Source organism: Spirosoma harenae, from assembly GCF_054776975.1.
Map to the genome: position 1 here is coordinate 57,672 of NZ_BAAHBD010000009.1, position 56,752 is coordinate 114,423.

Genomic DNA, 56,752 nt, shown 5'->3' on the forward strand with positions numbered 1-56,752 from the left:
AACGTTCAGCTAGCAGGTAAAATAAGCGAAACGCTCGTTCCCTGACCCACTTCGGATTCAATGTGGATCTGGCCAAAATGATTCCGGATTACTTTCCGGCTATAGGTTAAGCCAAAGCCTACCCCTTCCTGAGACTGGCCAGGCACCAGTTGAGAAAACAGGTCAAATATCTTTTCGAGTTGAGATTGTTCAATACCAATACCATTGTCCCTCACCCGAATTTCTACGTATTCAACTTCGTTGGAGAGTTGATCTGAGAAAGCCAGTTTTTTGCTGGATATCGTTAGAGCAAGAGGCACGTCTTTTTTAGCAAACTTAAGGGCGTTATGAATTAGATGATAAAAGAGCTGTTCCAACTGGAGGGCATGGCTGGAATGGTAGGTAATTGGGTCACATCAAGGATCGTATTTCTAGCCTTCAACTGCGGACTTAGCCTAGCCAGAACCACCGCCAGAAGGTCATTCATATCGGTTGGTTGAACCCGATCATCCTCATCATCGAGAACCGAAAAGTCCGATAGATCTTTAATCATCCGAGAAAACTTCTCCGCGCCTGAATTGATTTTTAAGGCTAGTTTTTCTGCCTTATCCCGGTCAATTTGTTCCTTTCGGATCACCTCTATGAGTATCGTACTAAATAATCTGAGCTTTCGAAGAGGCTCCTGCAAGCTATGATTGGAAATGTGTCGATACTGCCGATTCTCGTCAACGGATTGGTTAAGTTGTCGGCTTAAATGTTGGACGGCCTGATCACTCTGCTCCAGCAAGTCGATCTGCTGCAAATGAAAGGCGATTAACTGGGCGAAGGCGGTAAACATGCCTTTAATCTTGGCATTATCCAGTTGGGCTGGTCTAGGATCAATCGCACAAAGCGTCCCAAAAAATTCGCCTGTTTTGAGAATAATGGGGAATGAGATGTAGCTCTGAAATCCATACATAGCCGGTGTATGATGGGTACAGAAAAGTTTATCTTGCGCAACATGATCAATGACGACGGGTTGAATGCTATCCCGGATTTCATTGCAAATCGTCGTTTCAATTTGAAGTTCTGAACCAGGAACCAGGCCAAACTGGATATCGTCTCGGACACTACAAGTAATCCATCGATCCTGGGTGACTCTGGCCACAGCGGCAAAGCCCATTCCTGTTGTTTGACAGATGACATCCAACAGGGTGGGAATAATGGCTATTTGTTGAACTCGTTGGATGTCCCACTCAAATTCACCGCCTATCTGCTTTTTCATTCTTGATCATTTACTAATCAAAGATAATCAGAAAAAAAGACACCATTTTGCTTGTTCGTCTTTCATACCTGAGATGGAGGATGGTTAGGCAAGCTGGGTTACTTCATGAAGCTACTTAACGGAAAGGTTGAAAAATGACCATCAATCGTCTTACAAACTTGACACCTATGTAAGCGGACACAGCCCGTACGCAACCTTGAGAACAGGTATCCAAGTGATTTTAACGCTTCGACAATGTTGCCAAAGCGTTACTGATTGCAATTTTCACTGTCATTTGCCAACAAAAAACCGGACTAGATAAATTGCCTAGCCCGGTCTTCTACACTGCTATACACTCTTAATTCAACCTGCGCACATGGTTGTGATGCTCGGCGGAGAAAGCAATCTCGTACTGATATTTGTGAGATTTCTTTCTATTCTAGAACCAACCACAAATTACTTCATCACAGGGCGTAGTTCCTTCCTACCCGGTTGAGGCTTTGTGTTAGCCAACATCGGCCCTCCTCAAGAGAAACATTATGTCAGAAAAATTACCTCCTTTTTTTATAGTGTCAGATGTGTCAGGTTCTAAGCCTATATCAGCAGCCTCCTCTTTTTTTTATAGTGTCGGATTTGTCGGATTTCACAGGTCTGTTCAACCCTTCGAGCGGTACGAATTCTCTTTTTTTATAGGTGTTGGATTTGTTGGATTCTAGTGTTGCCAGGTTAGATTTATTCTAGCTGTTATTCATAGAGTTTTTTGCCAATTAAACGTTGAAATAAAGAACGTAAGCCCGGATTAATGCTGACTTCACAGGAATTTCCATGCCGATAAGTAAAGTCAGTAGTAGAGTTTAGGTAAGCAAATTGTGGTGCTTTTCTTTGAGACTTTAAACCAAAATTGCACCATGAAACACCTTCTACTTTGTTTGATTGCCCTTTCTCTTACTAGTTGTGCCAGTTATATACCTGTTGAAATCGAAAACGGTAAAGCATTAGGTATAATGCCCATGCAGTACGGGCATATCAGTTATCAGGGTACCCACCAGATCAAAGCTCCTAGAGAAGATATCTTCCGGCAAATTCGGCGCTGGACCGCTTTTCACAGCACACGAGTCCTGTATACCCAATATCAGAAACTAAAGATCCCTACCCCCTCAACAGCACTACTGGTCAGTGACAATATGCTGGGTGATGTGATTACCAGTGGTAGTCTGGATGAGATACGGATTCAGCCCAGAAGTACATTGACCTATCCAGCCGTTTATTATTCCGTTAGCGCAGAGGCTTATGATGGCTACTATCGAATCACGCTAACTAATTTTTACATTCTTGGTTTTCCTACACCCCACTATTTAGATGTTCGTGATAAAAGCACGTCGTTGAAGCGAACCAGAGAGTTATACGGTAAAGTTGATGCGGAAATTATGGCACTAATTGCAGATTTAGAAAAGTTTGTGGTTGCCGAAATTGTGAGCAGTAAGCGCTGATCGATTTCCTTTTCTTGCCGAATATCATTACGCTCGACTGATCTATTCTAGCGTCAAATAAGTAGTTAAAGCTGGCGATTTTTGAGATAAAAACAGGTTGTTTTTTGTTCTATTACTAGAACGTAAACAACTAATTTTAAGCTAAATGGAATCGGTAAACACCTCCTTTGTTCCTTCTGTTTCCCCCATTACAAAGCCTGCCAGAGTTCCCCGGCGTAAAGTGAACGGTGAAGCCACGGCCGCTATACTGATTCAAATGGCGAGTGAGATTTTGATCTCGTCGCCGACGCTTCGCAAACGGATAAACGTTAGCCTGAGCGATCTGGTAGCAGCCGATAAAGTGCGAAAAGAATTGAACCGTAAATCGGTTAGTCATCATTAATCCGAAGCCGCCCAGCTTATAAAAAAGGGGCGGCTTCGTTGCAGAGAGTCCGGGAGTCGAACCCAGTAGGCTATTACACCTTACACATTAGCAGTGTGCCGCATTACCGTCCTGCCCACTCTCTGTCTGTTGTCCCGTCAGGGTTCGAACCTGAGACCTCCTGAGCCAAATTCAGGCGCTCTGCCAACTGAGCTACAGGACAATTTGCACACCGGGAAGGGATCGAACCCTCAACCTGTGGTTTTGGAGACCACCGCTCTACCAATTGAGCTACCGATGTGTATAGAGCCTAGTTTGTGATTCGAACACAATCCGACTGTTTTGCAGACAGTTCCCACGCCACATGGGTTACCAGGCATTGTTGAAGGAGAGGGACCGCTCCGGCGGCCCGGTCGAACCCCCAGAGCCAAAGCACCTGATCTACAGTCAGGTCCGCTACCAATTACGGTTTATCCTTCAATGTTGTAGGGGTAGCCGGTGTCGAACCGACCGCTTCTTGCTCCCAAAGCAAGTGTCTCACCCCGAGACTATACCCCTGAAATGAAAAAGCCCCTACCGGTTTGCATCGATAGGGGCTTTCTATAGAAAAAGTCGTTGAACTTTAGTCAATAGTCATACCCCTAGCGTGCCAATACTGACAGCTACTTGGTTGGGGTTGATATTGAATCATCGTGTTCATGGTGCAAAGGTAAAGCAAAAGAATCCAGACTTGCAAATATGAATTCTTTTGTGGCTTCTCTTAATTCGGGTGAATAGGCAGTATAAACGTGGAACCACTGGAACCTTCATACTCGTCATCATCGTCGTCATCCTCCTCTTCTTTTTTTACCGACCAATCCGGATCAAGCTCGTGTCCAGAGGTTCCATCAACGCTTGGCCATTCAGCATCAAAGTCCGGAATGAGCATCCAGGCCGAAACGCCACGGGCCACCTCGTACACCCAATCCAGATTTGCATTTACCTGCTGATCGAACGTCCAACCCGGTATCTCTTCAAAATCAAAGGAGTCAAACCGTTCACAATGCCAGTAGTATTTCCCTTCGTCATGTACGTAAAATCCATGCCGAATACCAATACTTTTAATGCCAAGCAGTAGACTATACTCGTTATACAGCTCCTCAGGGAGTTTGGGTGGTGGCAGGTCTGCAGGATACCATTTTCCAGTCAGGATATCGGTTCCAGGTATAGTCGTTATCATCGAAGTATAGAATGGAGGCTAAAGGTCTTCAAATTACGCACTTTAATAATATCAACGACTTGCCTGATCATCTAGCCTTCCGGGCTCAGCGACGTCCAGCTCACTTCCTACGAATTTCATGACCAGTCTACCACTTGCCTATTCGTCTTCCGTGACCGAAACGCATTTGGATTCCGTCCGATCGGTGATTAACGAGCAGAAACCGACCAGTATACCGAACGCAGGCCTGGCCATCGACATCGATGCTATGCGTACACCAACCAATAAAGAACTGCATCAGTGCATCCGGAAGAACCTGAAGTTAGACCACGTCATCACGGAGTTTCCCGATAAGGCTGGTAATCCGGAATGGGTGCACGTCGCGCACCGGGCTACTGGTTCCGACCGACAACAGGGAATGAGGGCTGAAAAGAGGGGTGAAGATGTAATTTATATGTACGAGTAATTGATTGTATAATGGTTAATGGGTTTACAAATGAAAATCCCGGCTTTGTTGAGGCCGGGATTTTTTCTTTAGCTGTGCTCAAGTTGCGACGTGCAGGCAGTACGAGGGATATATACGAAGAGAGGGGCCGTATGGATTTACCGTATAATCAATTTTTGGCGGGATCGCCCGACCTGTGGCGTTGTTCTTGCAGACAAGTAGGTATAGAAGTTCAAGTTACGATGTACAGGCCCGGCCCTTTGGCTGGGTTTTGTATTTTATGATAGCGATACTGTCAACGTCGATTGATCAATCTGCACTTCCCGATCAAAATTGGCCATCGCTTCGTCCGCATCGATAAATTCTGAATTCGCTTTCCGGTTGTTGTAATCGTCAGGCGTTGGGTATTTGGTGTATTTACGCATGCCTGGTATTTCCTGACCTTCGTTGCGGATGATGTAAAACGCTCCGGATGCGCCAATAAATGCTTAAGGGTATGTTTTTGCCATTTCCTACAAAAGCTTTTGGATTATTATAGGAACTTGCTAGCGTAGAGTATTCATAATTAATTGATAATCTTACAACTAGAAGGCTCCTCTAATAGAGAAAAAGAACTATATTCTAATAATGTAAATAATTTAGGCTTGTATATGTGGACTGAAACCTTATTTTTGTTCATGCCTCCAACGAAAAAGAAGGCGCCACCTGTCGTTAGCAAGTGGCGCCGGATTGCTGAAGTAGCGGGAGTGCTAACCAGCGTTTTAGGAGCTGCCAAACTTTTCGTCGAGCTAATGCAGCTTCTAGTTTCTAACGAAGGCCCGGTACTATATGGTACTGGGCATTTTCGTTTTTAATGGGGTTCTACTTGATCGCTATCGTTCGTAAGTGCTCGTTAACGCTTGACAATGATAGACAACGTTCGACAATGATAGACAAATATAGACTTTGTGAATTTGAAATATCAAAGGTTTTCAAATGTATTTTAAACTTTTTATCTCTTTTCTGTACCTTTTTTAGCTCTTTTTGGTAGCATTTCTAGCTCTTCTCACTCTAAATCCTATTTACTACTTGATCTTGTTTATGGAACTGGTGGATTGTTTATCGGAGTTAAAACGGCAACTCATCACTTCCATCCACTTTGTGTCTCCAGAAAAAATGGCGAACAATCAGGAAGATATCAGCTCAGATTGTTCACAAATTGCCTGTCTCATCCGTTCATTTAATCGCTCGTACGCCTACTCAACGTCTACTTTGCTATACGAATAAGCAGACGCCACTTCCGCTGGTACCAATAGCGATGCCACACCCCTTTTTCGTTGACTTTATAAAAACCGGAATCTTTCTCTTTGGGGCCTGGCTCAATGATCGTCCAACAGTCGCCCGCTAGTAAGCCTACCAATCGGTGAATAGTACCGGCCTTAACGCTATGGGCTGTACCAGGCAGCCGGTCCACTATGGTTACGGCCATCGTCCCGTTGGCCTGGACTACCCCGATTTCTTCCCTGTAACCACCGGCTAGAATGGTGCTTTTAAAACCAAAGGGATGATCGTGGTAATGTAAGTCATGGGCAGCCGTAAACTGATGTAAGACGCGATGATCGTCCAAATGGTATTTGATAAACGTCCTATTCATCCGCTCGACGCTAACAACTGTTCCGGGAGTTAGTTTTGCGGGAAAGACAGTGACTAGTTCGCTAATTTGTTGTCGCTGTTTTTGGGTCATGATTCGTTGTTCGGCAAGCTTTTAAAAATTATTCTTTCGTTATTGGAAATTTTCGGAGCAATCGACCAATTACATTCACCACCCGGCCATCGTCGAAGATAACCAACATCGACCCATTGCTACCCCTAATACATTTTTGATCTTCTCGAAGTACAGCTGTGCAGGGCTGACCTTTCAAATCAGGATCCGTCATCCTATCACCTTTGTAGATGTAGCGTTTCATAATTACCGATCCCTATGTCATTTTGACTTCTTTATTTGATTTGAGCTGTTTGACTAATTCTTGTCATTCTAAAAGTTGAGGTTCGAGTAGAACCTGACCGGATATCTGTAAGCGATCTGCCGGTGTCAAAACTAGTAGACGTATCAGAATCGCTCCATCTGTGGTATTCTAAGCGATATCTTGCCCATTGAACACATATTACGGCTAAGAGAAACCATGCAAGTGAAGCTAAAAAAGGACGGAGTGATTGACGGTTCATAGTGTACTGTTCTTCAGAGTAAGAGAGTTCCGTACAATACTTACCACCAATAAACTAGGTTCATTGGTGGTAATATTAATAAGCTCAGCCATTGCCAATAGCCTCCAATTCTCCGGCTAACTGAATGCTCTGGTATTCAGACTTGTAATCGGTAAATGAATTAAAACAGGTAAAATATTCGCGTAAATTTTCTAGCCGAGCCAGAAGCCGAAATAGAAGACTTATTTCCTGACGCTTGGCATTGAAGTCATTGGTTGGATTATTGGCCCAAATGGTGAATAATTCACTGATAAAGCCAACTGATGGAATAGACTCACGAATTTCAGCTACTTCGTGAAGTAGATTAAATAACTCCTCTAAGGATTCGTGATCATCAATGACATTATTTAGAAAGGTAATCCGCCAGTCATCTGAAGTGAAAGGAATTTGAGGGGCGTTATGGGCCGTTTGCGGAATAGGGTTTTTAGAAGTTTCCCCACCCACTTTATTTTGTATAGTACACATTTTTACTAACTGTTTTAAACGTTTACGATGCCCCGTTTTGTGTGAAAGCACTTGGCGGGGTTTTGATTGTGTTTGAGTTTCAGCCCCTATTTCTGTTGGAAGCAGGTAGGGAATCTTTTATTTGGGAGATTGTTTTGAGTGAAGACCCCTTCGAATACTGTTGGAAGCAGGTAGGAGGGGCTTTTGCTGATACCTTATTCATCACCTCGGCCCTCCGCACCTGCTAATTCGCTAAGATTAACATGTATCCGTTTCATGGCCCGGTCAATGGAAGTACCCTTCACCTTGACATAATGCCGCTCAGTAGTAATAATAGTCGAATGACCCATCATTAAGCTTACATCGCTTATCAAGTGACCAGCTTCCTTCATTAAAAAGCCAAAGGTTTTTCGGGCCGTTTTGGCTGTTATTCGCCAATTTATTCCCAACTCATCTTCGATTTGATCGGTGTACCGATTGATTACTCCATCACATAATATCTTGGCACCCTTCGGAAAGCGGTTGAACAGCAATTCGACTTCAGGTAATAATGGCAAATGGTATTCGCTATGGGGAGGCTTTTTACGTCGGCCCACAATCTTCTTCCCTCCACTACCCATCACCTCGAATGCTTGTCTATTTTGAGCGTAGGCCACCGCATCGGGATAATCCATGCCTGTGCAACACATTAGCATGAACCACCACAGAGATATACCTTTGGTACCTTTCCAGTCCAATTGTAATAGATGGTAAACCTGTTCTGGCTCTAAGGACTCAACTGGTTTGTCGTCATACCGAGGCCAGCTGACTTTTTTGATAGGGTTTTCCTGGATCCAGTCCTCTTCGATCATCCACTGCAATACATGTGATAGTTGATGAATGTATCGGCTGGCTTGCGGAGCGCTTGTAGGTTTACGCTGGAAGGCAGTTAATGGCATATTCTGTAGCCAGGTGTGATGACGCTTGGCCCAGCCGAGCGTTATCTTATCGGCTCTGGGAATTGATTGCTCAGTCTGTTTGGCGAATTCACGAATCAGTAATAAACCTCTTTCCCATCGGCCTCTAGCAACCCGTGATAAAGATTTGCCTCTTCCCTGTTTTTCTTCGAGATGAAGAATGTAAGCTGCGTACACTTCATCAATTGGAGTTTGGCCGCAAATACAATGCCCATACTGGCCTAGCAGCGCCCGTTTCCGTTTATCCGAAGGAAATACCCAGCCAATCTCCCCGTACCATTCAGGGGCTTCACCTGTCGTAAGCTGTTGATGAATAGACTTGACGGTCGGCTTACCGCCTGTGTCAAGCTGATCCTGAAAAACACTCTCCACATAAGCCTTAACGGCCGTAATCTGTCGATTAACAGGGTCAGCCTTGTGAAGGGTTGTTTGATTTCTTACATCCCAATCAGCCGGATCGACATCCAGCCTACTCTCTTTCCAGAAAGCGGTAAAGTGCACACGGTATCCGTTAACCGTTATCCACACCTCCAAAGGATGAGGATTGGAATAGGGTTGTCCTTTTTTGGGTGCACGAAGCGTAAACCGAACGCTGATTGGGAGTCGACGTTTGGCTACCATTAGTTTAGGCGCTGTTGAGTCTGGAGCTAACCGACCTAATACCGATCGACTGGTTAGTTGTGGATTACTCATGGCTTTGGCCCTCCTTCACCATTCGATCGATGCCGGCGTCAATAACAAAGCCTAAAAAGTTGTCAAGCGCATTGAAGTTTTGAGCTGACTCTTCACACGTATTGGGGTTAGTCGTACTCTGCTCCCAGCTGGGCAGGTAGGCCGTAAACCAGGCGCGGATGTCCTGACGAATGCGATTGATCGCTTTGGGATCTTGCATCAAATCGCCGAACTCGCAGCGAAAGCTGATGATGCTTGGATCCTGCTCGTTAAAGCATATGGGGGCATACCGGTTATCAGCTGGTGAGAATGATTTGGCCGTGGTTTTGGCCGTTCGCGGATTAGGGTTTGCATTATTTCCCCTACCCGCGTAGCTTTGCTCCGTTGTCATTTAGATGAAAGTTTAAATGGTACACACAAGGCCCCTCCGCGATTGTTTCCTAGGCACTCGGCGAAGGGGTTTACTGTTTACTAATGATTCAATTTAAGTCACACTAACCGACGTAAAATCTTATGTATGGCTTTTCGTGATTTTCATTAGCAAACCAAACTACGTTATATTTAACGAATAATACAATATTTATTATTACTAATTTTGTTAAACAACCAATAATTAAGTTAAACAAATAGTAATTACTTATATTAGTGTCGTTAAAAAAGCAGCATTGACAATGGGAGCTACCATTAGCGAACGACTACAAGAATACTTTGCAAGTAAACGGCTTTCGAATGCGCAGGTATCTCGTGATGCGGGCATCCAATATGATACTCTTCAGCAAATACTTTCAGGAAAAGTAAAGGCAATGGGAGTAGACAAGTTTGCTGCAATCTGGAAGGTTTATCCAGATATTGACGCTTGGCATATTCTTACTGGGGAGCAAAAATCAAGCGCTCCATTATCATCAAATCTTACGACAGTGGAGCAACTATTGGCTTTTAAAGCGGAAATGAATGAGTCGTTAGATAGACGGATCCAGGAGCTCGAAGGAGAGTAGATTACCTCTTTCTATATAAGTTGTAGTACTAACTCAACTAGGTATAAAGCGAAAAAAGCTCGGCGAACACCGAGCTTTTTTCTTTTCAGAGTTTCTTAACGTTGAGTATGTAATCTATAAAGATGCTACCTTTCTGCTGGCAGCTAGCGAATTCATAGCGTTACTCATTCATTAGCTTAAACTGTGCCAAATCATTATATACCAGCCCAAGTATCACGCTTACAGCCACTTACCGAAATACAACCTCTTTGTTCATTAAATTCCTTCTGTGGAAAATGGGCACATATTCCACAAAAGTGTAGTTGTTTACGCAACACTAACTCAATTCACCACATAATGCAAGAGTAGGGTTGCAGGCCCACAGTACAATTCAGTCTTTTATCCAAAGCCAGCCAACAAAGACTCTAATTCTGCCTATTATTTAAATTCCTCCCCTTATTCAGCATATCGGTAAGCTGACAAATTAGCTTTTGTAGTTGGATTTTATCCAGCAGAAGATGGCAGCTATCAAGCCCTTCATCCATATTCTCCAGCAGCAGCTTCGTGTGCTTATGCATGTAAAAAAAGTACTGAGCGTAGTAGTAACCTAGCGTATGTTGGGCATCATAGGCTAAGGCCTGCTCAACCAGTCTGGGTAGTTCATGATCATCCCTTTCAACATGATCATGAATGGTATCCGAAATATACGTGTTGAGCAGTTGCTGGAACGGCTTTGTGGCTAAATCGGGGCGTTCTTTGCTAATCATTGCTTGCAAATACCGGCGCTGGATCCCTTTTCTAATTTGACTGAATAGTTTCATTTTTTTGACTATTTGATTTTGTTAACTATCACCGCTGACCTCAGCATATTTTACCTCCCCCTGCTTTCGGGTAATCGCATCAACACCTACCCGGATATCTACACCGTACATTCCCTGACGTATCGCATTGGCAATGACTGACGCATCAAAAGCGGCCTGAACCCCGCCGTACGAATAGTGGGGAGTCAAATGTTGTTTATCGTAAAGTTGTGAGCCGAATCCGGGAAACGCCCGACCACCACCAGCGACATTTATAGCCGATAGGACCGGATAGAACATGGCTGTTGACTTTGCATTAATAACCGATTCACCATTACTGATCTTCGAGTTGATACTATCGGATTTTCCGGTTCCCGGTCCTTGGATGTAGGCTCCTTGCCCATCAGATCGATATACGCCACCATAAGCAAATTTCTGGGCGGCATTATCAATAGCAACCTGCTGCGCTATTACTTGAGCAGCAATAAAAGCAGTGGCTATTCCACCCCCGATGGGCCCTAACTCAGCGAAGGCTTTAGTAACCGCTAACGCGCCATTGATTAGGTTCTGGGCCAAAGCAATCTTTGTTCGCTTTTCATTAGCCTCCTTCTCAATGTTATCTTTCTTGTCTTGAAACTCTTTTTCCAGTTTGGCCCGGGCCTCATTGGACAGGGCCGCACTTGACAGTAAAGCGCCATACTGATCATCCACCGATTTTGTTTGCTGAGCAACGGAGGCATCGACGATACTGGTAAGGGTAGAAAGCGCCTGGGTGGAAATATCAACAATTTGATCTTTGAGGGCTTTGTAGCGCTTTTTGACGGCTTCTGCCTCCTGGGCATCGAAGCTTTTATTAATGGCGTCGATTGCCGCCTTTTCACCCTTGGCACTGGCAATGGCAGCTTCGCGTTTCTCCTTGAGTTTTTTAAGCTCAATATCGAGTTGCTTCTTCGACCCCTCCCGAACCCCGATCAGCTCGGCATCCAGCATGGCCTCCCGGTTAGCTCGGTCCTGATCAGCAATCTGTTTGTTGAGGTCCTTGCGGGCAGCTAAGGCTTTACCTTTGATGGCTTCCTGACGAACATCGTATTCTTTATCGCTGATCTGGGCGTATTTCTTTTCAACTTCCAGGAGTTCAAGCTGGGTCTTTTCTTCCAGGTCGATGCGTTTTTTGGCTACATCTCGTTCATTCTCCAGACTTTGATCACCAAAATCAAGCTGAATCTGCAAACGCTGATTTGCCAGGTCAGACTCCTGGCTTACCTGCTGCTTGTCAAACTCAGCCCTGACGTCATTGATCGCCCGATCGGCCGTAGTGATTAAGCGTATGTTTTCTTTCAGCAGCGCATCCTGGTCTTTTATCGTGGCCTGGGCAATTTGCTGGCGTCGATTGCGCTCGGCCTCAATCCCCTCGATGCGAAGCTGCAACTCCTGCTCACTACCCCGTCTGACCATGGCCAGATCCGTTTCGATCTGCGTTAATCGGGCATTGTAGGTGATCTCCGCAATCTTCTGAACGCTCTGTTTCGTCGCTTCCAGAATTTCCTCATTGGCTTTGAGCTGAATAAGCTTCTTGGCCGTAGCGGCTCCTTTGCCTTTTTCGACGGCAACCTTTTCGGCGTCGGCCCGCTTCTGGATCAGATCGATCTGCCTTTGTAATATCTCCTGCTCAATCTCGATCGTTTCCTGACCATTTTTCTTGGCAACTAGCAACGCAATCTCGGCATCATTAACGCGTTCCTGTGCCAGCTTTTTGGCATTCTCTAGAGCTTTGGCCTGACCCTCGGCTTCAATCGTGTTAAGTTGGTTTTGGAGCTCGGTTCGTTCCCCTATACGCGCTTTAGATAGTTCATCCAGTTTCTTCTGCTCTTCGGCTACTTTTTCTCGGCTATCCCGATTTTTCTGGTTGACGTTCGACTCGGCCTGGGCTAACTGGACCCGTTTTTTCTGTAGAGCCTCCTCTGCATTCTGGATCTTCTGACTCTCGGCAAAGGCGGCACGCGCAGCAGCTGCTCGTTTCTGGGTAGATTTAGTGGCATCTTCAGCAACCTGCTTTTGCCGTTCAATGAATTTCTCACCGCGAGCCCGTTCGGTATTGAGCCTGATCTCCTCTTCTTTGATCTGGATGCTGAGTTCGGCAATGGCGGCACCCTGGTCATAGACTTTCTTTAGCCGTGTAGCTGCATTGGTGGCACCAGTCCCTAGCTGAACCACACCGTCGGCCAGTTTACCAAAGTCTCGTTGTTTGATGGCGTCAATAATAACGCCGACAGCTTTGAACCGGTTGATGATGTTGGTGACGATCGCTTCCCCAAAATCTTTAACGGCCTGCGTTGGATTCTCCCAGGCATCGGCCAGGGTTTTGCCTAAAGCAATTACTTTATCGGTGACGGCAGATAGTACGGCCGATACGCCAGCGGTCGCTTTGGCCATAAAATCCATCCCTTTTTGCGATTTGGTCAAGATGATGTAAAGGCCGCTTAGAATGGCGATGATCGGAACGGCCGCTAACGCAATTAATGCACCCCGGCCGGTACCTATAGCTTTGGTGAATACGCCGGCCGCCTGAGAGCCTGATTGAAACGATTCGACTGTCTGACCGACATTAAACCCAAGGATGGTAATATCACCAATATAGTCCTTGAGCGTTTTGCGGCCGTTCAGGCGTATTCTCTCTACTTTCTCTTGTTGACGAATCAGCTCACCTTCCAGTGCCAGGAGTTTGCCTCCAACGTCCTTATTTTCCCGTTGAGCTTGACTTAGCCCTTCATAGGTAGTGCGAACCTCGGCAATGGTGTCGTCCAGCTTAGTCAAACTAGACACGTTGGCCAGGATGGCGGCATTCTCCACTCTGAACTCATCAGACAGCGCCTGTATGCGGTCCTGCACAGCTTTCGTCGAGGAGATATGAGCACGCTGGTCGGTGTTGAGGTGGTTAAGAACGAGGGCATTCTGTTGAAACGCATCTTGCATTTTATCTAATGCGGACTCGGCAACTTGGATGCTTTTGGCGTAACTGGCCTGCGTTTTCTGAGCCGCCTTTAGCTGTTCTTCGGTTGATTTTAGTTGCCGGGTAATTGACTCGTGGCTTTTTGCATACTCTTTAGCCGTGACGATCCCAGCTTTCTGGTCTTTCTCCAAGGCTTTTAACTCCTTTTTCAGAAGTGCTTTGCTGGCCAGCAGGGATTGAATATTTTCTTCAACCTCCTCTTCTGAAATTTTGACTTTAATGAGGATATCTCCGTTCTCTTCCATTTTTGTATGGGTATCTGGATGAATGATCTTAAGAAAGATTGGCAATGATTAAAGGTGCTCAATGGCCTGAGCAACAAACAGATATTAGATTGTTGCTCAACGTCAATGTCTGAGGTAAGCTGATTTTCCCGCGGCCGATTCGGGAAGCTTAATAGCTACGTTTCGATCTGATCACACCAGCTGCCCAGCGCCAAAGTCTGCGTCGACATCAGGAAGTGGAGTTCCCTTAGTAAAATCGACAATTCGCCACAAGGGTACCGGCTGGGGTAAGGCTTCGAACTCCTCAACGGTCATATCTATACGTTCGCCTTGATGATTGACACAATAAATCGATCCGCCTATTGGGCGTTCGTCGATTACCCACCTTAGATCAGATGGTAGCTGCTGTCCCTGTTGGCTGGCTTTGTACGCCTGCAAGGCTTCAATCTGACCGGCCAGTACTTGAGCCAGGATTTCACGTTTTAGGTTTGCTGTCTTTATCATGGTATTGTTTCAAAAGAATTAGTTACTCCAGTTTATTTATAGCCCGCTCCAAGAGCTCGTCAATCTCCTGATCACTAAGTGCTGATAGGTCAATCTTTTGCTCCCGTTGCTTGGGTAAGATGTACTCAAGGAATTTTAAGTATGCCGCAACCCGTTCTTTAGGCTCGAGCTTTTCCAGGTCTGCCGAAACTGAGTCGAATTGCTCTTCGATTAGTGCGCTGATCCGGCTCTTAATGTCAGCTGTAGTCTTGTTAGGGCTGCCTGGTTTACGGCCGCCCTGTTTTGCGTGGCCTTTTTCGAATTTCATTGGTCACTATTTTAGTGGTTATTTAGTGGAAATGCGTTAGGTTGAGGGCTCATCTGAACAAGCAGTTAGGCTAGTCCCAGCTGATAAAAGGAGGCTGGTTTTGGTACCATTCGAAGAAGGTCTGCTGTTCGATCGTCGGTATAGCATCCGGCGGATTACGCTGGTCCCAAATAGGTGGATAGCCTTTCCACTGCTCGAGTAGGTAATCAGCCAAGTCAAATCCTTTTTTACGTTCCTCATCAGTGGCCAGTTTCTCAAGCCAATCCGAAATGATCACGTTAAATCCCTGTTGACGTAACCCATCGGCTTTCCCTTTCCAGTAAGCGTAATCTCGTCCGTTAATCGAAAGGTCAGGAAACAGTATGACGCTGCGACCTTTGAGCGGAGCCAGTCGCTCAGCATTCAAATATGATCGGCCAATCACGGCCATCCATGTGAACTGGGGAAAGTATGGTGTAGCGATTACTGCCGTTTTCGGCGCTTCAACGATCGCAATGGGTTTGTCGGCTGGAGCGGTTAGTAGTTGAGGCAATCCGAACAGACAGGGCGCAAACTCCTTCTGCTCAATGTAGTCGGTCAACCAATCAGGCCTGGATAGCTGTTGTTGATCTAGGGAGTACGCTAGGACCGAATGCACCCAACTGGTTCGGGTTCGAGTTCTGCCCTCACGATCCACATACTTGACCGTGTGAAAGGTGCTGTCAAACAGCTTAATCTGCCCACCACGTTTATGGCCTTTTTCGTCAATCAGCCAGAAGACAGAAGCGCCCGTATTGTCCCAGCACTTTGAGGTACCAATCTGAAATCGGCTCAGTAACTCATCTGTAACTGCGTCACCGAAATGTTGACGGAGCAGCTTCGCAAATTGATTGTTGTCATATTGGCCAAGGGATTTTCTAAACACCTCATCGGGTATGCTACAAACAGGAGCTTCAGCCACAAGATTGTTTGACGGTTTAGAAAGAAAAGGCTTCGGGAAGTTCTGTGATGCCGACACAGATCGAGGGAATGATGTCGTGTTCTGGTTTTCCTCTTTCCACTGCTGGTATACCTCATCAGCATAGCTCATTCCTGATGACCCTTTACTGTAGGGTGACCAATGATAACCGCAATTGCTCTCCCGATCACAGCGGCCATAGATGTCAGGTAATGGATCCCCCGTTCGGGTGTCAATATACCGACTCAGTGTCTTTCGGTGCTTGGGTCCACAATCTGGGCAATCCGATTTAATTGCTCTTTTGGGTAATTGATAACGCAAGTTGGAGGGGGTCATTAGTCAATTGTCCTAATCGTCCTAACTGTCTTAAGTGTCCTACATTTTCCAACTGTCCTAACTGTCCTAATACCCCCCTATATAATAGGGGTATTTAGGACAGTACAATTAGGACGATTGAATAGAGAGTTTTTCTGGATTGAATTGATATAATTCGTACTTCTCCTTGGCCGGTTTATCCTTCGTCAGGTAACCATCCGTTTGCAATCGCTGAATCAATTCCTCGGCTTTTGATTTCCCGATGCCCGTGCCGATGAACTGCGCGGCCTCCATGAGGTTAGTTCGTAGCTGGGAGTATCGTAACTGGGTCTCGTTAGCAAATGCTCTCCGGATGATATTGTCGAGCTCTTCTTTTTTTAGATCACCTGCTTTTGCTTTACGATTTCGACCAATTGGAGCATTAGTCTCGATTGCATCGATCAGAAAGGGTAAGCCATCTTCGCCAACGGAAAAGCCGAATGGTTCGAACTCTTTGTCACGGCAGTATTCGGGCGTAACAATAGAAACGTTCTTATCAGTTGGATCACGGCTAACTGAAACAACGGTTTCAGCTTTATTAGTGAGCTCCGACCCTAGATGGCCACGCGCATTGTTGTTGCCTTTATTCTCATGAATTACCGTTATCAAATGCGCATCTTTCTCTTCGGTCCACTGGAGCAGGTCCGTAGCCCGATCGGTAGCCTCCTTGGCATCATTGATATCAAATACAGTATCTCGTATGCCGTCAATGATGATCAATCCCAGACTGGCCGTGTCTTCAATAGCGACCCGAATAGCATTCAACCGGTGATTAGGGGCAAACTTTTTCAACTGATACACATGGATGCATCCCAGCTCTTCACAATTAGCCAAGAGGGCAATCCGTCTCAGTACGCGCTTGACGTGACCCCTATGTTGTTCGGTATCGAAGTACAAAATAGCTTGCTTATCCTCTGGTAGATTGCCCCTCACCTTATTAATAACCAGGTCTCGTTTAATGAGTGAAGCGACAATCGTACTGATCAGGTACGTTTTACGGCTTTTCGCTTTGCCAATCACTAACGAGAAGTTGCCCAGCGTGCCAAAGGTCATGGCTTGATCATTCTCTATTACTTCGATACAAACTGTTGGCTCTTCAGTTGGATCGGATAGTTTGACTTCTGAATCGGCTAGTATAGACCGATAAAAGGAGTAAAATTCAGAATCACCTAATTTGCCTAGCTCAACAGGTTTCGGCGGAGGAAGTTGCTGAGCAATCTCCGCAATAGCATCCATATGCGCCGATAGCGTTGCTATGTCAACTTGCTGTGAATCAGAATTCAAAATACCTTTGCGGGATTCTTTTGTGCCATCAATGGAGGAGGTAGCTGGATGTGGTTGGACGCTCATGTCAGTTCCCTCCTTTTTTGTTCGACTAGATCAGGAGCATATTGCCCGAACCAAGCCCAGAACGTTTCATAATCCTTGACAACTAGATAAACTCCGCCTGCGGCTTGAACTTGTTGAGCTGTTCTCTTCTGATCAGCGCTTAGTCGATCCTTGCCCCACTTAATTTCAATACTGACGTGTTTACCCTCGACGATTGCGTGCAGATCCGCCGTACCTCTTCGAGTAGTGGAATGAGTGAAGCGACCAAGTGCCTCATGCCACTGCCCTTGACTTTGTACCCGTGTGACGTAGCAACCGTGAAGCTCAAGACAACGTTTAACTGTCTGAGTTAGGCTGTTGGCATCCTTGACATTGAATTTGGATTTAACCCGCCCGTATTCAGGAACGTTAGGGTGTGTACGTCGCTTCTCTGCCATTTCGAGATTAGCGAGGTGCTGGAGCGACGCACAAGGCAATGTGCGATTGCTCATGCTGCTTTCCGCCCTCCTTTCTGCCGGTTATTAAGTTGTGAACTAATTTGCAGGTCGGCAGATTCCTCAATTTTGGCCATATCGATAGCCTCAAGAGTTTGACTCCGTAGCCAATTCAACACAACCGCTTTGTCGTATAGGACACGCTTACCGAACTTAACGACTCCCGGAATTTGGCCAGCGGCAGACTTAATACGTAAAGTGCTAGTGGGAACACCAGAGCAGGTTGATTGCAACCATTTAAAATCTCCGTAGGGATCGGCGTCAATTGTTGCAGCATTTGTTTTCCCGCTGCGTAAATACTGTAGTACTTCAAGAGTCAACGCTTCTAAATTAGTTAGCCGGGCGTTGATCGGCTCAAATGGATTGCTCATGTCTTGCCGTCTTTAAATGATTGACGGAACAAAGGTTACCTCACCTCAACACGAGCAACCGGTTGCAACTAGTTACTAAATTTAGCTTCTATTGTATTTATCTCATTTTCAGCCTGTTTCCTTTCAGAATCTGTAAGCTTAGGCATTATCTTTTCAATCGATGCAATTAGGCTTTTAGCTTTTTTTAATGATTCGTTTGGATAAGCTATACGCTTTTTGGGTGTGGTTAATGTTATGTAGTCATTATATAGTGGCTGGCCCTTTGAAATTGGTGGTAACTGTTTATAGCAATATATTAGGGCTTTTTCTCTTTCTGTAAATTTAATTTCTGAAGCCGAAGACAAATTTATTTGCTTTTCAATTTGTACAGCAGGTTTATTAGGTAATTCAGCAGCCTTAAATGATTTATTAAGAGCATCTTCTATTGGCTTATATTTATTCCTTAGTTCTTCGACCTGACTGTATATTCCTGTCCAGTAACCATGTTCCCGTATTTGAGCATGGCAGACAGTTAAAGGAGTAGAGTGAGCCTGTGCATACCAGCCTCCGATACTTCCCTTATGAGTTGTAACAAAACACCTTTCATACAAAGTATTGATGTAGTCCTGATTGTTATAAATTATATCAGGGCTTACAAGGTACTCTTTCTGAAAAAATCTAATCCCCTCTTCGTATCCCTCCACATAGCTAGGTTTATAATCAGTCCCCTTAATAGTAGTAGCAGGTCCATCAAACAGGTGGCCCGGTTTGACAATATTAGCTTTGACTTCTGGGCTAATAAGAAACCCTAACAAGGGCATACTGTAAACAATGTAAGCCTGACCATCATCGAGATAGTGCCGGCCTAAGCCTTTGTATCGATCCATCTCTTCTTCTAAATGTGATACCAGAGGACTAAACAAAAAATCATCGCTCAACCAATAAGTAGTGTCGGGGGTATCAGTGTTCATTTCCATAACTTACAAATTATCAAAAGCGGCATCGATCAACTCATTCTCAAACGAAGCCAGATAGGTCTGGGTAATGCCTTCGGTCTGATGCCCCATTGCTTCCGAGATCACCGCTGTTGCCACACCGGAATGCTTCAACGCAGTCGCAAAGCTATGGCGCGCTACATACGTGGTCAGGACAGCATCAAGACCCGCCATACCGGCCAATACTTTCAGATCAGGATTGACCTGCCCGATGATCTTATGGATCCGGTTATCAATTTTCTTGGTCGTCAGATGTCGCTCGCGGTCAAGAATTGGAAAAACGTAGGCGTCCTGTCCCCTACCCGTCAGTGGCCGGTAATAATCCAAAATGGCACTGGCTTGATCGGATAACTTGAAGTTGAATAAATGCCCGGTCTTCTTGCGTTCGTAGCGTAGACGCCCGTTCTGCACATCACCCCAGGTCAAATGCGCCATATCAATGAAATTGATCCCAGCCCCGTAGTAGCTAAAGACGAATAGGTCCCTGGCCAGTCGAAGCCTAAATGTTTCGGGCTCCAGAGCCGCCAGCTTTCCGATATCCTCTTTCGAAATAGCCCGCTTTCGGGTCCGTAAATCGAACTGACTAACCTTAAACTCCCGGAACGGATAATACTTCTCCTGCACAAGGCCCCGTTTGATAGCCTGGTTGTAAATCAATCGAAGAGTCCGAAAGTACACCGCCATAGATGTTTCAGCCAGACCGCGCTGGGCCATACTGGATCGAAAATCATCCAGGTACCCAGGCGTTAGATCGGTGAACAGCAGTTTTTCCGGTAGTTTACCCTCGCTTGTTTCAAATCGGACCAGTGCCCTTCGAATATCGCGTACAGTAGAGGCAGTACCCAAACGTTTCTCTTTGATTAGCCTATCGTTGTATTCGTCGATAAAGCTGAGCAGGCTTACCTTGCGAACCGACTTCACGGCTTTAGCCACTACCTTTTCGGCCGAGAATGGTTTTTCTTCCTGTTTAAGGTCACTGGCCACATCGGAGAACTTCGCCTTCCATTTGGCAATAACCGCTTCGACATAGGGGCGGTTGGGGCAACTACGCCGGGGTTCTGATTTATCTTCATCCCAATGTTTGAGTTGCAAACTATGGCCGACCGACACATATTTGCGCTGTCGATCCTTGGTAATGCGCACCATCAGCGGGTGCGAACCGTCGGCCAGTGTTTTGGATTTGAACAGAATGACTTTAACCAGCGCATCGCTGTCTTTATGGTCAGTAGCTTTGGACATAAAAAAGCCCGGTTTACACAGTGGTTTACACAAACCTACATAAATAACCGGGTATAACCAATACTAACCAAAAGAACAAACAGCTATATTTGTCTAATAATCAACATATTAGAAAACAATAAAAAATAACAAAATAATTAGAGTAACTGACTCATAATCAGTAAGTCCTTGGTTCGAGCCCAAGCTGGCCCACGCTCATTATCAAGCACTTAGCAGAAATGTTAAGTGCTTTTTTGTTTAGTTGCAATACGTAGGCCCTCGTTTTTGTACTAGATAGTTATCAAAGCATATATCGACTGCGCTGATCATCGAGCTCTTTCCAGTTGCTCACGTGTCGAGATAATTCAGCCCAGAATTCCTTTGAATGTTTTTTTACCTTAGTATGGCATAGTTCAGAATTACCGCACACCTAGTCAACAGGAATCATATTTGTTCACTACCACAATGGCCGCCTGAAAAATCTCCACTATACTGTTGCAAGTCCAATACCACAATCGGCCTATTTATGAATCAATTTTCCTTCGCCGATCAACGCAATTAAGTCACTACCGATGATTTTATTTTTAACTTATCCTAGCTATTTATAGTACCTTGTCGATCAATTGATTAACGTCATATGTAAAGGCTATAATTATCAGCTTTTATCCGAATAAGGATCATAATTATTGGTAGTAACCTTTAGTTGTTTTGCAGGACAACTAACCAATAAGAAGGGTTCTTATGAACGTATCATTCCCCCATTTTTTGAAAACTGGTTGGCTAGCCCTACTCATGATGGGCTTTAGCTTTACGCTCTGGGCTAAACCAAGCTGGACATTTAAGGTCGTGGTAGCCGTTGAGAAGCAAACCGCTGACTTTCACCAATCATTGCTTTCGAAGCCGATTGATCAGATCGTCCGAGAGCAAATGGCAGTTGTTAACGCTAATTTTAACAGCTCTACTAACTTCAATGGTATCTACGATTTCAGGGTTGATTCGATATACATATTTGATGGACCGACAAACCTTGAAATTTTCAGGCCACACCCGAATTATGACTATTGTGTTGTTATTGATGGCTTTTCAACCACTGCGCAAGGGGGCGGATGGCTAGGAGACTATCAGACAATCTACCATAAATGGCCAGCAAACAACGTGTTCGCCAGTGGCCCTTTTGGCCCAGGTGCTACCGATGGATTAACCCACGAATTTGGTCACGCGCGAGGAGCGGTTGACATCTACGGAATGCGTGTTGAGGGTAGTAAGAATCCAGTAAATGGGGAGACTTTTGAGCCAGTTAACTCTGTCATGAATTATCCTTATGGCAATATCACTTGGGATGAATATACCGTCAATTTACTGAATTCCACAGGAGGAGATTACATTCAAGGTGATGAATGGATTAAACGGCCATTTCCCAGTAAATTAGGCATCAAGGCCGTTAGCACTCACGGATCAATCTTAAGTAACGTATCGTTGACCATCTATCCAGTAGAGTGGTTTTCCAACAAAGTATCCTATATTCCAATTGGTGGTGGTTCGACCGATTCTGATGGTGTCTATTCATTCTCTTCAAATCCTTATCAGCCTGCCACCAAGGGATATCCTTGGACGATGAGGTATTGTAATTTTCTAATCAAAGCTGTTTATAATTCGGTGACGGTGTATAAATGGATGCCCTTGTATGACGTTCAGAATGCCTACTTCAGAAACGGCGAAAACTCAACTAATGATGTAGAAATTGTCTTCCCAGAAAGCACGCCTTTAATCCAGTTGAGCAGTATTAGTGCGACTAGTTTTTATCCGGGCAATACGATCGAAGTATCGTTTGCTCTTTCTGACGCATTTGGACCAGGTAATGTGTTTAGCTTGTTTGTAGTAGATAAAAACAACAATTCGTATGAAATTACCAGTATGGAAGGCAGAGAGAGCGGCACCATCACAGGAACCATCCCTGATCTAAGCCCAGACAATTCCTATAAGATCAGGATTGTTAGCAGCAAACCTATAGCTCAGAGTAATGACTTTCAAATAACGATTAATCCAACTCCGCCAAGTAGACTCACCCTACTCGCTCCCACGTACAATTGTCAAACGGGCTTTGTTGTCTTTAACACCAAAGGGGGGGATGGTTCACCTATTACGTTCACGGCTCCCGGTATTACCCGTGTTTCGCCCACCAGCAGCTCTGGTATGGTGGAGTATGAACTCCGAAATGACCCCAAAGATATTCTCATTACCGCGTCTCAAGGTGATGTTAGTGTTAGCTATACCTTTAAACTGAAAGCCGCCTGTACTAATGTCGTTACGCCCAAACCGCCACTGTTGATTCAGCCGATCCCTGATCAATTCCTGATGGTGAGACAACCCTTGCCTGTCGGTGGCTTTAACGTTGGCTTCTACTTTGCTGATCCCACTCCCTTTGTCGAGGGTTATCTATCCGGTTGGTTATTTCAGATTGAGGGATTACCCGAAGGCTTATACGTATTTTCTAAGGAGGTACCAGGCTTTACACCAAATCCAGTTCGCATCATTCAAGGTGTGCCAAACAAAGAGGGAGTCTATATAGTGACAATCAAAGCCAGTACAGCTGCTTTCCCCGACAGGCCCGTCATCACCAGCTTTCGCATCATTGTCACTAATTCGAACCCGACTAGTGGCTTAACCCTCCTCCAGCCAACTTATAATTGCCAGACCGGGGCCATTCATTTTAATTCAACTGGTGGCGATGGCTCATCCATCGAGTTCATGGCCGCTGGCATCACTGGCTGGACTTTAAACCCGGATCAGTTTGTCGACACAGAAAGCCGGACCGCCAAGGATGTGTCGCCCTTCACAATCTGGGCTCGGCAGAGTGGCCTCGTCGTCAGCTACAATTGGGATTTACGGACTTACTGCCAGGGCAGAACAACTACTTTGCAATTACTAGCTCCGACTTATAATTGTAACACGGGCGCCATCCACTTCAATACCTCAGGGGGTGATGGCTCTCCTATTGAGTATATGGCCTTTGGCATCACGGACTGGACAACTAACCCCAATCAGTATGTGGACAAAGAGAGTCGCACGGTCAATGATGTACAGCCCTTTACCTTACTGGCACGTCAGAGTGGGGCCACTGTCATATACGTGTGGGACTTAAAAACCGCCTGTGGATGGGCGCGTCTGGGCGTTGAAGAAAACCATGTAGCGCTGAGCCTAACGGTGTTGGGTAATCCTGTTCAGGATCAATTTAGAGTATTGATTCAGGGAGCCGAATCTCAAGGGCTTCAGCTTATCTTGGCGAATGTAGCAGGCAAGGTGGTTGAGAGTCGGTGGATCGAGCAGGCGGGTCGGCAGGAGCAACAGATGTTCCGAGTGGGTCAGGCTCCCTCAGGGATTTTGGTATTGCAGGCAATAACCGCTACTCAAAAGCAGTCGATTCGAATCATTAAAAACTAACCTAGAACATAGGTTTCTTAGCTTGCGAATCAGGTGTTTAGCTGACCATTGTTTTCCCAAAATCTGATGTAAGTCATGTCTCTACCTGGCAACTCAGGGTACTTTTGTTATACTCAAGTTGATCGATTGAATACGAATTGTTACGTCATTTCGATTCATAGCTAGAACAAACCATGATACCAAAAAGGATGAAAGCTGCCGTTGCCCGAGCCTACGGACAGCCACTTCAGATTAAGGAAGTACCAGTTCCGGAAGTTATACCCGGTCGAATCTTGGTGAAGGTAGCCGCTTGTGGCGTATGCCATACCGATTTACATGCCATTAATGGCGACTGGCCCGTAAAAGCAACCCTGCCACTGATTCCCGGTCATGAAGGCGTGGGCACCGTTGTCGCCGTGGGCGAAGGCGTAACGCAGGTGAAACTAGGTGATCGCGTGGGCATACCCTGGCTTTATACGGCCTGTGGGCATTGTGAACACTGCTTTACGGGATGGGAAACGTTGTGCGAGCATCAGCAAAATACGGGTTATTCGGTTCAGGGAAGCTACGCGGAATACGTTTTAGCCGATCCTAATTATGTTGGCCACATACCTGATTCGTTGTCATTTGAGGAAGCTGCTCCTATTTTGTGCGCAGGTGTTACGGTCTATAAGGGGCTGAAAGAAACGGAAGTAAAGCCGGGTCAATGGGTGGTTATTTCAGGGATTGGCGGCTTAGGGCACCTAGCTGTGCAGTACGCCAAAGCGATGGGCATGCGTGTAGCAGCCGTCGATATTCAGGAGGATAAATTAGAATTAGCTCGAAGTGTAGGGGCTGAAATCGTAATCAATGCTACAAAGGAAGATCCAGTTACGACGATCCAACAGCAAATAAAGGGCGCTCATGGGGTACTGGTTACGGCGGTTTCACGATCTGCCTTTGCCCAGGCTGTCGGTATGCTACGCCGACGAGGTACCTTATCGCTGGTCGGACTGCCTCCTGGTAATTTTGACTTGAACATTTTCGATGTCGTCCTGACCCGTAAAACGGTACGAGGATCTATTGTGGGAACCCGGCAGGATTTAGTTGAGAGTCTGGAGTTGGCTGCTCAGGGGAAAATCCATGTACATTACCATATTGATCAATTAGATCATATTAATCAGGTGCTAACCGATATGGCTGCCGGGAAGATTGATGGCCGGGTCGTGTTACGTATATCCGATGTGGAACCAGCATTGCAGACAAGCTCGCAGATTAATCAGACATCGGAAGCTGTTGAAGCCAAACGAACCCCTTTCTTATTGACTCATGAAAACAATCGTTGTTGCTACTGACTTTTCGCCCAATGCGAACCGAGCGGCTTACTTCGCTATGCAACTAGCGCAGGCACAAAAAGCAGACCTAATTCTGGTGAATACCTTTCATTTTTGGCCTACAAATCCTGCCGAAATAGGTACTAATTTTCCCCTCAGTTCTCAGGTCATGTATGAGGAAAGCCAGAAAGCTCTTAACCATCTGGCAAATGAACTACATCAACGTTACGGAATTGGTGTGCCAATCCGGTGTATCACCAAGGAAGGGTTTGCAATGCCCTCCATTCGTGAGGTAACTCAGGCCGAAAAAGCTGACGTATTGATTATGTCTACGGTCGGATCGGCTCCCCAGAGCGCTCAGCTGATGGGTAGTATGGCTACTGAGATGGTGGCCGAAACCAATGTGCCTTTGCTACTGATTCCCCCATCGGTGGAGTATAATACGATGACGAATGTTGTGCTGGGTATTGATCTGGATATGCCACCTGATGCAATCGTGTTGGATAAAGCCTTGCAGTTTATTAAACAATTAGACTGTGTGGTCGATATAGTGTGCATTTATGATGGTCCAATTAAGGAAACTGTACACCATAAGGCCGAGCATATCCGACGGTTAATGGCAGATATCCCTCACACACTAACTATACTAGCTGGTCAGGATATTTATGAAGCACTCTTGACTTTTGTGCATTTGAATAAGGCTGACCTGCTCATCATGCTGCCCAAAGCGCATAACTGGTTTACACACTTGTTCAAAGAGGGCGAAACCGAGCGTATGGCCCGTTTAACTGACATTCCTTTACTGGCGGTCGTTTAACAGCTTACGTATGTTGGCGACCGTTAGAACTGATACAGCGTCCTATACCATAGGGCGCTGTATAGTTTGCGATCATTTTCAACTACATGAATTAGGCAATGCCTATTCAAATCACTGGCTGTCGTTGCTGATTTAAAAAACGTACATTTAGGAAACGTAGACAAATCAAAAAATAGGTTTCTTATAGAACCTTTGAGAGTTGAGTCAGCAATGTTTTATCAGGCATGCCCACCTGACGCCATCGTTCGATACCCATTCGTATCAATACCAGTGTGGGGATATGGGTAACAGCAAAACCTTGAAAAACCTCTGGCAAAGCATCTTGCTCTATTTTCAGAATTCGTACCTGCTCGCCAAACTGTTTTTGCAGTGAATCGGCCAGATTGATCAGGGCTGTCCGCAACGGAGGGCTATTTTTGGGGGCTGGCATAAAAATTAGTAGAGCGCTCGCTCCGGCAGGAATCTGAATGAGAGGGGAATCGTCAAGTTTCATACTGGAACGAGTTTAAACGGCACAAATGGTATTTACGATACGTATCGTAAAAATGACCATCTCGCCAGACATATGGGCTGACGAATCTCACGGAAAAGCCTGATTCTTATTCGTTTAGTAAAATAGTGTAATTTGCTGAGCAAACCTGGCCTTTCCCGCCCCGCTGTAAGACTGTAAACTGTATGAATACCAACAATGCCTTAGCCAACCTTTTATTTGAGCAGGAAAACGATTTCCTAAGCGTGTATGACATCCAGCAAGATCGCTACATTCGGGTCAACCAGGCTGGTATTCGGTTGCTGGGTTATCCATCAGAGCAGGTCTTGTTAGACCAGATCAATCCATCCGTTCGAAGTAAACCTCTTTCCTATGAGGAGGAAATTCAGACCATTGCACAACTAGTGCAGAATGGGTACCATGAAGAAGAAACAGAAATCATTCGCTATGATGGCGAAACATTCTGGGGGCGACTTAAATTGACGATGTTCCCATCCGGCCAATTGGTTTTGTTACGTATAACAAACCTGGATCAATTGCATCGGATGGAAAAAGCCCTGGAAAACAATACTCAACGCAATGAGGCTATTTTCGCCAATGCTACAATTGGTATAATCGTCTGCAACCAGCAGGGGCATATTGTATCGGCTAATCAGATGGCCAATCAATTGTTCGGCTACGAAGAAGGTGAATTGATTGCCGATAACATTGAGTCCGTTGTACCTACTGGCGTTAGTAAATACCATGAAAAACTTCGTAAGACCTTCAACGACAATCCCCAAGTTCGGGCAATGGGCCACAATCGAGATCTATATGCCCAACGAAAAAATGGATCGGTATTTCCGGTTGAAGTAAGTTTGAGTTATTTTCGCCTGGAAGGTGAACTTTACGCTGTTGCCTATATTATTGACATAACGATCAAAAAAGAAGCTGAAAAGCAGCTACTTGAGCAGAAAGCGCAGATGGAGCGTCTGAATGCCGAGTTAGAACAGAAAGTAATTGATCGCACACAGGCATTGCTCAGTACGCTTAGTCAACTAGAAAAATCAAAAGAGGATTTAACAAAGGCGCTGGCTACTGAACGAGAATTAGGCGAATTAAAATCCCGCTTTGTATCGATGGCGTCACACGAATTCCGTACTCCCCTGACAACCGTTCTAACGTCAACCAACTTGATTGAAAAATATCCCGGTGGCGATCAGCAGGATAAACGGCAGAAACACTTGGATCGTATTCGGTCATCAGTCAAGCATCTAACAGATATTCTTGAAGAATTTCTGTCCGTTGGCAAACTGGAGGAAGGTAAACTGGACGTCCAATCTAATGAAGTCGATGTTGGGCAATTAGTGACTAATACAGTGGCCGATCTTCAAGGAATGCTTAAGCCGAATCAAACTGTGCAAACGCATCTTTCATGCATAAACACCATATGGCTTGATGTCTCGATGCTGCGCAAAATGTTGAACAACCTACTCTCAAATGCGATCAAATATTCTGGGCCGGGAACAGTTGTAATTATTCGGGCAACCTGTCTGCTAGGCCAATTAATCTTGTCGATACAGGATCAAGGAATAGGCATCTCATCCAATGATCAGCAACATTTATTCGAGCGCTTTTTCCGGGCTAAAAACGCCACTAATATTGCTGGTACAGGTTTGGGACTGCATATAGTAGGTCGCTATGTAGCTTTAATGGGTGGTGAAGTGTCGCTGGAAAGTGAGTTAAACCGAGGAACAACCGTAACCGTAATACTTCCTTATGAAAACCATTCTACTGATTGAAGACAATGACGAAATCCGTGACAATACGGCAGAAATTCTGGAACTGGCTGGATACACAGCTTATACAGCCGAAAATGGTAAAGTCGGCGTTGAAAAGGCGCTGGCTCATCGACCCGATTTGGTCATTTGTGACATTATGATGCCCGTATTGGATGGCTATGGTGTACTACATATTTTCAATAAAAATCCTCACCTAGTGGGTACTCCATTCATTTTCCTGACGGCAAAAGCCGAGCGTACCGATTTTCGGAAAGGAATGGAACTGGGAGCTGATGATTACCTAACCAAACCATTTGACGAAAGCGAACTGTTAAGTGCTATTGAAGGTCGCCTGAGCCGCTTCGAACATTTAAGACCGACCTATAATCTTCAGGAGAACGGCCTAAACCAATTTTTGGATGACGCTCGCCGAGTGGGTAATCTTCAGAGTTTATCCGCAGATCGGAAATCGCATGCCGTTCGCGCTAAACAACGTATTTATTCGGAAGGTGATGAACCAATGCGTCTGTATTTTATAAGATCAGGCAAGGTTAAAACGATTCGAACCAATGCGGATGGAAAGGAATTGATCACCGGCCTCTACAATGCCGGCGATTTTTTTGGTTACTTCGCCTTGCTTGAATCTGCCGATTACACCGACTCAGCTGTTACTATAGAGGATTCAGAACTGGTTTATATCCCTAAAGATGATTTTCGGCAGTTACTGCAGGTCAATTCCGAAGTAAGCGACCAATTTATTAAACTGCTGGCGAACCAGGTTGGAGAGCGTGAACAGCAATTATTGAGTATGGCGTATAACTCTCTCCGGCGACGGGTCGCTGATACGCTTTTGGATCTGCACACAAAACTGCCGAATAACCATATTCAACTCTCTCGTGATGATTTGGCAGCCATAGTTGGTACGGCTACCGAATCACTGATTCGTACCTTGAGTGAATTCAGACAAAGTGGCCTGATTGAAATAATTAATACTGGGATTCGTGTACTCCAGCCCGATAAGCTACGTCGAGCCAATTGGTAATTGATGTAATCAATTTATTAAATGGTTTCCATTTTTACCAGCAATATGTAGCGCATAGAGTTTTTCATAGTAGTTAATGGCCATTCGATTCGATTCGAAATAAGGAACTACGTCCTGTAGGCTGGTTCTTATCATGTTTACCCATTGAGTAGATTGTTGACGTTTCATGCGTTCCGCCACTTTCCCCCCCCATTGATAAGCCATAGAAACCGCCACTTTGCTGTTGGACTCGTCTATTCGAGCTTCGTCATTGGGCCTGGAAAGCCAGAAGGAACGAGAATCCAAAAGGACTCCCTTCTTTTCCAGAACGACTTTCTCCAGGGATTTTTGAGATGTCTCTGTTGACCCAGATCCTATGGTAATAGCCACTACAGGCCTTCCTGATAAGATGTCTTGTTTTCTTATAAAATCCCGAACAGCCCAATCGGGTCTCCAATTGTAGGTGTTGGCACAAAACACGTAGCTGTCGGTTGGTTGAGGACTTTGGTTAAGGGCTGCAACACTGGCAATGCGCACAAAAAAACCATGATCGGCCAGCGCTTTGCCAAATGAACGACTTATCTGCTCGTCCAGATTATAAAAAGGATCAGGGTCATACACAATCAGTACGGTGTGAGAAGATTTAGGATTACCGAGCTCCCAGCTTCGCTTGGGACCGGTACGTTCGACCCATACGGTCAGAATTAACCAGACAAGTGCCACACTCATTGCTGTAATGGCTGCTGGTTTGATGAGCGTTTTCATGGTAAGGATAATCAGCTACACTTTTTAACAAAGGTCTTGCGCATAGCTATGTTCCGTCATGACTATAGTTAGAAGTAAAGCTGATTTCTATCCATCATACATAAAAGCACTTATCAGATTCCCCGCTTTCCTTACTAAGACTAAGGATTATCACCTGATAGTCTGAGATGTATCATACCGTTTAGCGCTGAATTACCTCACTTTTACTGGCCTCATCCAGGCAATGGATTTATGGGCAAAATGGCTAACAAATAGTCTGATTTATATGCTTTGCCAAAAACTCTACTGATTATGAACCAAGTTATTGCGTCAACAAGTAATTCAAAATTTGAACGATTAAATCAGTTGCACCAATACTGGCAGGCTACCAACTATCTGGGTGCTGCTCAACTATACCTGCGAGATAATGTTCTACTCGAGCACCCATTGAAAGCTACAGACATCAAGCCTCGCTTGTTAGGTCACTGGGGAACGCAACCAGGATTAAATCTGGTATATACTCACCTAAATAGACTCATTCAGGATACCGATGCCAATGTACTTTTAGTTGTGGGGCCTGGCCATGGTGCCCCGGCGATATTAGCTAATTTGTTTCTGGAAGGGACGTTAGGTACGTTCGACAAGCAGTACGAGCCTGGTATGCAGGGGCTAACCAATCTGATTCGTCAGTTTTCTTGGCCTTATGGATTGCCTAGTCACCTGGTTCCGGGTACACCCGGTCAGATTCAGGAAGGAGGTGAGTTAGGCTACAGTCTTTCTCATGCGTTTGGAGCCGCACTCGATAATCCTGATTTACTAGTGGCTTGTGTCGTAGGGGATGGTGAAGCCGAAACTGGTCCGTTAGCTGCGGCTTGGCATTCGAACAAATACCTCAATCCCGTGACATCGGGGGCCGTGTTACCCATTTTGCACGTTAACGGTTATAAACTTTCTGGTCCAACGATTTTTGGCCGCATGAGCAACGAGGCTTTAACGAACCTCTTTATAGGTTATGGCTATCAAGTCCGTATCGTTGGTGGTAGCGACCCCATGCAGGTTCACGCAGCCATGTGGCAGGCCATGGACTGGGCGTATGAAAAAATTAAGACTATTCAGAAAAGTGCTCGTGCGGGTATGTTGAATGATGGTCCGGCTTGGCCAATGTTGATCTTGCAAACGCCTAAAGGATGGACATGTCCTATTGCTGTCGATGGACAGCCCATTGAAAATACATTTCATGCCCATCAGTTACCTGTCGCAGATCCTGCTGGAAAGCCATCCCAACTTAAGACTCTGGAAACCTGGCTACGTAGCTATCGACCGCAGGATCTATTCGATGGTGTAGGTCGACCACTTAGACATATCGTGAGTGTTTGCCCTAAAGAAGATCGGCGTATTGGCATGAATCCACACGCAAACGGAGGAGCATTATTAATCCCCCTCGAACTGCCTGCCTATGACAACTATGCCGTCAATATAACTTCACCTGGAGCTGTATCTGTAGAAGGAACACATACACTCGCACTCTACCTGCGAGATGTGTTCTGTTTAAATGAAAGTGCTCAAAACTTTCGAATCGTTTGCCCAGATGAAACTACCTCGAATCGAATGACACCCCTATTTCAGGCAACTAGTAGGGCCTGGATGGGGCCGATGGTTGAAACCGATGAGTATCTATCGCCCGACGGTCGGGTCATGGAAATCTTGAGTGAACATACCTGTGAGGGTTGGCTGGAAGGGTATTTGCTAACAGGTCGGCATGGGCTATTCAACTGTTATGAAGCCTTTATTCCGCTGGTCGATTCAATGCTCAATCAATACGCTAAATGGCTCAAAGTAAGCAAAGAAACTCCATGGCGAAAACCACTTGCCTCCCTTAACTACCTCTTGACATCTCACGTTTGGCGACAAGATCACAATGGCTATACGCATCAGGTTCCCAGCTTTATAAATTCAGTGGTAACTAAAAAAAGCTCTGTTGCGCGAGTGTATTTACCCCCCGACGCCAATTGCCTGCTCTCAGTTACAGACCATTGTCTTCGAAGCCGCGACTACATTAACCTGATCGTTGCAAACAAAGCCTGTCAACCACAATGGCTATCTATTGACGAAGCACGCGCACATTGCAGTAGGGGTATATCGGTTTGGGAATGGGCAGGCAATACGGGTGATGAACAACCAGATATTGTACTAGCTTGTGCAGGTGATGTCCCTACCATCGAAACAGTCGAGGCCGCGTCAATTCTAAAAAAGCATATTCCAAATCTGCGAGTTCAAGTCGTTAATATTGTTGATCTACTTACCCTTATGTCGCCCGACGATCACCCACATGGTTTCCCCGAGGCCGCATTTGTGCAATTATTCACAGAAGATAAACCAGTAATCTTCGCTTTTCATGGGTACCCCATGCTAATTCATGAGCTATTACACCATCGAGCGAATCCAAATCGCTTCCATGTTCGGGGTTACATAGAAGAAGGTCGTACAACTACGCCATTCGATATGCTAATGCTGAATAATATGAGTCGCTATCAACTGGCATTATCAGCACTGGCATGCGTTCAAAATGTAGATGGTACTCAGGCTGTAACCCAATTTTGCCAAGCTAAACTCGCTGACCATAAAGCGTATATTAGACGAGAAGGTCAAGATATGCCCGAAGTGAGGGGTTAACTTGTTGAGAACTACGATTTTCCTTTTTGAGCATTTTGGCAGATAAGCATAAATAAATTCACGGTATATATTAATCTAAATTGATATTATTATATTTTAACTGATATAAATCATATCTGTATATGATAAAGATCATATCGAGTTTTCCGATTTGCTCCAATTTTTACCCATTGATTAACATGGTAATTTTTATTGTAGCCAACCTAATTCATATAATTCATGGAAAACATACACAAACCTTTCAACCAATTGTTGGAGCATTATGTATTCAGCGTAGCCAATCAATACATTCATTGTGTAAATACCAAAATACAAACACAATTTATCAACCTGGTTAGCCAGCTTAACCAAGAGAATGAAAGTTTGGAGCTAAATGCTGACGTTGATGGCAATAATTCCTTACTTAACCACACACTGCTAACTCAATGGGAGAAGGAAATTAAGCAGTTGCTCGAGCAGTCAACTATCGCGCTATTACTTCTAATTGATATGTAACTTCTTGTAAGTTAAGCCGTTGAATTACCAATTATGGCATCGATAAATATAGAAAAGTAGGTATGGATAGAAACTTTACTCTCACGACTTCCGGAAATATAGTTAAGCAGCAGAGTGCACGTGAGTATGTAAACCAATACCTGTATAAACCTGACCATCAGTTTCTTCGTGTTTCGTATTGATAGCAGGTAAAAGCTTTTTCTGTTCAGTCCGATAAACGACTGATAAGCCGAGTAATAGCTCGTCTGGGCGAAATGAAAGATGACTAATGCCTTCTTTAATCAGAAATTCGATAAACTCGGCGTTTTTACCAGTGATCTCATCATAAATACCAACGGGTTTGCTTGTTTGATGAGCAATCTGCAATAACATGTCGATCAGGTCCCGAACCGCGGGATCATTTTCATTAAATAAGTTCTTCAGCCTTTGTGAGTTTCGATCTATACCTAGTGTCAGCTGAGTAAGATCTTTCAAGCTGATCGTAAATCCATCAAAGAGACAGGCAAAATCCCGCGCCCGAATCAAGTTGCTGGGAATGTCAGCTTTGAGATAAATCTCAAGACCATTTTCGTGTTGACGAAGGCCATACTTATTCAGTTGGCTGAGCACTTGCTGACCATCCGCGAACGTTCGGCAAAAGGGTACCATCAGTTTTAGATTTGTTAGCCCCATATCATTTCGAACCCGACGAATGGCTTCACATTCAAGTCGAAACCCTACTTTATAGCGCTCATCGTAAAAGCAGCAGGCCCCATGCCAACCCAGCAGCGGATTGTCTTCGATTGGCTCATAAGCCCACCCACCTATCAGCCTGGCATATTCACTCGAGGTAAAATTGCTGAAGCAAACCGTAACAGGACGAGGATAAAAGGCTGCTGCTACTAACCCAATGGATTGAGCCAGTTTATCGATAAAAAAGTCTTTTTTATCTGGGTAGTAAGCGGTTCGTTCAGCTATTGAATGGACAACTTCAGGATCGGGTAAATTAGGATAGTTAGCTAAGGCGGTAGGATGAATGCCAATTTCGTTAGCCAGGCTCGATTCCAGTCGAAACAGCCCGACTCCCTGACTCGGTAACTGGCTGAGTCGTAAAGCTTGGGAGGAGTCATCGAAAACCAGCATACAGTCAGATTGGGGCATTGGGAAGTCGCTGAGGTCATGGGTTGACTCCGTCCAGCTTAGTTCGCCCGCATACACTACGCCTTGTTGTGAGTCAGTACAACTAACAGTTATTGGATCGCCATCCCGTACAAAGTCGGTGGCATTGCCCGTGCCGAATATGGCTAACTTACCTGCCTCCCGAGCGGCAATGGCTCCCTGGCTAGTTCGTCCACCCTGATTCGTAATTATTGCCGATACAGTTTTGAGTAAAGGAATCCAGTCTGGCGTAAGTATGTCGGTGATTAGGATATTGTTTTGACCAGGATTTACAAGTAATTCATTTGGTGAATAGGCTACTCGGGCAATGCCGCTTACAATCTGGCGTCCTATGCCGCTACCCTTACACAAAATGGGGCCTTCTTTGTCGAGTTGGTAGTCTGTAAAAGTGGGATGCTGGGTATCTGCCAGTGCAGTTATTGGTCGTGCCTGTACAATATAAAGCGTCTGGTCGATGCCGTCTTTGGCCCACTCAATGTCCATCGGCTTGCCAAAGTGCGTTTCAATCTGCTGGGCCCATGAAGCCAGAAGATTTACTTCCTTGTCATTGAGAACGAATTGATGACGACGATGATACGAGGTTGGAATAGTAACTGCATGATGGGAACCTGCCTCATCCGCATACACCTTCATATCCGATTTTTCACCTGTACGCCGAGTCAGCAAGGCATTTCGATGGCCTATTGAAGGCTTAAAGACATGGTATTCATCAGGATTCACATTCCCCAGAACAATATTTTCACCAAGCCCCCAGCTCCCTGTAATTAGCATAATATTGGTATGTCCCGAATCAGGATCAACCGTAAAACAGACGCCAGAACTGGCCAAGTCGGAACGAACCATTCGCTGCACGCCTATGGAGAGCCCAACATTGAGGTGATCTAATCCTTGCTCGATCCGACACTTGATGGCTCGATCTGAGAATAATGACGTATAACACTTCCGACAAGCCTGAAGAAGTTCATGCTCTGATCGGACGTTAAGCAGGGATTCGTGCTGACAAGAAAAATTAGCTGTTGTTAAGTCGACTGTCGCTGCGCTGCTCCGAACAACTAACGGAATAGGTGTTGAACTGTTTGAGCAAAGGGCTAGATAAGCCTGTTGAATGGCGGCAATAATGTCGGGAGGAAAATCGGCTTTTCGAATAAGTCTGCGGATGTGATCGCCTACCGAAGCTAATTGCTGATCATCAGCGATATCCAGCTCGGCTAAAGCTTGTCGGATTGGTTCTTTGAGTTGATTATGCCTTAAAAATGCATAGTAAGCCGCAGTTGTGATGGCAAAACCTGGCGGTAATCGCACCCCATGCGTACTAAGATAAACCTTCATCTCGCCAAGAGAAGCGTTCTTGCTACCTACCTGACGGACCATGTCATTTGTAATTTGATCAAATGGCAATATCCAGGTATTCATAAATTTATTTTCTTATGGGTTTAGGTTAAATACGAGTAAATCTAAATTTATATCCTGGAGTATGCATATGATTTTTATCAGTCAACTAGCTGATTTTTATCATATTAATCCGCTTAATATACATTTCTTATACTCTGTAAATACGATTAGCCGCTGCTGGGCTTAAGTCCGGAATCCTCAAGCAGAATCTCTTTGACGGGCGATTAATTTACAATAACATTCTGAGGCATATAACACGTCGTGCATCACTATCATCGGCTTAAACGGGCAGTTTAATAATGAAAGCGGCTCCCTTTCCTTCCTGGCTTTCTACCTGCATTTCTCCGTCATGCCCTTTTGTAATGATGTCATAACTCAAGCTTAGTCCTAATCCAGTGCCGATTCCTGTGGGTTTAGTGGTGAAAAAAGGCTGGAAGATTTTACCCTTGATCGATTCTGGAATGCCTGTACCGTTGTCTTTTACAGCTAATTCAGCATAGCCATTCCGTTGGGTTATACTAAGCCAGATTTGGGGTAAATACTGCTCCGGCTGTTGTGCATTTCGTTCCCGAACCGAATAGAAAGCGTTAGTCAATAAGTTAATCACGACTCGGCCAATATCCTGAGTAACTACCTGAACGGGTAATGTAGCTGGTTGGAAGCTGGTCAGGAGTTCACAACAAAAATCTCCATACTTTGAACGGTAACCCTGATACGCAATATTGAAACACTCTTCGGTAAGCCGGACAAGGTCAGTTACCTGCTTTTCTCCAGAGCCTCCTCTCGAATGGTCCAGCATGCCCTTAACAATGGCGCTGGCCCGGCCACCGTGATGGGAGATTTTATGCAGATTCTGTTGGAGGTCGTTCACAATGGCTCCAGCGTACGCTTTTTCCGAATCGGGAAGGTGTTGCAAAGGTCCTTCCCGAAGTTCGTCTACCAATTCAGTACTGACCTCCGAGAAGTTATTAACAAAGTTCAAGGGGTTCTGAATCTCATGGGCAATCCCCGCAGTTAACTCTCCCAGGCTGGCCAGTTTTTCTTTCTGGATGAGCTGGGCCTGAGAAGCTCTTAGCTGAGCAGTACGTTCACTGACCTTTTGCTCAAGAATGATATTTTGTTGTTCAACCAGTCGTCGGTTTTCTTCAGTAAGTGTTAGTTAATTGGCAATGGCCGCTTCCCGTTGCTGTTTGAGTAAATCCACTTTATAAGACAGCGCTAGTGTAAACAGAATGATCTCTGCTATCGACCCTAGTAGAAGGCTATTTTGAGTTAGGAAATTAAGTGGTAACTGCTCGGCAAATTTGAGTACATTGATCAAAACGCCAATAAAAATCAGTAGTAGACCAAGTAAATAATACCAGGCTGGTTTAAAACCCTTCTGTAAGGCTAAAGTGCCAGCTATGATGGTGAAAATGATATCAATTAAAAATGAAAAAAATCCAAGAAATGACCTTTGGTCTTTAGTCAGGAGGGCAAACAGGATTTCGGCCAAACCAATGAATGACATTAAGCTTATTAGCCCAACGCCCAACCAGTACATTTTTTTGGAAAGCTGACGAACATGTAAAAGCGACAAGCCAAAAAGTATATGTGCTGAAGCTGTTAAAAAATATACTATCAGCAAGTGTTTCGAAAAGAAGCCAAAGTAAAATGTAGGTATCCAATCGTAGAAATAGCCCAATTGAATACCATAAATAAAAGCACTTAAGCCAACCCAGGTAGAATACATGAGATGATCTAAATCTCTTAGGCGGGCAAAAAGGAGCAAGTTGTATAGAATGATAATGAGTACAAACCCGTAGTAAAAGCCGCCAAATAAATCGTCAATATGAGATTGTGATAACAGATGGTCTAACGGACTAATGACGATAGATTTCGGTAGATCAACTGACCGCCAGTAAACAAGATAATTTTTGTTCGGCTGAAAGAACAGAGGCCATACCTTTCGGACCTGAAGCGTATAAGTTGACTCCAACTTTTCATCCTCCTTACCCAGCGAATATTCTTTGTCAAGCTGCTTGTTATAAACCAGGTACAGAGTAGCTGGAGAGGGCAACAGTTGATCCGAAAAAAGGCAGACAGCCGTCTGGAGCGTTGAGCGTACCTCAAAACGATACCAACGTTCTTTGTTTGGGGAGGTGGTCTTGGTTGAAGCGTTGGCGGGAACAAACTGATACCTATCAGGATGATTGATTAAAGAGTCGATGGTGACTTTCTCTGGTTCAATCTCCAAAGTAGTACTGTTCTTAATAAGTAGATAAGTCTGATTCCGGTTGCTCAATACAATGGGCTGAGCCTGGAGAGTTTTAATGGATAAAAGTAGGCAGAGTGTAACTAGCAAGGGTTTCATGTACGGTGGATTGACAATTTCGCTCTTGATAGAATGGAGAGCCAGATTGACAGCTTTATAAATAATGCGGGATTATACGTAAGTAGGCGTTGAATGATTTTACAAGCGGTTAAATTGTTCATTATCAATCCTCTGAGACAATGATAAAAATCACTTGAACGAATGATAGAAATCACCAGCGCTCCTCGGTCAATGCCCTAGATTTGCGGGTTACGTCGACGGTAATTGCTGGTTTTATTATGCCCCTGTCCTCATCTTCCATTGAACAACTCTATCGTCAGCTCCAATCTTCGCCTTCTGGACTCAGCCGTAATGTAGCTGCGAATCGCATCCGGGCACAACAGAAACATCTGCATTCTGAAAGCCGATTTAGGCGAGAATTCAAGCTGTTTATTCGACAGTTTACCAATCCGTTGGTATTACTGCTGGTCGTAGCGGTTATCCTGTCAGCCATGCTGGGCGAAACCTCCGATATGTTCATTATTCTGGTAATCCTGCTGACGACGGGGCTTCTTGGGTTTTGGCAGGAATTGAATGCGGGACGAGCCATTGAAAAACTGCGTTCGATGATTGCCATGAAACACACTGTTTTGCGAGATGGTAATACATACGAGGTCCCAACACAGGAGGTTGTATCGGGTGATGTACTCCTTTTCGATGCAGGCGATATCATTCCTGCTGACTGCCGAATTCTGGAGAGCAACGAACTCCATGTTGACGAAAGCTCGTTAACTGGCGAATCCTTCCCCGTCGAAAAGATGGTTGGAACGGTGTTCGATGCGATGCCTTTATTGCGAAAATCGAATTGTCTCTGGCAGGGCACTCATGTAATTAGTGGCACAGGGCGGGCAATTGCCGTTCAAACGGGTGATCAAACCCTCTTCGGACAGATGGCTCATAGTCTGACGCAAACCCCTGAGACGGCTTTCGAAAAAGGAATTAAGCAGTTTGGCTATTTTCTATTGAAACTAACCGTTGCCCTATCACTGGTCATTCTAGCGGCCAACCTGTATTTCAAAAAGCCCTTTTTTGATTCAATTCTGTTTTCGTTGGCTCTGGCTATTGGCATGGCTCCCGAGCTGTTACCGGCGATTATGACTTTTGCGATGTCGGCGGGTGCCAAGCGCATGTTGGCAAAAAAAGTAATCGTTAAGAAGCTGTCTTCTATTTTCAGTTTTGGGGAAGTGACCATTCTGTGTACTGACAAAACCGGCACCATTACTGAAGGTAATGCTAAAGTTAAACGTATGCTGAATTGGCAAGGTGAAACCAATGAACGTGTGGGGCTATACGCTTACTTAAATGCTTATTTTCAACAGGGTTTTACCAATTCAATCGACCAGGCTATTACTTCCTTAAATCTGCCGACTAATGGCTATCAGAAACTGGATGAAATCCCGTACGACTTTATTCGGAAACGATTAAGTATTGCTGTACAAAAAAATGGTAAATCATTCTTTATCACCAAAGGAGCACTGAGCAATGTTCTCGATGGTTGTAGCCGGGTGGAATTTCAGCCGGGTGAATCAATGCCGATTAGCGATTCCGTTCGGAAAGCAATTGTTGATCGGTTCGCGACCTACTGTCAATCCGGATTTCGGGTGCTGGGTCTGGCGTATAAACCAATAACAACTTATAAAATCAACCGGATCGACGAGAATGACATGATTTTCTTAGGGTATATTCTGCTGGAAGACCCCCTTAGAGAAAGTACCCGGACCTCTCTTACCCAACTACAACAATTGCAGGTATCCGTGAAAATCATCACGGGCGATAATCGATTTGCGGCATTACACACAGCCCAGGCCATTTCCAATTCTACACCTGTTATCCTGACCGGCGACGAACTGAATCAATTGACGCCAGAAGCTCTTACAGTAAGAGCGTTACAAACTGACGTATTTGCCGAAATCGAGCCGCACCAGAAAGAACGAATCATCAAAGCCCTGCAGAAATCGAATGAAACTATCGCTTACATTGGCGATGGTATTAACGATGTGGCCGCTATCCATGCCGCCGATGTCGGTATTTCAACCTGTAATGCTGTCGATGTAGCGCAGGAAGCCGCCGATTTTGTGCTGTTGGAAAAAGACCTGTCCGTACTGGCTGATGGAATTCGAGAGGGACGTAAATCCTTTGCCAATTCGATGAAGTATATTTTTATCACAACTGGTGCTACGTTTGGTAACATGTTTAGCGTGGCTGGTGCTTCGCTGTGGCTATCGTTTATGCCAATGCTTCCAAAGCAGATTCTCCTAACCAATCTGATCACTGATTTTCCCTTTTTGGCCATTGCCTCCGACGAGGTTGACGCAGATCAACTAACAAGGCCCCAAAAATGGGATATGAATCAGATCCGTAACTTCATGATTGTGTTTGGGCTGCACAGCTCCCTATTTGATTTTATTACATTTTATGTGCTCTACTGGTCTTTTCATCTAACGGGTTCCCCGTTTCAAACGGGTTGGTTTCTCGAATCGGCCATTACTGAACTCATCATTCTGTTCGTCGTTCGCACCCGAGGTTCTTTTCTCAAAAGCAAGCCCGGTACCTGGCTGATCATAACAGGATTCATCTCTCTATTGGTCACCATATATTTACCCGTTTCGCCCGCAGCTACTTTGTTAGGCTTCTCTATTGCCCATACCCGTCAGATTATGGCGCTAGTAGGTATTCTAATCGGGTATACATTTACGGCTGACTTATTAAAAATCCTGTTTTTTCGCATTACTAGTAAACGACAAAAAGCAACGCCCACCCTACCAAACACTGACGTTTCTAATACGCAATTATTTGCTTCTCTACCCTGAAATAGAGCTGGCTTTTCAATCAATTCTAGTGCTGCGAATGCCAGTTGAAAGTTTGGTCACTAATCCATTTGCCCCAGCGTGAGATTACCATTCGATGAAAATAGTAGCTTTGAACCGATTTAATAGACAATTCGCTTGATTGAAACGGTTGTCCCTATAATTGACACTGTACGATAAGCCGAAATAATAGGTTCGTCGGTCTGGATTGGAACGTGATTACAGGACCACACCGTAGGATCGGTCCATAGACCCGATTTAATGGTATATATTAGGTGCGATGCTTACTGGCAAGCTCGCACGTTGGCTTTCGCATCCATCAATTGTCTGACTAACATAGTTATTTATCTGGCCAACTTGACTAGTGTTGAGTGTGGGGGAAGAGAGAAACCTCCACCTGCTGAAATAGACGTGTACCACAGCAAATTCTGACCGTTTGCCTGAAGCAAGGGCGAAGGGTCGTTCAGACAAACGGCTAAAGGTTGAACACTAGGCGGGCCGGGGATACACCACCGGGGCAATCATCAGCCATGCGACTAGTCCTAGAGCCAGTCCAGCGATGAGTATGCCCCAGCATTACCCCGTCATGATGCGATAAATTGATGATATATAGCTGTAAATCAGACAACTAATCAATTCGGATCGATGTCAGACGAACTGCTGATGATTCAACGATTTATCAGGAAAGTCCCCGGTTATTGCGCCAGATACCCACCATCGATGGGGTAATAAGAACCTGTGACAAATGAAGCTTTATCCGACGACAACCAGACGACCAACTCAGCCACTTCTTCTGACCGACCTAATCGGCCAATAGGATGCAGGCCAACTAACATCTGTTTCACTTCGTTGGGCAATACGCCCAGCAACGGTGTATCAATGTAAGCGGGGCCAACCGAATTGATGCGAATGCCTTTGGCAGCATATTCAATGGCTGCCGTCTGGGATAGTCCCACTACGCCATGTTTAGCGGCTACGTAGCCAGGTGAATTCGCCGTTCCGACCTGTCCCAGAATAGAAGCCATGTTGACGATGGAGCCAGGACGATTCTGTTTCAGCATCGCTTCCAGTTCGTACTTCAGGCAGTAAAAAACGCTGTTCAGGTTAACGTTTATGATGTGTTGCCAGCCTTCAATTGAGTAATCTCCTGTTTGGTTTAATTCGCCCCCGATACCGGCATTGTTGAAGGCAATATCCAGACTACCAAAGACCGTAACAGTTTCCTGAACGAGCTGTTGACATTGCACTGGATCACTGACATCTGCCTTGAAAAAACGTGCGTTCCCACCGTCAGCTTCTATCTGCTCGACGACCTCTTTACCCTGAGCCTCAGCCAGATCTGACAGCATGACGTTTGCTCCATGTTTACTATATAATAGAGCCGTTGCTTTGCCAATACCTGAAGCGGCTCCGGTAACCAACGCTGTTTTTCCTTGTAAGTCCTTATCCATAAATTTTTGATGAGAATACAGTTATCCAACAGGTAGGTAAGTTCACTTATACCATCTGTTCGATACCCAAAACAAGGCCATTTCAGTCGTTCTAATTATGACCAGTCACAGGATTTAACTTGATTATAATCAGATGATTGCCTAAGCGCAATCAGCAGCAAAGGAGATGTAATTGCCTAGCTTGCAGACGTATATATAATCGCTTTTAGACATACATGGGTACTTCGTTGTAGCCAGTTCAACACGGGATGATTGCGCATATGGGAGGGTAAATTGCGTCGCTGGGTGAACGTCGGTTCAATGGTGTTCGCGTTCTCGATGACTTTGCCCTTACCACTGATACGTATTGTGAATTCATAATCTTGGCCGATCATTCTGTCGGTTTTTATCTTTCAACACCCCATTACCATGACCGATCCTAAAAGCACACTTTATGGGATGATTCTTTGGATCTTGTTGCCAATCCCCCTTGTAGGGCAGTCCGTATGGGGCGGAGCCGGATTTTTTTATGGTGGGCTGAGTGTATGGCCGGGTTTTGAGAGTGCGATTCAACAAGTAAGTAACACAGCCGAGACACTTGGCAATCAGCAATATAGAAATCTAGGGGCTGAGATGTACGTCCGTCGAAATCGGCTGCTGGTGGGTGCTGGTGTATCAGCACTTGTTACAAAGCGTGTTTGGGACGTGGCATCTCAAACGACAATTGAATCCTCAGCATCGAATGTGCACTGCTGGGTTGGATGGGTAGCCTGGCAAACAAGCCGATCAAAACTCTATCCAAGCGTAGCACCTGGCCTTAGTTCATTCAGCATTAACTCTACTGCATCAGCTGGTTTGTTGACTACACATGTCTTAGATAGTTTTTCTGTAGACGTGGGTTTAACGTACGACTGGCTCGTATTAAAATCGGGCTACGACCCAAAATTACAGGCTGGACCGATGCTTAGCCTACGGATTGGATACCGACTAACTACACCGTCGAATGAGTGGCATGGGGATCGAAATGGAGCTAGCCTGTTAACGCCTATCCGCTATAACCCATATGGCTTCTTTTTTACACTGGGAGTGGGTGGTGGCGGCTTTCGCAATAAATGAGCTGATGAAATAGGACAATTTAAAGCAAGTAGCTGTCAATCGGAGAAATATCAGTTCTGTGCCTGATCCCTCTCATACAGGAATAGTTGACGTTGCGCCAATTTTGATAGAGTAAGAATTAAACGTACTTCCTTATGAATATCGCTTTTTTCAGTACGCTTCCTTTTGAGCAGGATTTTTTTGACCAGTATTGTGCTCATCATCACATCACTTACATTTCCGAAGCGTTAACGTCAGCCACAGTACAGCGGGCAGAGGGACACGAAGCCGTTTGTGCCTTCGTTAATGATGACCTAAGCCGGGCAGTTTTGAAAGAACTAAAAAAGCTAGGAATTGACGTAATAGGTATGCGTTGCGTGGGAATGGATAATGTGGATCAGCAGGCCATTAGTGACTTAGGTATGACACTACTTCACTTACCTGGCTATTCACCCTATGCAGTTGCAGAACAGGCTGTTGCTCTTTTACTTGGTACATTCCGTCATCTACCTGAAGCGAATGAACGGGTTAAAGCCGGAAATTTTACACTTGATGGATTAGTGGGTTCGCAACTATACGGTAAAACTATTGGGGTAATTGGCACAGGGCGTATTGGCAAGGCGTTTATTCGTATCATGCAGGGATTTGGCAGTAAACTGCTGGCGTATGATATTCACCCTGACCGATCCCTGTGGGAAACGAGTGTTCAATATGTATCGCTCGGAGAGCTTCTGCAACAGTCTGACGTTATATCGCTTCACTGTCCTCTAACGCTACTTACCGAACACTTAATTAACGACCAGACGCTATCCTTACTGAAGTCGAGTGCGATATTAGTCAATACAGCTCGAGGGGGATTGGTGGAAACCGGCGCCGTGCTGAAGGCATTAGACACAGGCCGGTTGACGGGCTATGCTGCGGACGTCTACGAATGGGAAAATATTTATTTCCACCATGATTATTCAAATAAACCAATTCTGGATAACACATTGAACCGACTACGCAGCCATCCCAAGGTGCTGTTGACGGCTCACCAAGGGTTTCTCACAGAAGAATCATTGCAACAAACGGCACGTAGTCTGCTGAATCAATTCAGTTTCTACGAAAATCAGCAGATGGCCTATATAACCAAAGCGTCTATGTGCTAAGCATTTGTTCTACTAGATCGCAGATATCGTATGCAAATGCTTCGGCAGCCTATGCAGGTATAGAAAATTTAAACTGCACTCATCATGCTTCGTTATTTATTCGTTTTACTGCTCCTTATTCACGGACTCATTCATGTCTTGGGTTTTGTCAATCAATGGGTGTTGGACCTTGGCAGTCAACTAAGTGGCAAATCGCTATTTCTTGTATCAGAAGAGACGTCAAAAGTTTTGGGCGTTCTATGGCTTCTGGCAGGTTTGAGCTTTTTGTTGGCAGCCGCGGCCTACTGGCTCCAGCGAGACTGGTGGCTAAGCGTCGCGATAGTGAGTACATTACTTTCTCAAGCATTGATTATCGTTTACTGGCCAGATGCAAAGGCGGGTACTGTTGCCAATATCCTACTGGCGATCGTGCTGCTAGTGACTTATGCCCATAATCGGTTTGAACAGCAGGCGGATGACGAGGTTCGTGAATTGCTTTTTCAAGCGAGAAACGATAAATCAATCATTACACGCAATATGTTGACCGATCTGCCCGAACCTGTGCAGCAATGGCTCCAAGCCAGTGGCGTAGTCGGGAAGCCACGTGTCCATACCGTTCGGCTGCGGCAACATGGTCTGATGCGGACCAATCCCGATGGCAAGTGGATGCCGACCGATGCAGAACAGTATTTTAACGTCGACACGCCTGGGTTCGTCTGGAAAGCCGATGTACAGATGTTGCCGTTTCTACCGCTGGCAGGGCGTGATAAATATGTTGGTGGCAAGGGTAATATGCTGATTAAGGCCCTGTCGATGATTCCGTTGGTCAATGCGTCTGATGCCAAAACAGATCAAGGTACGTTGTTACGGTATCTGGGCGAAATGTGCTGGTTCCCATCGGCAGCAATTAGCCCGTATATTACTTGGCAATCGATTGACGCGACCCGCGCTCAGGCTACAATGACCTATCAAGGGGTATCAGCTTCAGCAGAGTTTACCTTCGATGAGCAGCACCGGATGGCTAGTTTTTCAGCCAATCGCTATATGGGCGCCGGGCGCGATGGTAAACTAGAAAAATGGTTCATTCCGACCCGCGCCTGGAAGCGTATCGATGGTACGACCATTCCGGTCAAAGGCGACGTGATCTGGCGATTACCGACTGGCGATTTCAATTACTTTCAATGGGAAATTACGGACATTGACTACAACAAGCCTGTACTGTATTGAGCTTTTCTTTATAAATAAGTCTATCTGAGACGAAGGACCTAAGTTCATCTCGGCCAAACTTCATTTGCTCGACAACAAAAAAGCCTGGCTGTTCACCAGGCTTGTCACTTTTTGTCCCTATTATTCTTTTGATTTCAGCTAATAGGTTGATTGACCGTTTGAGGAGAAATGCGCTCGTGCAAAAAATACTGCGCTGCTTCCTGTGGACTTAATTGGTAATGCGTATAGACATCCAGCAGCCAATTTGTTTGCTCATCGCTTAGGGGTTTGAGGTGCCCTAATTGGCTTAGTTCGGCAGACGTTCCGATTAGCCAGTCGGTAGTCGTTTGTTGCATAGAATGGAGAAGTCAATATATGGGTTGTTTTTACGCCTATAGACTCTTAGGATCCGGTAGATGTCACATTCCAATTTAAAATAATCAAAGGTCAGTCGGAACGACAATAGTTTTCATAGCCAGTTTTATTTAGATAACAGGATAAATCAACCCATTCTTCCTGTCTGGCTAAATGAATCAAGCTAGCTGATTACCTGATTCTTATCAGATGAGCAAAATCATCTCATCGGTTGACAAATCTCCGTTCGCAAGCCCTGAATAGGTCGTAGTTTTCATTGAAAATCAAACCGGTTAGCTATGCTCCGTGACCTATCACCCGAAGTGACCGATCATATCCTGAGGTCGCAGTTTTTTGGCCGAATTGGCTGTGCCGCTGATGGACAAGTATTAGTGGTGCCAGTTTCCTATCTGTATGATGGTCAGACTATCTACGGCCAAACTCGCACTGGAACAAAAACCGAGTTACTACGGCAAAATCCGAATGTATGTTTTGAAGTTGATGAGGTGCAAACCCCTTCCTGCTGGCGGAGTGTGGTCGTTCAGGGTATTTATGAAGAATTAACGGGCGATGAACGGCTTTATGCGGAACAGCAACTAGGCCCAGGCAGGATTGCTCCTTTTCGGGAAACAGCTCCAGCCAACATTGGTTCGACTGATTCCAGGATCGTATACCGCATTCGTATTCTCAGTAAAACGGGGCGTAGCGAAACGAAGGAATAACCCACCTGACCATTTCCCTCCCTATGGAAACGCTTGATTCAATCCTGACAATCGCCTATATCGCCACGAATGTCCTCTCAGTCGGACAGATGGTTTGCAGTTATCGCTGGCCGATTCTCGCACGGGGTGTGTTTTTAGTTCTTTTCGGCGTAGCTGCTTTCTTTAATACTCAAACCGCACTTGATACCCCCTGGGTTTACCAGGATTTCGCCAACTGGGCAGGTCCACTCTATCGCTGGTTCATTCTAGGCCCCTTTGAGAAGATCATTCAACCAATGGTACTGAGTATCGTTGTTGGGCAGTTTCTGATTGCCGGATCAATGATGTTGAGGGGAAAACTATTTCGGATTGGCTGTTTGGCAGGCATACTGTTTTGCGTCGCTATTACGCCCTTGGGTATAGGGTCGGCTTTCCCTGCTCCACTACTGTTGGCTTTTTCCTTTTATCAATTATATAAGCGGGGCAATAGCCAGATTATCCAGGTTATTAATCAGTCCAAAAATATTCTTTCTAAGGTTGATTAATACAGACTGTCAGCATAACAAAATCAGTCAGGCTAGTAATTTACTGAAACGAAAAACGATCACACTGAATAAGGATGCGGTTCACAGACTGAGGGTTAAAAAGCTCGTGGCAATTTGTGACGAGCTTTTTTGACGGTTAAACTAGTTTATTCTATGACTTCGCCGATACCAGAGACTTCAACTACCAACCCTCGTCCGCCGATTCGACCCTTGCTGGACGATACACTCACTCAGGAGCTGGATGGACCCAAAAACCGACGCTCCGAATTGCGGTTTATCATTCAGGTCGGTTGGCAGTTTCTCAAAGGGCTGCGAACCTTGCACTTTGTAGGTCCTTGCGTGACGGTATTCGGTTCGGCTCGTTTTCGGGAAGGACACCCCTACTACACGCTTACACGACAAATAGGCCAAGCGATCCACGAACTGGGCTTTACCGTTATGACGGGTGGTGGCCCTGGTCTGATGGAAGCAGCCAATCGGGGTGCTTTTGAAGCTGGAGGCCGGTCGGTTGGGTGTAATATTCGTCTGCCTTATGAGCAGCAGCCAAATCCGTATCTGCACACTAGCGTGACGATTAATTTCTTCTTTGTACGCAAAGTGCTACTTCTGAAATATTCCTATGCCTTTGTGGTTATGCCAGGCGGCTGGGGAACGATGGATGAACTCTTTGAAATACTAACGCTGGTGCAAACTGGCGTCATTCATCAATTTCCAGTCGTGCTTATGGGTCGCGAATATTATCAGCCCCTGTTGGATTATATGCAAGGCATGATTCGAGCGGGAACAATCAGTGAGCGCGACCTGCAATTAGTTTGCCTGACGGACGATGTTTCCGAAGCGCAGCAGCACATACGAACTTACGTTCAGCAAAACTACCAAATCACTCGACGACGCAAACCGCTCTGGTGGCTATTAGAGCGTGTGTAAAATCAGCATGCTCCATTTCGGCTTTATTTGTCTATGCTTCTTTTCTAGTTTTCACTTGTGAACTAACTGCCGGGCTAGCCAGATAATACCGACTGGCAATAATCCAGCCCCGACAACTAGAATCAGTGATTGGTTATCGAGCGGCTGAATAGCCAATGCATGACTGAACAGTGGTATATGATAGGTCAGCAGAAGAATACCTACGCAGAGCAATAATGCAGCCCAGACATATCGATTACGGGTAACCTTATTGTTGATCTAGCAGCTGCGGCTAATAGCCAGACGGTACTACTTTTGAACTGGCGAATCAGCACCGTTAGCCAACGTTCTGGAGGGGTTGTCTCCAACTTATTAGGGCCATACTGAGCCAAGCGTAGACGAGCCTCGGCCGAAGCTAACCCCGACCATTCGCCTAATGACGATAGAGTTGACAAAGTAGATTGGGATTCCATAGTATAGATGAAAGCGCTACAGCGGGAACCGCCACCATCTGTACCCATCCTGGTACACCTGTATGGCTCCCGCGTCATCGATGTCGAGGACGTTATACGTCACGAAAATCGGTACGGCCTTTACTAGTTGAAGGGGGCGAGGACGGGCGTTTGGTGGACAACTTGCCAGGAAATCGTTTGTAAATCGACCATGACCCAGCAGCAAATTAGCCAGTTCTGTAGGCTTTTCAACCCGAATACAGCCGTGACTTAACAGTCGATTTTTCTGACCAAAAAGTCGACGGGCATTTGTATCGTGCAAATAGATATCATAAGGATTTGTCACATTGAATTTTAGTAAGCCCAGTGCATTATCGCAGCCTGTCGATTGACGTAATCGATACGGAAACGATTGAATGGGAATGGACCAGTTCACTGTCTCGGGATCAATCACCTGCCCTTTATTATTGATTACCTGCAATTTCAGTGCATCAAGCATGGGAATTGGATTCCGCCGGATTTGGGGCAACAACTCCTTGAGTGCAATTGAGCGAGGGACATTCCAATAAGGATAAAGTACCATCCCTGTAATGTGCGCACTGAATAGAGGAGTTGGGGTGGTGGGTTTTCCGACGATCACGCGGCTGCTAAGCAACAGATTTCCTTGCTGATCGATGACCCGCAGGGTGGCCGAAGGAATATTGATCAGGATTCGTTTGTCTGCTCTAAAGCGGTTTAGCCAGCGGTAGGTATTGAGTGTCTCCTGAACCTGTTCAAGCGTTAGTGAATCGGCCATGTAATCATCAATTAAACAGCGCATACAATAGGCCGTTAATTGCCGATACCGAAAGTCATGTGATTCAAGCGAATCCAGCAATAGCTCCCAACTCGGCTCTTGCCCAACCGATCCCACCATAAACTGCCGGGCTAGTTGACTAATTCGTAATGTATCAATCGATTCACGTACGCCCTGGTAGCTCATCCGGTGTGGAGCGCGGCCATAAATGATCTGAGTAAAATAGCGTTTCAGACAAATCGAGTCGGGTTGGTCACATAGGCTGTCTACACCAATGGCATGAGCGTACCGACGAAGCCGATTCCAATGGTCAGTTATCTGTGCGTTACCCGTAGAAAGGGTCAAAGCGAATAAGAAACTTAGCAATAACACACGCATAACTAGTCGCGATTCGAAGAGTGAATGGATAAGACAAAGGTCAACTCAATCCACTTAGTGATCCTTGACAGGACTCAAGTCGTCTACTGAATTGAATCACCCTAAGCGTTGATGAACCTCATATACTGACAATGAGATGGTTGTCAAATTTGTGCTACCATTTTACTCCAGCGCCTTACGACCATGACTTTTGAACCTACTTCCCGACTATTGGCTTTTGTCTTGCCTATGTCTTTCAAAAAAGGGGATGTCACCTTCACCGCTAGCCGGACAGGCAAACATCTGCAGGTGCCTATTCAGCCCAGCAACCGCCCTCGTAATGTGGTATCGACAGCCGAGCTAACCAAAGGTGTGTGGCGGGCCATTCTGCGCTGGTCTGACGGTACATTTCAATACCAGGAAGAGAAAGAAATTATTGTTGTTTAAGCCGCTAACACTGTTCTTTAAATCCATTCGATCATGTACAAAATCCTCTTATTGACCGATTTTTCTACTCCGTCAAAACATGCTATCGCTTTCGCTCAGGCACTGTTTGCCGATGCAGCGACAGATTTTTGTCTACTCCATGCGTTTCCGTTTGTACCAGAAGATGGCTACAGTGGTACCTTCTTACTTGGAGAACAGTTGGAATCTGCCGAGAAGGCAATTAAGGCGCTTCACCGATCGCTGACGCAACAACCTGTGCCAAACTATCATTCGTATCGATCCAAAATGATCCTAGGCAATCCAGAGCGTGCTGTTGAGGAACTGCTCAGCCAGGAAAATTTCGATCTGATCGTTGTAGGAGCGAGTGGAACTGGACACAGTGAATTCCTGGGCAGCGTAGCGACCGGACTGATTCGAGCGGCCAAAACAAACGTATTGGTCGTGCCCAATCTTGCGGCAATCCGGCCTTTAGAACAGCTGGTATTAGCCACCGATTATGGGTCGGTTCAGGATGCCCAGTCGTTTGAGCTGTTGCGAGAAGTTGTTTCCCGCAAAGCGGCTCGGCTTACTGTATTGACGATTGAGAATCCCAAGGAGCCCGATACGAAGGCTTCAGAGCTAAACCGCCAGTACGTCCTTCAGGCTTTGGACACTATTCAAACTGAAACCTACATGATTCATGATGAAAATGTAGAGCAGGGCATTAACGATTACTTAGATACGCATAGAGTAGACTTGCTGGTAATGATCCCGCACCACAAAAGCTTTTTAGATGTAGTGCTTCACCGAAGTATAAGCCGAGCCGTAGCGTACCATCCGCGTGTACCGTTATTAGCACTCTACGACAGTGCAGTAGTAGATAAACCCGTTAAGGAGCTAGATAATCTGGATAACCTGCCCTTTGCCACGTACCTTTAAAAGATTGCGACCATGAAGGCAGAAAAATATCGCAAGCTAATGGAAGTTCATATGCTGCACCGAATCTGGCGAAATGAACTGGAGCTAGCTTTGCAGGAAGTTAATTTCTGGGAAGAGTTGTTTAATACGCTTAGTATTGGACAGGATTTTACGGAGGATTCCATCGATTGGCAAAACGAAGTTGGTCAGCTTCATCATTTCCGGCGGTTGTGTACCCGTCTGTTGGAAGAAATAAAGCAACTAGAAGGGCAACTTACTCATGGTGTCCAAATAGCTCATGTACTCGATGCCGATACTCGCCTAAACCATCAGTATATACGAGAAGCGATGGACAGTTTTCATACTGACTTCAGAAGATTTAAAACGGAAATCAGGCAGTACTTAGTAGAACAGTTTACCGCTTAGTATTAATGCCCTGCTCTTTTTATTCGGAGGTTTTCTGAACGGTAGGCGGGATGAGGCCCTTTTGGGCTTCAATAAACCTGTTAGGTTTAGTAGTTCAGGATTTTCAAGTATGGGTCCAAGTGATTTAGATATAAATCCTTGTCTTAGCCCCCTATTAACTGGACAGATTTTCTGAAAAGGCGGCAGCCGCTGCTGTTGTGTAGTAAATCACTATTGCTACTTCCCATTTTTGCTGAGGTCCGGGCTGCCGGTGCAGTTATAAACCCAATCGAACGGTGTAAACGATGGTGGTTATAATGGAAAAATAACGTTCTAACATTTCTTTGGCCTCGTAATAGCTGGCAAACTCATTTCGCTCAATGACATCGTATTCAAGAATGCTGTGAAAGCTTCAATATACGAGTTCTCTTCAGGGGTAGCTACATGAGTAAATTCCTGTTTGACCTCTGAGCTTTTCAAAAATCGGACCGCCAAAGCGGTTACGCACCAAATGGGCAATGAATTGGCTACCATTATCATGGTGCAGAATACTCCTTTCAGTTCATGATGCTGGTTTACACGCCGGAGTAGGTTGATTAAGTCCATTTGACGAATACTACCTTGGATGACCCAGTCCAGGATTTTGCGGCCTCTTCGGCGGTCCGATATTCACATCAATAATGCTTAACAGATAGTAATTCCGTCGTTCACCCTGAACCCAGACGTATTTGATGTCCCATCGCAACGGCGCACCGTCACAGGTATTCCAAGAGTTTGGTTGCTTGAATTTAACGAACTCTGGTTTACCCGTTGCCGGTTATATCATCTTGCCTAAGAGCAAATTATGCGCCTGCATGAGCCGGTAGACTCGCTCGGGCGGCCCCGTTTTTCTTATTGATGAGGTACTCTTTTTCAGCTCATACGTAATGTACTCATAGCCCAGCGCATTGAATTCAACGTCCAGTAAGTGGCGGATACTCAGTACTACCTGTTGATTATCGACCCACGATCCATCCAGCTTCATGGTCAACTAGTTGTGCCGCGCCCCAGGCCTGCCAGATTGGGGTTGATAGTAATACACGCTGCGAGGCAGCTCAAGCCAATGACATAATAGGATCATTGGTGTTGACCTGGCGGAAGAAATAGGTCATTTTCGTAATTAGACCAGCGGCATTATACTCAAAGGTTTTGTTATTGACGCCGGATCGGCTCCGTAGATGCACTTTTTTAACAATTCGACAGATCTAGGAATTAAAAGACTGAATAACAGGATAATGGATGTGTATTCCATTAATCGATTCGCGCGTGTTTAGACGTTGACAGGTTCTTAGTCGGTTACCTCGATTTCCATCTCATAGATATCTTCGATGTAGTAGCTCGATTGGAAAATCGTCGTTACCGATTCGGCATATTCCTGATTTGAATACGTCACGCGGACAGACAAAGGCTGGTTAGTGGAGATTCGCCGGGCCGAGACGCGGTATTTCCCGATGGGTACGCCCTGCGCCGAATAATAATCGGTGTGAAAAGTGAGCGTTTCGCCTTTTGTCCCATCAATCAGCGCAATGGGTTCTAATTTGAATTCAATATCCCCCGTGTTGAAGCTGGTCCGATTGGTTACCCGGACTGTTCCGCCGTATAGCCCATCATCACCGAAATTGCCGTTTTTTTCACCCCAGAGCTTTAGCTGTAAGTTTTTAACAGCTCCTTCATCGGGCATGAAGGTTGCATCCTCTTCGGTAAACAGGGGCAACTTGTATACTTTCCCTTCGAAGGTGATTTTAACCGAACCCCGTACGTAGAAGGCGCCGATGCCGGGTTCATTGGGCAGGCCAATTTTGTAATTTCCATTCGCATCCGTTGTGCCTACAACACTCTTATTGTACCAGATAGCACTATTGGCATTGATGGTAGCTCCAACCAGCGGACGCCCCTGCGTATCGACCACATGCCCTTTGATATAGCCTGCCTGTACCTTACTAGGATCGGTCGATACACCATCACCAGGCATTTTTGAACAGGAAGCCAGACTCAGTAAACTGGCTACTACGAGAAAACGATTTACGATATTCATAGCAATTTGTTGTTTTAAAAAGAAGAATGAGAAAAGAGAAATGGATTGAAGCTTGGATCAGATGACTGTCGCCTTCTGTTTTTCGACTAAATCGGTTGACGATTGATCCAGAAGTTCAGTGATGTAGCTTTCACACAGACTGTTGGTGTCATACTGTTTGAACTCAGCGCTGAGCCGTTGCCCGTTGATTCGATAGTAGGGATCGCTCAGTACCTGCTCAACCGCCTTTTTGATTTTAGCCGACGTGGGTACTTCGGTCTTCAGGTTAATGCCAACCTTGAAGTAGCCAATGCGAGCCGTAATCTCATTTTTGCCTTCGTGTACGCCCGCAGCCACCATCGGGAGGCCGTGTTGCAGAGCCAGCATCGTTCCGCCATAACCGCCATTGGTCACGTACACATCGGCATAGGGCATCACCGAATTATAGTCGATAAAGTCTTCAATGATCACATTTTGTTGGGGATATCGCTTCCGCAATTCTTCCGTTTGCGATCCTCCCGTAGTGACAATGACGAGCGTTCGCGCATCGTCTTTGAAAGCTTCCAGCGTAGGGATGATGATCTTTTTTGGATCGCGCTCTACCGTGCCCTGGGTCACTAAAACGACCCGCTTGTGCTGACGAATTTTGGCCGTATGGGTAAACGGATGCCGACTACCGGATTGGTAAGGTAGCAGCGGACCAACGAAGCGAATGTTGTGGCTTATATTGGGGCGGCTGTATTCAAAACCGGGTGTACCGCTTTGCAGATATAGATCAGGTTGACGGGTAAGGGCATCGAAAACAAACTCAGACGTTGGAGCTAAGCCATGATTGATCAACACTTGATTGTAAACATCAGTACAGGGCTTGAGCAGGAAATTGGTAACCATATAGCGCAGAAAATTTTGCTTTACTCGGCCCAGAAATGTAGTTGAGGGCGTCATGCCCAGCCCTGACGGTGGCAAAGCCTTCGAGCTTTCACCCAATGGGCCAATCCCCATCGACACGATCGGCACGTTTAGCAGCTTTTTGATAATCGGACCGCCTGTAAAAGCGGCATCGCAAATGAGTAAGTCGAACGGGAATTCTTCATAGATCGCCTTTACGTCGCTTACAAGTTCGGGGGCTCGCAGGAAAAAGACATTATTAAGGTCGAAGCGCAGGCGCTTGATCGTTCCTTTCATCTGCAGACGTTCGGGAAACTCCGTGTCCAGATTGAGTTGATTGACTTCACGGGCTTTCTGGAACGGGTAGAAAGGGATGCCCAGCTTACGGATTTTGTCGACATAGCTTGGGCCTGTGTACCAGCGGACATCATGGCCGAGGTTTTGTAAGTGAATCGCTAGTCCCGTTAGCGGGTTTAAGTGGCCGTCCAGCGGCATAGTGGCAATAAGGATTCGATTGCGTTTCATTGGATTTGTTGTTTATTGGTTGAAAGAGTTATTAAATCGTAGTAAGCCATCGCACAAGGGAATTCTTAGAGGGGAGACATTTCTGAATTGTATCAGCAAAAGCCAATGGATAATTGGCCAGGTAATAACCGCTGATACTTAGGCCTATCAGAAGGCCAGCCAGCATGGTAAGACCGTACATCGTTTCGGCGCAAGGGCGTACTGTTTTTTTCATGAGAGTTGACTGGTTATCGAGGAATCGTGTTGTTTACTGTTCGACAAAATTCTCATCGCCAAGCAATTCATGAAATTCACCCTTGTCTTAAGTATCGTTCTGACCTGTTGGAACAGCCTAAGTATTGCTTTAAGCAGCAGGCTACTTGACTGGTAGCGCTCTTATCAGTCCATGACTAATTCGAATTAATTAAGCGAATAATCCCCGTGTCTGTGTCCTCACAGACACTTGTGCGTCAGCAAACACTGCCATCCGGTAAGGGGTCTGTGAAGACACAGACCTTGGAATCGGAAATTAATCGTCGGCTTATTAGCCCACTGCTGAATCGGGTCGTCGCTACGATACCGGGCTGATAAGTCGGCAACGCTTAGCTAATTCAAACGATCAGCTGCTTATCGTTCAGTTCTGGCTGCTTCGGTCATAGCAAGTGCTGCTTCGAACATAGACGGATTGGTAGACGCACTTGCATCCCCTCAATTTTGGCTTATCAACGAATCGCAGAAACCAACATCTAGTCTGCATTTAACCACATGACAACGCCATCCCGCGCCGGACCAACTGTTGGGCGAACCATTACTAACCCTATCCTGAAAGAAGATACTATCTTCCTGGAAATCAGTCGTGAGAACGGAGGACGCCATACCCTGATCGACGTTCTGCTATCGAAAGGAGCCGGCAATCCAATGCATTATCACGACGATGTTTCGGAAGAGTTTACCTGTCTGGAAGGCGAATTGAGTATTCAGATCGGTAAGCAGGTGATTCGGCTAAAACCCGGCGAATCAATTACCGCACCCGCTCGTAGTAAGCACCGTTTCTTTAACCAATCTGGCGAATCCTGCCGCTTTCAGTGCCGATTTACACCGGGATTTCCGGGTTTTGAGCAGTCGCTACAAATTTCGTACGGACTGGCGCGGGATGGAAAAACGACGGCGCGGGGAATGCCGAAAAATCTGTACACAATCGGGTATCTCGTGCTGATCAGTGGAACGTATCTGACGGGAGGCATGGCGTTTTTTCAACCGCTGCTTAACTGGCTGGGCCGCCAGGCAATTAAGAACGGCGTCGCGGCCGATCTTCAGCGTCGCTACCTGGCTGTCTGGTAAGCGGTCTCACTGCCAGACTTCCCTATTATTTTTTACAACAACTAATGAACTAAGTAATCCTCTTTTTAACCAATGAAACTCATTCCATATGCAATCACGCTCTTGCTCGCCAGTCTGCTGGCCTGCCAGAAACCAATCGACGCGGTAAAACCCGTTGACACAGCGCATCCGTCCGATACGACAAAAACGACACCGGCCCCTACATCGCATTCGGGCGTTGTGTATGATCACGGTACACCCGTAGGGCAGCTTACCCAAAAAGTAATCGGTCCCGAAG

The 56,752-nt window shown here is 45.6% G+C and carries 58 protein-coding genes and 5 tRNA genes (1 of these 63 running past the window's edge); 24 read left to right on the forward strand and 39 right to left on the reverse strand.

What is annotated here, in order from left to right:
* Window positions 1–5: 5 nt before the first annotated feature.
* Window positions 6–356 carry a sensor histidine kinase gene (locus ACYVE4_RS13135; protein ID WP_461040470.1) on the reverse strand — a complete coding sequence of 117 codons (351 nt, stop codon included), beginning with the start codon at window positions 354–356 and terminating at the stop codon, window positions 6–8.
* Window positions 332–1,243: a GAF domain-containing protein gene (locus ACYVE4_RS13140; RefSeq protein WP_461040472.1), complete on the reverse strand. Its 912-nt coding sequence runs from the start codon at window positions 1,241–1,243 to the stop codon at window positions 332–334. The genes ACYVE4_RS13135 and ACYVE4_RS13140 overlap by 25 nt, the downstream gene beginning before the upstream one ends.
* Before the next feature lie 887 nt (window positions 1,244–2,130).
* Between ACYVE4_RS13140 and ACYVE4_RS13145 the strand changes: the two genes are divergently transcribed.
* Entirely contained in the window at window positions 2,131–2,712 is a 582-nt protein-coding gene (locus ACYVE4_RS13145) for a hypothetical protein (protein WP_461040473.1), read from the forward strand.
* Window positions 2,713–2,857: 145 nt separating this feature from the next.
* The gene (locus tag ACYVE4_RS13150) at window positions 2,858–3,094 is read left to right on the forward strand and encodes a hypothetical protein (protein ID WP_461040475.1); all 237 of its coding nucleotides are present in this window, start codon (window positions 2,858–2,860) and stop codon (window positions 3,092–3,094) included.
* Between the two features lie 41 nt (window positions 3,095–3,135).
* Here the strand turns inward: ACYVE4_RS13150 and ACYVE4_RS13155 are convergent.
* From ACYVE4_RS13155 to ACYVE4_RS13180, 6 genes are all read right to left on the reverse strand, one after another.
* Window positions 3,136–3,218: transfer RNA gene (locus tag ACYVE4_RS13155), tRNA-Ser, on the reverse strand.
* Between the two features lie 5 nt (window positions 3,219–3,223).
* A tRNA-Gln gene (locus tag ACYVE4_RS13160) sits at window positions 3,224–3,296 on the reverse strand.
* Between the two features lie 5 nt (window positions 3,297–3,301).
* Window positions 3,302–3,374: transfer RNA gene (locus ACYVE4_RS13165), tRNA-Trp, on the reverse strand.
* Window positions 3,375–3,455: 81 nt separating this feature from the next.
* Window positions 3,456–3,553, reverse strand: a tRNA-Tyr gene (locus ACYVE4_RS13170).
* Between the two features lie 6 nt (window positions 3,554–3,559).
* Window positions 3,560–3,631, reverse strand: a tRNA-Pro gene (locus tag ACYVE4_RS13175).
* Between the two features lie 202 nt (window positions 3,632–3,833).
* A complete protein-coding gene (locus ACYVE4_RS13180; RefSeq protein WP_461040478.1) occupies window positions 3,834–4,292 on the reverse strand; it encodes a hypothetical protein in 459 nt (152 codons plus the stop codon).
* Between the two features lie 118 nt (window positions 4,293–4,410).
* Between ACYVE4_RS13180 and ACYVE4_RS13185 the strand changes: the two genes are divergently transcribed.
* Window positions 4,411–4,737: a hypothetical protein gene (locus ACYVE4_RS13185; RefSeq protein ID WP_461040480.1), complete on the forward strand. Its 327-nt coding sequence runs from the start codon at window positions 4,411–4,413 to the stop codon at window positions 4,735–4,737.
* Window positions 4,738–4,994: 257 nt separating this feature from the next.
* Here ACYVE4_RS13185 and ACYVE4_RS13190 read toward each other — a convergent pair whose 3' ends face one another.
* Entirely contained in the window at window positions 4,995–5,141 is a 147-nt protein-coding gene (locus ACYVE4_RS13190) for a hypothetical protein (protein WP_461040481.1), read from the reverse strand.
* A 252-nt stretch (window positions 5,142–5,393) separates the two neighbouring features.
* Between ACYVE4_RS13190 and ACYVE4_RS13195 the strand changes: the two genes are divergently transcribed.
* Complete coding sequence (locus ACYVE4_RS13195; protein WP_461040482.1) at window positions 5,394–5,570, forward strand: hypothetical protein; 177 nt, start codon at window positions 5,394–5,396, stop codon at window positions 5,568–5,570.
* 392 nt (window positions 5,571–5,962) lie between these two features.
* Here ACYVE4_RS13195 and ACYVE4_RS13200 read toward each other — a convergent pair whose 3' ends face one another.
* From ACYVE4_RS13200 to ACYVE4_RS13220, 5 genes are all read right to left on the reverse strand, one after another.
* On the reverse strand, window positions 5,963–6,439 hold the full coding sequence (locus tag ACYVE4_RS13200) for a hypothetical protein (RefSeq protein WP_461040484.1): 477 nt from the start codon (window positions 6,437–6,439) through the stop codon (window positions 5,963–5,965).
* A 28-nt stretch (window positions 6,440–6,467) separates the two neighbouring features.
* Entirely contained in the window at window positions 6,468–6,662 is a 195-nt protein-coding gene (locus tag ACYVE4_RS13205; protein ID WP_461040486.1) for a hypothetical protein, read from the reverse strand.
* 343 nt (window positions 6,663–7,005) lie between these two features.
* Complete coding sequence (locus ACYVE4_RS13210; protein WP_461040488.1) at window positions 7,006–7,425, reverse strand: hypothetical protein; 420 nt, start codon at window positions 7,423–7,425, stop codon at window positions 7,006–7,008.
* A 194-nt stretch (window positions 7,426–7,619) separates the two neighbouring features.
* The gene (locus ACYVE4_RS13215; protein WP_461040489.1) at window positions 7,620–9,053 is read right to left on the reverse strand and encodes a tyrosine-type recombinase/integrase; all 1,434 of its coding nucleotides are present in this window, start codon (window positions 9,051–9,053) and stop codon (window positions 7,620–7,622) included.
* Complete coding sequence (locus tag ACYVE4_RS13220; protein ID WP_461040491.1) at window positions 9,046–9,423, reverse strand: hypothetical protein; 378 nt, start codon at window positions 9,421–9,423, stop codon at window positions 9,046–9,048. The genes ACYVE4_RS13215 and ACYVE4_RS13220 overlap by 8 nt, the downstream gene beginning before the upstream one ends.
* A gap of 280 nt (window positions 9,424–9,703) precedes the next feature.
* Here ACYVE4_RS13220 and ACYVE4_RS13225 point away from each other — a divergent pair, with 280 nt between their 5' ends.
* The gene (locus ACYVE4_RS13225) at window positions 9,704–10,027 is read left to right on the forward strand and encodes a helix-turn-helix domain-containing protein (RefSeq protein WP_461040492.1); all 324 of its coding nucleotides are present in this window, start codon (window positions 9,704–9,706) and stop codon (window positions 10,025–10,027) included.
* A gap of 404 nt (window positions 10,028–10,431) precedes the next feature.
* On the opposite strand, the gene ACYVE4_RS13230 is transcribed toward ACYVE4_RS13225, so the two are convergent.
* From ACYVE4_RS13230 to ACYVE4_RS13280, 11 genes are all read right to left on the reverse strand, one after another.
* Window positions 10,432–10,773 carry a hypothetical protein gene (locus tag ACYVE4_RS13230; RefSeq protein WP_461040493.1) on the reverse strand — a complete coding sequence of 114 codons (342 nt, stop codon included), beginning with the start codon at window positions 10,771–10,773 and terminating at the stop codon, window positions 10,432–10,434.
* A 75-nt stretch (window positions 10,774–10,848) separates the two neighbouring features.
* The gene (locus ACYVE4_RS13235; RefSeq protein ID WP_461040494.1) at window positions 10,849–14,061 is read right to left on the reverse strand and encodes a coiled-coil domain-containing protein; all 3,213 of its coding nucleotides are present in this window, start codon (window positions 14,059–14,061) and stop codon (window positions 10,849–10,851) included.
* A gap of 171 nt (window positions 14,062–14,232) precedes the next feature.
* Entirely contained in the window at window positions 14,233–14,544 is a 312-nt protein-coding gene (locus ACYVE4_RS13240; protein WP_461040496.1) for a hypothetical protein, read from the reverse strand.
* A gap of 22 nt (window positions 14,545–14,566) precedes the next feature.
* Window positions 14,567–14,851, reverse strand: coding sequence for a hypothetical protein (locus ACYVE4_RS13245; RefSeq protein ID WP_461040497.1), 285 nt, complete (start codon window positions 14,849–14,851; stop codon window positions 14,567–14,569).
* 70 nt (window positions 14,852–14,921) lie between these two features.
* The gene (locus tag ACYVE4_RS13250; RefSeq protein ID WP_461040499.1) at window positions 14,922–16,124 is read right to left on the reverse strand and encodes a DUF6371 domain-containing protein; all 1,203 of its coding nucleotides are present in this window, start codon (window positions 16,122–16,124) and stop codon (window positions 14,922–14,924) included.
* A 108-nt stretch (window positions 16,125–16,232) separates the two neighbouring features.
* The gene (locus ACYVE4_RS13255) at window positions 16,233–17,492 is read right to left on the reverse strand and encodes an AAA family ATPase (protein WP_461040501.1); all 1,260 of its coding nucleotides are present in this window, start codon (window positions 17,490–17,492) and stop codon (window positions 16,233–16,235) included.
* On the reverse strand, window positions 17,489–17,962 hold the full coding sequence (locus tag ACYVE4_RS13260) for a hypothetical protein (RefSeq protein WP_461040503.1): 474 nt from the start codon (window positions 17,960–17,962) through the stop codon (window positions 17,489–17,491). Before ACYVE4_RS13260 ends, ACYVE4_RS13255 begins: the two co-directional genes overlap by 4 nt.
* A complete protein-coding gene (locus tag ACYVE4_RS13265) occupies window positions 17,959–18,336 on the reverse strand; it encodes a hypothetical protein (RefSeq protein ID WP_461040505.1) in 378 nt (125 codons plus the stop codon). Before ACYVE4_RS13265 ends, ACYVE4_RS13260 begins: the two co-directional genes overlap by 4 nt.
* 68 nt (window positions 18,337–18,404) lie before the next feature.
* Window positions 18,405–19,292, reverse strand: coding sequence for a hypothetical protein (locus tag ACYVE4_RS13270; RefSeq protein WP_461040506.1), 888 nt, complete (start codon window positions 19,290–19,292; stop codon window positions 18,405–18,407).
* Window positions 19,293–19,295: 3 nt separating this feature from the next.
* Window positions 19,296–20,549, reverse strand: a complete 1,254-nt coding sequence (locus ACYVE4_RS13275; protein ID WP_461040507.1) for a phage integrase SAM-like domain-containing protein — start codon at window positions 20,547–20,549, stop codon at window positions 19,296–19,298.
* 280 nt (window positions 20,550–20,829) lie between these two features.
* Complete coding sequence (locus ACYVE4_RS13280) at window positions 20,830–20,958, reverse strand: YgjP-like metallopeptidase domain-containing protein (RefSeq protein ID WP_461040509.1); 129 nt, start codon at window positions 20,956–20,958, stop codon at window positions 20,830–20,832.
* A gap of 311 nt (window positions 20,959–21,269) precedes the next feature.
* On the opposite strand from ACYVE4_RS13280, the gene ACYVE4_RS13285 reads away from it, so the two are divergent.
* From ACYVE4_RS13285 to ACYVE4_RS13295, 3 genes are all read left to right on the forward strand, one after another.
* A complete protein-coding gene (locus tag ACYVE4_RS13285) occupies window positions 21,270–23,969 on the forward strand; it encodes a hypothetical protein (RefSeq protein WP_461040510.1) in 2,700 nt (899 codons plus the stop codon).
* A 173-nt stretch (window positions 23,970–24,142) separates the two neighbouring features.
* A complete protein-coding gene (adhP, locus tag ACYVE4_RS13290; protein ID WP_461040512.1) occupies window positions 24,143–25,282 on the forward strand; it encodes an alcohol dehydrogenase AdhP in 1,140 nt (379 codons plus the stop codon).
* A complete protein-coding gene (locus ACYVE4_RS13295; RefSeq protein WP_461040513.1) occupies window positions 25,257–26,078 on the forward strand; it encodes a universal stress protein in 822 nt (273 codons plus the stop codon). The genes adhP and ACYVE4_RS13295 overlap by 26 nt, the downstream gene beginning before the upstream one ends.
* Window positions 26,079–26,259: 181 nt before the next feature.
* On the opposite strand, the gene ACYVE4_RS13300 is transcribed toward ACYVE4_RS13295, so the two are convergent.
* Window positions 26,260–26,571, reverse strand: a complete 312-nt coding sequence (locus ACYVE4_RS13300; RefSeq protein WP_461040515.1) for a thioredoxin family protein — start codon at window positions 26,569–26,571, stop codon at window positions 26,260–26,262.
* 182 nt (window positions 26,572–26,753) lie between these two features.
* Here ACYVE4_RS13300 and ACYVE4_RS13305 point away from each other — a divergent pair, with 182 nt between their 5' ends.
* Together ACYVE4_RS13305 and ACYVE4_RS13310 are read left to right on the forward strand one after the other, a co-directional pair.
* A complete protein-coding gene (locus ACYVE4_RS13305; protein ID WP_461040517.1) occupies window positions 26,754–28,349 on the forward strand; it encodes a sensor histidine kinase in 1,596 nt (531 codons plus the stop codon).
* Entirely contained in the window at window positions 28,327–29,370 is a 1,044-nt protein-coding gene (locus ACYVE4_RS13310; protein WP_461040519.1) for a response regulator, read from the forward strand. The genes ACYVE4_RS13305 and ACYVE4_RS13310 overlap by 23 nt, the downstream gene beginning before the upstream one ends.
* Window positions 29,371–29,379: 9 nt before the next feature.
* Here the strand turns inward: ACYVE4_RS13310 and ACYVE4_RS13315 are convergent, their stop codons facing one another.
* Window positions 29,380–30,114 carry a hypothetical protein gene (locus ACYVE4_RS13315; protein WP_461040520.1) on the reverse strand — a complete coding sequence of 245 codons (735 nt, stop codon included), beginning with the start codon at window positions 30,112–30,114 and terminating at the stop codon, window positions 29,380–29,382.
* A 291-nt stretch (window positions 30,115–30,405) separates the two neighbouring features.
* Between ACYVE4_RS13315 and ACYVE4_RS13320 the strand changes: the two genes are divergently transcribed.
* Complete coding sequence (locus ACYVE4_RS13320; protein ID WP_461040522.1) at window positions 30,406–32,766, forward strand: phosphoketolase family protein; 2,361 nt, start codon at window positions 30,406–30,408, stop codon at window positions 32,764–32,766.
* A 219-nt stretch (window positions 32,767–32,985) separates the two neighbouring features.
* Window positions 32,986–33,261, forward strand: coding sequence for a hypothetical protein (locus ACYVE4_RS13325; RefSeq protein WP_461040523.1), 276 nt, complete (start codon window positions 32,986–32,988; stop codon window positions 33,259–33,261).
* 102 nt (window positions 33,262–33,363) lie between these two features.
* Here the strand turns inward: ACYVE4_RS13325 and ppsA are convergent, their stop codons facing one another.
* The 3 genes from ppsA to ACYVE4_RS13340 form a co-directional block, all read right to left on the reverse strand.
* The gene (gene ppsA / locus ACYVE4_RS13330) at window positions 33,364–35,832 is read right to left on the reverse strand and encodes a phosphoenolpyruvate synthase (RefSeq protein WP_461040524.1); all 2,469 of its coding nucleotides are present in this window, start codon (window positions 35,830–35,832) and stop codon (window positions 33,364–33,366) included.
* 259 nt (window positions 35,833–36,091) lie between these two features.
* Window positions 36,092–36,943 (reverse strand): sensor histidine kinase, encoded by an 852-nt coding sequence (locus ACYVE4_RS13335; RefSeq protein ID WP_461040704.1) that lies wholly within the window; start codon window positions 36,941–36,943, stop codon window positions 36,092–36,094.
* Window positions 36,944–36,970: 27 nt separating this feature from the next.
* Window positions 36,971–38,164, reverse strand: coding sequence for a 7TM-DISM domain-containing protein (locus tag ACYVE4_RS13340; RefSeq protein ID WP_461040525.1), 1,194 nt, complete (start codon window positions 38,162–38,164; stop codon window positions 36,971–36,973).
* A 239-nt stretch (window positions 38,165–38,403) separates the two neighbouring features.
* On the opposite strand from ACYVE4_RS13340, the gene mgtA reads away from it, so the two are divergent.
* The gene (mgtA, locus tag ACYVE4_RS13345) at window positions 38,404–40,974 is read left to right on the forward strand and encodes a magnesium-translocating P-type ATPase (RefSeq protein WP_461040527.1); all 2,571 of its coding nucleotides are present in this window, start codon (window positions 38,404–38,406) and stop codon (window positions 40,972–40,974) included.
* 692 nt (window positions 40,975–41,666) lie between these two features.
* Here mgtA and ACYVE4_RS13350 read toward each other — a convergent pair.
* Complete coding sequence (locus tag ACYVE4_RS13350; RefSeq protein ID WP_461040528.1) at window positions 41,667–42,422, reverse strand: SDR family NAD(P)-dependent oxidoreductase; 756 nt, start codon at window positions 42,420–42,422, stop codon at window positions 41,667–41,669.
* Between the two features lie 408 nt (window positions 42,423–42,830).
* Between ACYVE4_RS13350 and ACYVE4_RS13355 the strand changes: the two genes are divergently transcribed.
* From ACYVE4_RS13355 to ACYVE4_RS13365, 3 genes are all read left to right on the forward strand, one after another.
* On the forward strand, window positions 42,831–43,517 hold the full coding sequence (locus ACYVE4_RS13355; protein ID WP_461040529.1) for a hypothetical protein: 687 nt from the start codon (window positions 42,831–42,833) through the stop codon (window positions 43,515–43,517).
* A 134-nt stretch (window positions 43,518–43,651) separates the two neighbouring features.
* Window positions 43,652–44,644, forward strand: coding sequence for a 2-hydroxyacid dehydrogenase (locus tag ACYVE4_RS13360; protein WP_461040530.1), 993 nt, complete (start codon window positions 43,652–43,654; stop codon window positions 44,642–44,644).
* An 84-nt stretch (window positions 44,645–44,728) separates the two neighbouring features.
* Window positions 44,729–45,850, forward strand: coding sequence for a DUF6544 family protein (locus tag ACYVE4_RS13365; protein ID WP_461040531.1), 1,122 nt, complete (start codon window positions 44,729–44,731; stop codon window positions 45,848–45,850).
* A 134-nt stretch (window positions 45,851–45,984) separates the two neighbouring features.
* Here ACYVE4_RS13365 and ACYVE4_RS13370 read toward each other — a convergent pair whose 3' ends face one another.
* A complete protein-coding gene (locus ACYVE4_RS13370; protein ID WP_461040532.1) occupies window positions 45,985–46,185 on the reverse strand; it encodes a hypothetical protein in 201 nt (66 codons plus the stop codon).
* Window positions 46,186–46,482: 297 nt separating this feature from the next.
* On the opposite strand from ACYVE4_RS13370, the gene ACYVE4_RS13375 reads away from it, so the two are divergent.
* The 3 genes from ACYVE4_RS13375 to ACYVE4_RS13385 all read left to right on the forward strand — a co-directional run bounded on the left by ACYVE4_RS13375 (window position 46,483) and on the right by ACYVE4_RS13385 (window position 48,356).
* Window positions 46,483–46,905, forward strand: a complete 423-nt coding sequence (locus ACYVE4_RS13375) for a pyridoxamine 5'-phosphate oxidase family protein (protein WP_461040533.1) — start codon at window positions 46,483–46,485, stop codon at window positions 46,903–46,905.
* A 23-nt stretch (window positions 46,906–46,928) separates the two neighbouring features.
* Entirely contained in the window at window positions 46,929–47,429 is a 501-nt protein-coding gene (locus tag ACYVE4_RS13380; protein ID WP_461040534.1) for a hypothetical protein, read from the forward strand.
* Between the two features lie 153 nt (window positions 47,430–47,582).
* Window positions 47,583–48,356, forward strand: a complete 774-nt coding sequence (locus ACYVE4_RS13385) for an LOG family protein (protein WP_461040535.1) — start codon at window positions 47,583–47,585, stop codon at window positions 48,354–48,356.
* 51 nt (window positions 48,357–48,407) lie between these two features.
* Here the strand turns inward: ACYVE4_RS13385 and ACYVE4_RS13390 are convergent, their stop codons facing one another.
* The 3 genes from ACYVE4_RS13390 to ACYVE4_RS13400 are packed head-to-tail and all read right to left on the reverse strand — an operon-like array spanning window position 48,408 to window position 49,961.
* On the reverse strand, window positions 48,408–48,569 hold the full coding sequence (locus ACYVE4_RS13390; RefSeq protein WP_461040536.1) for a hypothetical protein: 162 nt from the start codon (window positions 48,567–48,569) through the stop codon (window positions 48,408–48,410).
* Entirely contained in the window at window positions 48,557–48,808 is a 252-nt protein-coding gene (locus ACYVE4_RS13395) for a cation-transporting P-type ATPase (protein WP_461040538.1), read from the reverse strand. The genes ACYVE4_RS13390 and ACYVE4_RS13395 overlap by 13 nt, the downstream gene beginning before the upstream one ends.
* A gap of 16 nt (window positions 48,809–48,824) precedes the next feature.
* Window positions 48,825–49,961: a L,D-transpeptidase family protein gene (locus ACYVE4_RS13400; RefSeq protein ID WP_461040539.1), complete on the reverse strand. Its 1,137-nt coding sequence runs from the start codon at window positions 49,959–49,961 to the stop codon at window positions 48,825–48,827.
* A 183-nt stretch (window positions 49,962–50,144) separates the two neighbouring features.
* Between ACYVE4_RS13400 and ACYVE4_RS13405 the strand changes: the two genes are divergently transcribed.
* Genes ACYVE4_RS13405 through ACYVE4_RS13415 form a run of 3 tightly spaced genes read left to right on the forward strand, consistent with a single transcriptional unit; the run spans window position 50,145 to window position 51,710 of the window.
* A complete protein-coding gene (locus ACYVE4_RS13405; RefSeq protein ID WP_461040540.1) occupies window positions 50,145–50,387 on the forward strand; it encodes a hypothetical protein in 243 nt (80 codons plus the stop codon).
* Window positions 50,388–50,420: 33 nt separating this feature from the next.
* Entirely contained in the window at window positions 50,421–51,305 is an 885-nt protein-coding gene (locus ACYVE4_RS13410) for a universal stress protein (protein ID WP_461040541.1), read from the forward strand.
* Window positions 51,306–51,317: 12 nt separating this feature from the next.
* Window positions 51,318–51,710 carry a hypothetical protein gene (locus tag ACYVE4_RS13415; protein ID WP_461040542.1) on the forward strand — a complete coding sequence of 131 codons (393 nt, stop codon included), beginning with the start codon at window positions 51,318–51,320 and terminating at the stop codon, window positions 51,708–51,710.
* A gap of 796 nt (window positions 51,711–52,506) precedes the next feature.
* Here the strand turns inward: ACYVE4_RS13415 and ACYVE4_RS13420 are convergent.
* The 4 genes from ACYVE4_RS13420 to ACYVE4_RS13435 form a co-directional block, all read right to left on the reverse strand.
* Window positions 52,507–52,713 carry a hypothetical protein gene (locus ACYVE4_RS13420; RefSeq protein ID WP_461040543.1) on the reverse strand — a complete coding sequence of 69 codons (207 nt, stop codon included), beginning with the start codon at window positions 52,711–52,713 and terminating at the stop codon, window positions 52,507–52,509.
* A 303-nt stretch (window positions 52,714–53,016) separates the two neighbouring features.
* A complete protein-coding gene (locus ACYVE4_RS13425) occupies window positions 53,017–53,763 on the reverse strand; it encodes a carboxypeptidase-like regulatory domain-containing protein (RefSeq protein WP_461040544.1) in 747 nt (248 codons plus the stop codon).
* 57 nt (window positions 53,764–53,820) lie between these two features.
* Window positions 53,821–55,155 (reverse strand): glycosyltransferase, encoded by a 1,335-nt coding sequence (locus ACYVE4_RS13430; protein ID WP_461040545.1) that lies wholly within the window; start codon window positions 55,153–55,155, stop codon window positions 53,821–53,823.
* 31 nt (window positions 55,156–55,186) lie between these two features.
* Complete coding sequence (locus ACYVE4_RS13435) at window positions 55,187–55,369, reverse strand: hypothetical protein (RefSeq protein WP_461040546.1); 183 nt, start codon at window positions 55,367–55,369, stop codon at window positions 55,187–55,189.
* Between the two features lie 530 nt (window positions 55,370–55,899).
* Here ACYVE4_RS13435 and ACYVE4_RS13440 point away from each other — a divergent pair.
* Window positions 55,900–56,475, forward strand: coding sequence for a cupin domain-containing protein (locus ACYVE4_RS13440; RefSeq protein ID WP_461040548.1), 576 nt, complete (start codon window positions 55,900–55,902; stop codon window positions 56,473–56,475).
* Between the two features lie 72 nt (window positions 56,476–56,547).
* On the forward strand, window positions 56,548–56,752 hold the start of the coding sequence (locus ACYVE4_RS13445; RefSeq protein WP_461040549.1) for a hypothetical protein. 1,160 nt of this gene lie beyond the right edge of the window; the window shows 205 of its 1,365 coding nt (coding positions 1–205); the start codon lies at window positions 56,548–56,550; its stop codon lies beyond the right edge, outside the window.

Coding starts and splice junctions, on each gene's coding strand:
- ACYVE4_RS13185 (WP_461040480.1), top strand. CDS start 4,411: ATGACCAGTCTACCACTTGCCTATTCGTCTTCCGTGACCGAAACGCAT.
- ACYVE4_RS13340 (WP_461040525.1), bottom strand. CDS start 38,164: ATGAAACCCTTGCTAGTTACACTCTGCCTACTTTTATCCATTAAAACT.
- ACYVE4_RS13410 (WP_461040541.1), top strand. CDS start 50,421: ATGTACAAAATCCTCTTATTGACCGATTTTTCTACTCCGTCAAAACAT.
- ACYVE4_RS13260 (WP_461040503.1), bottom strand. CDS start 17,962: ATGAGCAATCGCACATTGCCTTGTGCGTCGCTCCAGCACCTCGCTAAT.
- ACYVE4_RS13355 (WP_461040529.1), top strand. CDS start 42,831: ATGACCGATCCTAAAAGCACACTTTATGGGATGATTCTTTGGATCTTG.
- ACYVE4_RS13415 (WP_461040542.1), top strand. CDS start 51,318: ATGAAGGCAGAAAAATATCGCAAGCTAATGGAAGTTCATATGCTGCAC.
- ACYVE4_RS13385 (WP_461040535.1), top strand. CDS start 47,583: ATGACTTCGCCGATACCAGAGACTTCAACTACCAACCCTCGTCCGCCG.
- ACYVE4_RS13375 (WP_461040533.1), top strand. CDS start 46,483: ATGCTCCGTGACCTATCACCCGAAGTGACCGATCATATCCTGAGGTCG.
- ACYVE4_RS13150 (WP_461040475.1), top strand. CDS start 2,858: ATGGAATCGGTAAACACCTCCTTTGTTCCTTCTGTTTCCCCCATTACA.
- ACYVE4_RS13320 (WP_461040522.1), top strand. CDS start 30,406: ATGAACCAAGTTATTGCGTCAACAAGTAATTCAAAATTTGAACGATTA.
- ACYVE4_RS13325 (WP_461040523.1), top strand. CDS start 32,986: ATGGAAAACATACACAAACCTTTCAACCAATTGTTGGAGCATTATGTA.
- ACYVE4_RS13365 (WP_461040531.1), top strand. CDS start 44,729: ATGCTTCGTTATTTATTCGTTTTACTGCTCCTTATTCACGGACTCATT.
- adhP (WP_461040512.1), top strand. CDS start 24,143: ATGATACCAAAAAGGATGAAAGCTGCCGTTGCCCGAGCCTACGGACAG.
- ACYVE4_RS13435 (WP_461040546.1), bottom strand. CDS start 55,369: ATGAAAAAAACAGTACGCCCTTGCGCCGAAACGATGTACGGTCTTACC.
- ACYVE4_RS13420 (WP_461040543.1), bottom strand. CDS start 52,713: ATGAAGCTGGATGGATCGTGGGTCGATAATCAACAGGTAGTACTGAGT.
- ACYVE4_RS13190 (WP_461040481.1), bottom strand. CDS start 5,141: ATGCGTAAATACACCAAATACCCAACGCCTGACGATTACAACAACCGG.
- ACYVE4_RS13395 (WP_461040538.1), bottom strand. CDS start 48,808: ATGGAATCCCAATCTACTTTGTCAACTCTATCGTCATTAGGCGAATGG.
- ACYVE4_RS13400 (WP_461040539.1), bottom strand. CDS start 49,961: ATGCGTGTGTTATTGCTAAGTTTCTTATTCGCTTTGACCCTTTCTACG.
- ACYVE4_RS13265 (WP_461040505.1), bottom strand. CDS start 18,336: ATGAGCAATCCATTTGAGCCGATCAACGCCCGGCTAACTAATTTAGAA.
- ACYVE4_RS13235 (WP_461040494.1), bottom strand. CDS start 14,061: ATGGAAGAGAACGGAGATATCCTCATTAAAGTCAAAATTTCAGAAGAG.
- ACYVE4_RS13145 (WP_461040473.1), top strand. CDS start 2,131: ATGAAACACCTTCTACTTTGTTTGATTGCCCTTTCTCTTACTAGTTGT.
- ACYVE4_RS13350 (WP_461040528.1), bottom strand. CDS start 42,422: ATGGATAAGGACTTACAAGGAAAAACAGCGTTGGTTACCGGAGCCGCT.
- ACYVE4_RS13440 (WP_461040548.1), top strand. CDS start 55,900: ATGACAACGCCATCCCGCGCCGGACCAACTGTTGGGCGAACCATTACT.
- ppsA (WP_461040524.1), bottom strand. CDS start 35,832: ATGAATACCTGGATATTGCCATTTGATCAAATTACAAATGACATGGTC.
- ACYVE4_RS13315 (WP_461040520.1), bottom strand. CDS start 30,114: ATGAAAACGCTCATCAAACCAGCAGCCATTACAGCAATGAGTGTGGCA.
- ACYVE4_RS13225 (WP_461040492.1), top strand. CDS start 9,704: ATGGGAGCTACCATTAGCGAACGACTACAAGAATACTTTGCAAGTAAA.
- ACYVE4_RS13270 (WP_461040506.1), bottom strand. CDS start 19,292: ATGGAAATGAACACTGATACCCCCGACACTACTTATTGGTTGAGCGAT.
- ACYVE4_RS13180 (WP_461040478.1), bottom strand. CDS start 4,292: ATGATAACGACTATACCTGGAACCGATATCCTGACTGGAAAATGGTAT.
- ACYVE4_RS13285 (WP_461040510.1), top strand. CDS start 21,270: ATGAACGTATCATTCCCCCATTTTTTGAAAACTGGTTGGCTAGCCCTA.
- ACYVE4_RS13195 (WP_461040482.1), top strand. CDS start 5,394: ATGCCTCCAACGAAAAAGAAGGCGCCACCTGTCGTTAGCAAGTGGCGC.
- ACYVE4_RS13230 (WP_461040493.1), bottom strand. CDS start 10,773: ATGATTAGCAAAGAACGCCCCGATTTAGCCACAAAGCCGTTCCAGCAA.
- ACYVE4_RS13370 (WP_461040532.1), bottom strand. CDS start 46,185: ATGCAACAAACGACTACCGACTGGCTAATCGGAACGTCTGCCGAACTA.
- ACYVE4_RS13250 (WP_461040499.1), bottom strand. CDS start 16,124: ATGACCCCCTCCAACTTGCGTTATCAATTACCCAAAAGAGCAATTAAA.
- ACYVE4_RS13300 (WP_461040515.1), bottom strand. CDS start 26,571: ATGAAACTTGACGATTCCCCTCTCATTCAGATTCCTGCCGGAGCGAGC.
- ACYVE4_RS13360 (WP_461040530.1), top strand. CDS start 43,652: ATGAATATCGCTTTTTTCAGTACGCTTCCTTTTGAGCAGGATTTTTTT.
- ACYVE4_RS13305 (WP_461040517.1), top strand. CDS start 26,754: ATGAATACCAACAATGCCTTAGCCAACCTTTTATTTGAGCAGGAAAAC.
- ACYVE4_RS13380 (WP_461040534.1), top strand. CDS start 46,929: ATGGAAACGCTTGATTCAATCCTGACAATCGCCTATATCGCCACGAAT.
- ACYVE4_RS13295 (WP_461040513.1), top strand. CDS start 25,257: ATGAAAACAATCGTTGTTGCTACTGACTTTTCGCCCAATGCGAACCGA.
- ACYVE4_RS13255 (WP_461040501.1), bottom strand. CDS start 17,492: ATGAGCGTCCAACCACATCCAGCTACCTCCTCCATTGATGGCACAAAA.
- mgtA (WP_461040527.1), top strand. CDS start 38,404: ATGCCCCTGTCCTCATCTTCCATTGAACAACTCTATCGTCAGCTCCAA.
- ACYVE4_RS13275 (WP_461040507.1), bottom strand. CDS start 20,549: ATGTCCAAAGCTACTGACCATAAAGACAGCGATGCGCTGGTTAAAGTC.
- ACYVE4_RS13210 (WP_461040488.1), bottom strand. CDS start 7,425: ATGTGTACTATACAAAATAAAGTGGGTGGGGAAACTTCTAAAAACCCT.
- ACYVE4_RS13430 (WP_461040545.1), bottom strand. CDS start 55,155: ATGAAACGCAATCGAATCCTTATTGCCACTATGCCGCTGGACGGCCAC.
- ACYVE4_RS13240 (WP_461040496.1), bottom strand. CDS start 14,544: ATGATAAAGACAGCAAACCTAAAACGTGAAATCCTGGCTCAAGTACTG.
- ACYVE4_RS13140 (WP_461040472.1), bottom strand. CDS start 1,243: ATGAAAAAGCAGATAGGCGGTGAATTTGAGTGGGACATCCAACGAGTT.
- ACYVE4_RS13425 (WP_461040544.1), bottom strand. CDS start 53,763: ATGAATATCGTAAATCGTTTTCTCGTAGTAGCCAGTTTACTGAGTCTG.
- ACYVE4_RS13405 (WP_461040540.1), top strand. CDS start 50,145: ATGACTTTTGAACCTACTTCCCGACTATTGGCTTTTGTCTTGCCTATG.
- ACYVE4_RS13310 (WP_461040519.1), top strand. CDS start 28,327: ATGAAAACCATTCTACTGATTGAAGACAATGACGAAATCCGTGACAAT.
- ACYVE4_RS13215 (WP_461040489.1), bottom strand. CDS start 9,053: ATGAGTAATCCACAACTAACCAGTCGATCGGTATTAGGTCGGTTAGCT.
- ACYVE4_RS13220 (WP_461040491.1), bottom strand. CDS start 9,423: ATGACAACGGAGCAAAGCTACGCGGGTAGGGGAAATAATGCAAACCCT.
- ACYVE4_RS13205 (WP_461040486.1), bottom strand. CDS start 6,662: ATGAAACGCTACATCTACAAAGGTGATAGGATGACGGATCCTGATTTG.
- ACYVE4_RS13245 (WP_461040497.1), bottom strand. CDS start 14,851: ATGAAATTCGAAAAAGGCCACGCAAAACAGGGCGGCCGTAAACCAGGC.
- ACYVE4_RS13200 (WP_461040484.1), bottom strand. CDS start 6,439: ATGACCCAAAAACAGCGACAACAAATTAGCGAACTAGTCACTGTCTTT.